The organism is Arthrobacter sp. FW306-2-2C-D06B (assembly GCF_021789175.1).
Taxonomy (GTDB): domain Bacteria; phylum Actinomycetota; class Actinomycetes; order Actinomycetales; family Micrococcaceae; genus Arthrobacter.
In genome coordinates, this window is the sequence record NZ_CP084560.1 from 4,279,936 (window position 1) to 4,335,620 (window position 55,685).

Consider the following 55,685-nt stretch of genomic DNA (forward strand, 5'->3'; position numbering starts at 1 on the left):
GCGGCTTCGACGCATTCGAGCGCGGCTTCCGCCGAGTTCGTCCCGACGCCGATCGCCTTCACCATGCCATCCGCACGCAGCTTCTCCAGGGCAGGCAAGGCTTCGCTGATCCCCTTGGCGAGGTCATGGACATCCGGATCATGCAGGTAGGCGATGTCCACGTGGTCCAAGCCGAGCCGTTCGAGTGATTCTTCGATGCTCCGGCGGATGCCTGACTCGGAAAAATCCCACCGGCGTTTGCTCGTGGCCGGGACGTCAAAGCCTTCGTCGTCTTTCGCGTTGGCTCCCGCCGCATTCGATACCAGCAGCCGGCCCACCTTCGTGGACACCGTAAACTCACCCCGGGGCTTCTCCCTCAGCACCTCGCCAAGCCGTCGCTCGGACAGTCCCAAGCCGTAGTGCGGGGCGGTGTCGAAGTAGCGGACTCCGGCGTCCCAGGCCGCGTTGACAGTGGAGGCTGCTTGGGCGTCCGACATGGCACGGTACAGGTTGCCGATGCCGGCGGCGCCGAAGCCGAGCTTGCCCAACCGGCCATCCCATCGGGCGCCGCTCATGCCAGCTCCCATACCAACGGGATGCCTGAATCGTTGCCCGAATAGTCGTCCTGAACGTCCAGAAGCTCCGCCATGCGGGCTTGCCACGGGACATTGGCCGGATGGTCCGAAAGAGCCCTGCGCATGGCTTGATAGTCTTCCACGTCAACGAGGTGGAAGAGCTCCTGGCCGCTGCGCCAGATCCGCCAATTTCCCACCCCGGCCTCTTTCAAGGCGGCGACGAGCTCGGCGGGGATTCCCGCATGGGCATCCACATAGTCCTGCTCGGCACCCGGCTTGAGTCGGGTGTGCAGGGCAATCGTTTCGGGCACGCTACACCCCGGGCTTCAGGAAGAGTTCGACGACGGGCACCGCCACGTCCGGTCGCTGGACGGGCAGCTTCAGTGTCAGGGTACCTGCTGGCTGTCCTCCAGGGGTGGTGTTGATTGCTTCGCGGTCCGGTGCGATCTCGAGCATAGCGACTTCGGAGGCGTCGTTGAGCAGGTGGGCGTATTCCACCTTGCCGGCGAGATCGGGGAGGTGAACGTATTCGAAAGGCCACGCAAAAAGGTGCACGTAAAGGTGGTCGCCGCGGCGCGTGTACCGGGCGTCGGCGGGCGGAGTCCATGCCGCCGGTCCGGCGCCGTAAATGGCCCGGGAGTGCAGCTTCATCCAGTCGCCGATACCGCGGAGGGACTCCACGGCCCTCGGATCGAAATTCCCGCGGCCTGTGGGACCGACGTTGAGGAGCAGGTTTCCATCTTTGGACACTCCGTCGACCAGCATCCGTACCAGCAAGTCCACGGACTTGTAGTCCAGGTTGTCCCGGTCATAGCCCCAGCTGCCGTTAAGCGTCTGGCACGCTTCCCAAGGCACCTCCACGCCGTCCACCATCATGGGACCGGCAGGCTGGTACTGCTCGGGTGTGGCGAAGTCGCCGGGAATGTCCAGGCGGTCGTTGACGATGATGCCCGGCTGAAGTTCCCGGACCATCTTCAAGAGTTCCACGGAACCCCACGCCTCGCGGCCCTTGCCGCCCCAGATGTCCTTGTGGTCCTCGCTGGTGTAGGAGAAGTCGAAGAAGAGGTAGTCGATCTGGCCATAGTTGCTGAGCAGCTCGCGCACCTGGCCATGGAGGTATTCGCGGTACCGGGCCATGTCACGGCCCTCGTTGAGCTTTTCAGCCTCGGGGTTGTCCCGTTCGGGGTGGAACCCGTCGATGGTGAAATCCGGGTGGTGCCAGTCAATGAGTGAATGGTAGAAACCTACCTTCAAGCCGAATTCCCGCAGTGCCTCGACGTACGGGGCCACGAGGTCCTGGCCGGACGGAGTCTTGGTGGATTTGTAGTCAGTGAGTGCGGAATCCCAGAGGCAGAAGCCCTCGTGGTGCTTGGTGGTCAGCACCACGTATTTCATGCCGGCGTCTTTCGCAGCGCGGGCCCATTCCCGCGGATCGTAGAGATCCGGGTTGAAGTGCTGGAAATACTTCTCATATTCCTCGGCAGGAATGCGTTCGCGGTTCATGACCCACTCGTGCCGGGCCGGCAGGGCATACAGGCCCCAGTGGACGAACATGCCGAACCGGGACTCCGTGAACCAAGGTGCTTGGGCGATCATTGGTTGATACTCCTTCAAAGTTGTTGCGGGTGTTGGGTTGCTGAGGGTTGTTTTCTCGGTGGGTTTAGCGTCCGCCAAAGCCGCTCGTGACGATGCCTTTGACCAGGTGTTTCTGCAGGAGGATCAGCAGCAGGAGAGTAGGAGCCATTGAAATCACCGAGGCGGCCATGACCAGGTGCCACTGATTGCCCTGCTGGCCGAAGAACATCTGCAACCCCAGTGGAATGGTGCCGAGGTTGTTGACGTCGTTGATCACCACCAGCGGCCAGAGGAACGAGTTCCAGTAGCTGATGAAACTGAAGACCGCCAGCACGGCCATGGTCGGTCGGGCCAGTGGGAGCATGACCAAGAGGAAGGTCCTGAGGGTTCCCGCGCCGTCCACCCTGGCCGCGTCGTCGAGTTCCTGGGGTACGCCAAGGAAGAACTGCCGGAGCAGGAATGCGCCGAATGCCGTAAATGCCCAGGGCACAATGAGCGCTTGGAAAGTGTTCACCCAACCCACCTTCTGCATCATGACGAACATCGGGACGATCAGGACCTCTTGGGGAATCATCAGGGTTGCCAGGAACACCATGAATACGAGGTTCCGGCCCCGCCAGCGCTGCCGGGAGAAGGCATAACCGGAGAACGCCGAAACCACCAAGGTGAGCGCCGTTCCCGCCGCCGAGACCAAAAGGCCGTTGCCCATGAATCGCAGGAACGGCATGTAGTTCAGGGCCTCCTGGTAGTTCTGCCATCGGAATTCCGAGCCGAACAGCTTCGGCGGAACGCTGAAGATTTCAGCAGGGGGTTTGAACGAGGTGGCGAACATGTAGATCAGCGGGGACAAGAAGAGCAGCGCGATCAGGCAAAGGATCATGTAGCCAATGGCGGGCCGGATCCTTGCGGACCATCGTCTTCCGGGCGCTCCGGAGCCACGGGGACGGGCGGCGAGGGGGCGTATCCGGCTGGTTGTCTCAAGCATCGTAGTGGACCCACTTCTTTTGTCCGAGGAACTGGACTGCCGTCACGCCCAGGATGATGACGAACAGGATCCAAGCGGCCGCCGATGCCAGTCCGAGCTGGTGGAACTGAAAGCCCTGGTTGTAGATGTACAGGACGATCGTCGAGGTGGACGAGCCGGGCCCTCCCTTGGTCAGGATGAACGGCTGGGCGAAGACTTGGAAGGAAGTAATGAGCGTCATCATCGTCCCAAAGAAGATCGACGGCGAAATGAGCTTGAGCTTGATCCGCCAGAAGATGGTCCAGGCGTTGGCGCCGTCGATTGCCGCCGCCTCGGTGAGGTTCTCAGGGACTGCGTCCAAGGCAGCCGAGAAAACCAGCATGTTGTAGCCGAACCCCTGCCACACACTCATGACGACAATGGCCATCATTGCCCAGTGTTCGTCTCCGAGGAAGTTTGGCGCTGAAATTCCCGTGGCGCTTTGCAGGGTGCCGTCGATGAATCCACCGGGTTGGTACAGCATCCTCCAGACGACGACGTTGGCCACCACAGGGGTGATCGAAGGAATGAAGAAGATGACCCGGAAAATGTGGCGCCCCTTGATACGCGGAGTCAACCACGCGGCAAGGCCCAGGGACACAACCAGGTTCAGGGGCACATAGAGGACCACAAACAGGACGGTGTTCGCGACAACCTGCCCGAAGATGGGATCGCTGAACAACCGCTCGTAATTACCCAAGCCAAGGAAACTCGGTGTTCCCAGGAGCGGCCAGCGGAAGAGGCTGATGACGAGGGAAACAACAATCGGCAACAGAGTGAAGATGGCGAGGCCAAGCCCATGTGGCAGGGCAAACGCCGGTCCCCACATCGTCCGCCGGCCGAGCTGGGCATCCGGCTCGGCCTTCGCCTTCCTTTTCGCCCGCCCACGGGAGATGGTTGCCTCGACTTCAGCGAGCGGCGCCTTGGTTGGCTTGAGTAGTGTCATTTCCCATTCCTTTGCGAAGAGTGCATGCCTGCCCGGCCGTTGCACAGGAACTGCCGGGCAGGCGCCACACTGATCATCGGGGCAGCTGCGCCGCAATGTCTTTCATGACATCCGCTGCGCTCTGCTGTCCGTTGATGGATTTGACGAGGTACTGGTTGAAAAGCTGGCCCAGTTGGTCGCTGTTGGTGTTGCTTGGCATCGGGACTGCCGTGGCCTCGGCGCTCTTGAGGGTCTCCGCGACTCCCGGAATGCCCGCGTTGTCGATCCACTTTGTCTGCTGGGCGGTGCGTGCGGCCAGTGCGCGCCCTGCTGCCGCCAGATTCCCCAGGACCTTGTCGCCGGTCATTTCCTTGAGGGCGGCAAAGGCCTTGTCCGGAGTAGCGCATTGCTTGGAGATGCCCCAGCCCGAGCCGGCACTGAAGGTTTTCCCGCCGCCCGGGCCGGCGGGAAGGGTGGTGACGCCTACTTTGAACTTGGCTTTGCCCTTGACGTCCAGCAGGGACCACGGGCCGTCAATATTCATGGCGGTGTTGCCGGCCAGGAATTCATTGGAGCTGAACGCCGGGTCGCCACCAGGAAGCTGCGGGGAGACCTTCTCCTTGTTTGTCAGGTCCGAGACCCACTGGAGTCCCTTGGCGAAGGTCGGGTCGCTTGCGTCCATGGTGCCGTCTTCCTTGAGGACACGTCCGCCGTTGTAGGCGAGGACTTGCGATTCAACGAAGAGATCGGCCGTGTTGGGTGCGATGGCGTGCTTTCCGTTGGCCGACAGCTTCTTCGCGGCGGCCACGAACTCATCGGCTGTCCAGCCTGCTTTCGGGACGGGCACGCCTGCGGCATCGAACATGTCCTTGTTGTAGAACATCATCACCGGGCCCACGTCATACGGCAGGGCGTAGAGATTGTTGTCGGCGCTGAGCCCCTTGATCATGGAGGCATCGAAGGCGCTCAAATCCACGTTGTTCTTCTTGACGAGGTCATCGAGCGGGAGCATGCCGTCCTTGAGCTGCGCTGTCCGCAGGCTCTGGACCGCCACCAGGCACGGGGCCGTATTCGAGCTGAGCTGGGTGCTCATCTTGGTGAAGTAGTCCTGGAAAGTAGAACCCTGCAGCGTGATCTTCACATCGCCCAGGGTGTTGCTGACGTCATCGGCAACCTTTTCCCAGTTCTTCTGGTCTTCCGTGCCGCCGACCCACATGGCCCAGGTCATGGCGGTCTTGCCGTCTGCGGTACTGCCGGACGAGCTGCCCCCGCAGCCTGTAAGTCCAATAAGGCCAAGTGCCAAGGCACCTGCCACCAACGCTTCTTTGCGCATATCTTTCACCGCGTGCTTTCAGTAGGTAACTGTGCTTTCGAGGAATTTCGATGAGGTTACTGCTGGGGAGTCGAAGGATTGGATCCGTCGGCCCATTCAGGGCCGTCGGGAAAGCTGTAGTCGGCCAGCGTGCCGCCGACCATTTCGCTGCCGCCTCCGGGTGCGGACGGAGGCCAGTAGCAGCCGTCATGGACATCCACCGGAGTGACGAAGTGCTCGTGCAGGTGGTCGACGAACTCAATCATCCGACCACTCTTGTCGCCGGAAACTGCCACGAAATCGAACATCGACAAGTGCTGGACGGCTTCGCAGAGACCGACTCCGCCTGCATGCGGGCAGACGCGGACGCCGAACTTCGCGGCAAGAAGGAGGATCGCGATGTTCTCGTTCACTCCCGCAACCCTCGCCGCATCCAACTGCAGGACCTGCAGGGATCCGGCCTGCAGCATCTGCTTGAACATCACCCGGTTGTGGACATGCTCACCCGTAGCCACGGGGATCGGCGCCACGCCCCGGGCAATCTCCGCATGGCCCAGGACGTCATCGGGACTCGTGGGTTCCTCGATCCAAGCAATGTCATAGGGAGCCAAGTGTGCCATCCAGTCGATGGCTTCCTGAACGTCCCAGCGCTGGTTCGCGTCCACCGCGATCTTGATATCCGGCCCCACGGCGTCGCGTGCCGTGCGGACGCGCCTGATGTCGTCTTCCAGCGAGGCCCCCACCTTGAGCTTGATCTGCCCGAAACCTTCGGCAACGGCTTCCTTGGCCAGACGCACAAGTTTGTCGTCGCTGTAACCCAACCAACCCGGCGTCGTGGTGTATGCGGGGTATCCCTCCGCGAGAAGCGCTGCCCTGCGGGCGGCGCGCCCCGGTTCCGCCGCACGTAATATTCCCAGCGCGTCGTCCGGTGTGAGGGCATCGCTGAGGTACCTGAAGTCCACGAGCGCCACGATCTCCTCGGGGCTCATTCCGGACAGCAGTTCCCAGAGCGGGAGCCCGGCCCGCTTGGCCTTGAGGTCCCAAAGGGCGTTGACGACGGCGCCGATCGCCATGTGCATCACGCCCTTTTCGGGACCGAGCCAACGGAGTTGGGAATCGTGGGCAAGAAGCTTCCAGGTGCCGCCCATGTCGCTGAGCAATTCCTCGACGTTGCGGCCCAGGATGTGGTGGCGGAGGGCTTCGATCGCCACGGCCTCCACCTCGTTGCCGCGACCGATGGTGAAGACGAAACCGTGGCCCTCGTGGCCGTCACCGGCGTCAGTGCGGATCACCAGATATGCCGCCGAATAGTCCGGGTCCGGATTCATGGCATCGGATCCGTCCAGCTCTTGGGAGGTGGGAAAGCGGATATCGAAGGTGTCCACCGCGGTGATAACGCTCATTGTGCTCCTTGCTTGGCAGCAGGTCGTTTGCTGGGATGAGCGTAAACATCCGATGTCTGCATTGTCAATGGGTCACATTTCCGTATTATGGAGAGCAACAGCAGACTAGAGCTCGGATGTTAGAGCCAGAGCACGGAGGAATACATGAACATGAAATTCGCCCGGCTGGGCACTGCCGGAAATGAAAAGCCGGCGGTCATCGCCCAAGACGCCAACGGCACCGAAAAATACTTCAGCCTTGACCCGCTGACGAAGGACATCAACGGAGAGTTCCTCGCCACGGACGGCATCGCACGCACCCGGGAAGCCCTTGATGCCGGCGATCTTCCCGAGATTTCGGCCGAAGGCCTCCGGATCGGATCGCCCGTCGCCCGCCCGGGAAACGTCGTCTGCATCGGCCTCAACTACACCGCCCACGCGGCCGAATCCGGCGCCACGCCACCGGAATCACCCGTAGTGTTCCTGAAGCCGAGCAACACGGTCAGTGGCCCTTTCGACGCCGCGCCCATCCCGCCGTCGTCGGAAAAGTACGACTGGGAGGTGGAACTCGGAATCGTCATCGGCCGCGAAGCGTCATACCTTTCCAGCACGGACGAGGCTGCGGACTGCATCGCGGGCTACGTCGTCGCCAACGACCTCTCCGAACGGGATTACCAACTGCCCGGAGCCGCGGGCCAGTGGACCAAAGGCAAATCTCTTCCGCAGTCCACTCCCCTCGGCCCGTGGCTGGTTCCCGCGGATGAGCTCGACGCCGGCCAGCTCGCCTTGCGCACGTGGGTCAACGGCGAGATCCGCCAATCGTCGGACACATCGGACATGATCTTCGACGCGCTGACCGTGGTCCACCACCTCAGCCAGTTCATGGTCCTGGAGCCCGGCGACGTCATTCTCACGGGGACTCCGGAAGGCGTGGCGCTCTCCGGCCGCTTCCCGTATATCCAACCCGGCGACGTGGTGGAGCTTGAAGTAGAAGGGCTCGGACGCCAGCGGCAAGAGTTCTACCGCGCCCGCTCCGGTTCGCTTGCTGTGGCGGGCACTGAAAAGGCAACCCGGTGAACACCGAGTTCGAGGGGCTCGTAGCGCTGGTCACCGGCGGGGCGTCGGGCATCGGTGCGGCCATCGCGGATCGACTCGCCGACGGCGGCGCGCAGGTCGCCGTACTCGACCTCAACCCCTCCCGGACCCCGCATTTCGGCGTCGAATGCAACGTGGCCGACGGCGCCTCGGTGCGCGCCGCCGTCGACGCCGTCGTCGGGAAGTTCGGCCGGCTCGACGTGGTGGTCAACAACGCGGGGATCGGCGCCCAAGGGGACGTGTCGGCGAACGACGACGACGAATGGCACCGCGTGCTCGACATCAATGTGGTTGGCATCGCCCGCGTCAGCCGTGCTGCCCTGCCGTACTTGCGCGAATCGCCCGCGGCCGCAATCGTCAACACGTGCTCCATCGCCGCGACGGCAGGGCTGCCGCAGCGGGCCTTGTATTCGGCGTCGAAGGGCGCTGTCTTGTCCCTGACGCTCGCCATGGCAGCCGACCATGTCCGCGAAGGGATCCGCGTCAACTGCGTCAACCCGGGCACGGTGGACACGCCGTGGGTGGGCAGGCTGCTCGAATCCTCCGCCGATCCTGCCGCCGAGCGCGCCGCGCTCAACGCCCGCCAGCCGCACGGTCGCCTGGTGGAGGCAGCAGAGGTCGCCGGCGCCGTCGCCTACCTCGCGAGCCCGCTGTCCGGCTCGACGTCGGGCACGTCCCTGGCGATCGACGGCGGCATGCAGGGGCTGCGGCTGCGCCCGGTGGGGTAGGCGCGTAACGCAACGCCCGCGCAACCCCTCGCCGCCACCTGTTCGCCTATGCTCAACACCAGGCAATCGATGGCGATCCACCAAGGAGCAGGGCATGAGCAATTGGCGCATCAGGGACTTCCACTCGTCGGACATGGACGGCATCCTGCACCTGTGGGAGTCGCTCAAAGCGGACAACGTGGACCCGGTCTATGCACTCTCCGAGGTCCTGGCGTCGTGCGAGAAGGACCACGCCGTGGTGGCGGTGCAGGGCGAGCAGGTGGTGGGTGCCGCCGTCGGACGTGCGGCCCATGACCAGGGCTGGATCGTCTTCCTGGCCACGCTGCCCGAGTTCCGCGGCCGCGGGATCGGCACCTCGCTGCTGGCCGCCGTCGAGAACCGGATGACCCCGCACGGGCTCAACAAGCTCTCGGCGCTCATGCCGGAGTCCGAAACCCGTGTTGAAGCGTTCCTGGGCCGCGGCTTCCTGCTCAAACAGAACCTGCACTACTTCGAACGGACCATCCCGGTCCAGCGCCAGGAACTCGAGCCGTTGAGCCAGCTCGGCGGCCGCATCCTGGCCCGGGACCTGTGGGAAAACGTCGCGGGCATGCGCCGCGAAAAAGAGCTGCTGGAACGCCGGCTGGTCCTTCCCCTGGCCGAGGCCGACCTCGCCGATCAATTCGGCGTGGTGCCGCCGCGCGCCGTCGTGCTCTTCGGCCCGCCCGGGACCGGCAAGACGACCTTTGCGAAGGCGATCGCGTCCCGGCTCGAGTGGCCGTTCGTGGAGGTGTTCCCCTCGCGGCTGGCCTCCGATCCGAAGGGCCTTGCCGGCGCGCTCCGCGAGACGTTCCTGGAAATCGCCGAACTGGAGCACGCGGTCGTGTTCATCGACGAAGTGGAGGAGATCGCGTCCCAGCGCTCCGGCGAGCCGCCGTCGCCGCTGCAGGGCGTCACCAACGAGCTCCTCAAGATCATCCCGGCCTTCCGCGAACAGCCAGGCCGCCTCCTGGTGTGTGCCACCAACTTCATCCGCGCCCTGGACACCGCCTTCCTGCGCCACGGCCGCTTCGACTACGTCATCCCCATCGGCCTGCCCGACGTCCACGCCCGCGAAGCGATGTGGCAGCGCTTCATCCCGGCCAGCGTGGTGGACTCCGTGGATGTGGCGTTGCTGGTGTCCAGAACAGAGGGCTTCTCCCCCGCCGACATCGAGTACGCGGCACGCAGCGCCTCCCAGCGCGCGCTGGAGAAAGCAGTGTACGACGGCGGCGCCTCCGACGGGGGCCCCGCACCGGCGTCGAACGCCCGCAAGGGACCAGTCACCCAGGACTACCTCGACGCCATCGCCGACACCCGCACCACCGTCAGCGACGAAGTCCACCAAGGCTTCCTCGAGGACATCGACTCTCTCGCCCGGGTTTAGAGCAACGCGGGGTCACTTACGGCCCATGTTCGGGCCCGGGATGGGCGCTAAGTGACCCCGCGTTGGAGAAGGGGGAACCGTGAACCTGTTTCTGACAATCCTGAGCGGCGTCGCTTGGACGACGGTCTACATTTGCGCGATCCGGATCGGGTTTCGCGACAAGACATATGCCATCCCTGCAGCGGCGCTTGGGCTGAACTTCGCGTGGGAGGTCATCTACTCGGTGCATTCGCTCAGCACGAGGCTGTCCGTTCAGGGCGTCATCAACATTGCCTGGGCGTTGGCCGACGTCGCAATTGTGTACACGTTCTTCGCGTTCGGCAGGCGGGAGCTTCCCGGGTTTGTCACCCGGCCGCTGTTCATCGGATGGGCGATCCTGCTGGGCCTGGCGTCGTTCGCCGTGCAGTGGCTGTTCATCGCCGAGTTCGATTGGGGTCCCGCGTCCCGGTACGCGGCTTTCCTGCAGAATCTCCTCATGTCCGGCCTGTTTATTGCGATGTTCGCGGCCCGGCGCAGCCTGAGGGGCCAATCCCTGGTGATTGCTGTGGCGAAGTGGATCGGGACCCTCGCGCCCACCATCACCTTTGGGGTCCTCGAGAGTTCGCTGTTCATTCTGGGCATTGGTGTCCTGTGCAGCATCTTCGACCTGACGTACATCGGGCTGCTGTTGTGGGCCAAGAGGAACCCGGGCGCCCTCTCCCCAGATCGGGACTCCGGGGGCCTCCCGGCGGTACCCTGAACCATGTCCATGAATCCATTGCGCCATGCACTGTCGCGCATGGGCGGGCGCGATCCCCAGGAGCTGAATCGCACCGCCACGCCCCTGGAACTCTTCTTTGACCTGACTTTTGTGATCGCCTTCGGGGTGGCCGGCAGCCAGTTCGCGCATGAGCTGGCCGAGGCCCGTTTCGGATCCGGGTTGATCGGCTTCACTTTCGCGATGTTCGCCGTCATGTGGGCCTGGATCAATTTCTCGTGGTTTGCCAGCGCCTACGACACTGACGACTGGGTCTTCCGGGTTGTCACCATGGTGCAGATGGTGGGTGTGCTCATCCTAGCCATGGGCATTGAACCGATGTTCCAATCGCTCGACGAGGGCCAACGCGTGGACAACTCCACCATGGTGCTGGGTTACATCATCATGCGGTTGGCGTTGGTGTTCCAGTGGCTGCGCGCCGCGAAGCAGGATCCGGAGCGCCGCAGCGCTTGCCTCACCTACGCGAAGTTCCTGGTGGTGGCGCAGGTTGGCTGGGTGGTGGTGCTGATTGTCCACGCCGATATCCTGACGAATTTCCTCATGGCTGCCCCGCTCTTCCTGCTGGAAATGGCAACCCCGACCATCGCCGAGCGCAAAGCCAAGACTCCTTGGCACGCGCACCACATCGCGGAACGGTACGGACTCCTGGCGATCATCGCCCTCGGCGAGTGCCTGATCGGAGCCATCGAGTCCCTTCGGGCGATCGTGGCCCTTCACGGCTGGTCCGTTGATGCCGCCCTCGTGGGTCTCGGCGGGACCGGGCTGGCCTTTGGAATGTGGTGGATCTACTTCATCCTCCCGGCCGGCCACGCCCTGCATCACCAACGGCACCGGGCATTCGCCTTCGGATACGGTCACATGTTCATCTTCGCGTCGATCGCCGCTACTGGCGGCGGACTACATGTCGCCGCACTCTTCATTGATCATGCTGCCCACATCAGCGCCATGGTTGTAGTAGCCACCATCGCCGTCCCGGTGGCCCTGTTCAAGGTGGCCCTGAGCTCGTTGTATGGCTACCTCCTGGGCTTCGACCGCGCTCTCCTCGGAGTCACGGCTCTCGTGGTCGTGTTGCTCTTCGGCAGCGTGGGCCTGGCCGCCCTGGACGTCTCTGTTCCTGTCTGCATGATGGTGATTGTGGCGGTGTTGGCTATCTCGATCGTGATCGACGAACGCCGCGGGGCCGTGAGCAGGGAGGCAGCGCTGGAAAGGCTGAAGGCACGTCCGGCCACCTAGGAAGACCGGCACGAACGTACCGATTCCCGCAAAAAGGCTCTTGATTCGCCCCTCAAGGAGGCGGAAAATTGTGAAACCGGCACGAACGTACCGGACACACGAAACGCGCATGCCCACAAAAGGCTCGGAAGGATGGACATGTCCCCCCAGGAATTCACCGAGTCCCTCGGCGCCAAGGTCCGTGCCCGCCGCGGCTCCCTGAGCCTGAGCCAGCGCGACCTCGCAGACCTCGCAGGAGTCTCGGAACGGTTCGTCCGCTTCGTGGAGCAGGGGAAGACCACCGTCCAATTGGAACCACTCCTGGCGGTCCTCGGCACACTGGGCCTTGAGCTCTTGGTGCAAGCCGCGGGCAACCAATCCAGCCAGCCATGACATTCCACCGCATCGCCGACGTCTACAAGCAGGGCGTCCTGGCGGCGCGCATCGAACGGCATGAAGGCGGCACCAAGTTCAGCTACTTGCCGCGGTACCTCGAATCGGGCGCCCCGGCCGTCGCCACCACGCTCCCGCTGACCCGCGAAGCAGTGTTCACCCCGAGCGGCGCAGTTCCGCCCTACTTCACGGGCCTCCTCCCGGAAGGCCGCCGCCTGAATTCACTGCGCCGGGCGGTCAAAGCCAGCGCCGACGACGAGCTCGCGCTCCTCATGGGCGCGGGCGGGGACGCCGTGGGCGATGTCCAGACGGTTCCCCACGGTGAGCCGCCCACGGAAGGAGGCTCCGCCGTCGTGCTCGACTCGAAGCTGCCGCTCGACTTCGACGCGCTGCTCGGCAACTCAGGCCTCATCGATCCTGTGGCCCTGGCGGGTGTGCAGGACAAGTTGTCGGCCGGGATGATTTCGCTCCCGGTCGCGCAAGCGGGCAAGCGCTTCATCCTCAAACTCAACGCCCCCGAGTTCCCGTTCGTCGTGGAAAACGAATTCCTCATGTTCCGCTATGCGCGCAAGCTCCGGATCCCAGTGAGTAGCGTTCAGTTGGTGCACGACGTCGGCGGGCGGGCCGGGCTGCTCGTCGGGCGTTTCGATCGGCTCACCGGAGCCGACGGCACCCCCGTGCGCCTCGCCGTCGAGGACGGAGCCCAAGTCCTGGGACTCTACCCTGGGGACAAGTACAGCGTGCCGTTCGGCGAGGTATGCGAGGCTTTGGCGGCGCACTGTTCCGCGCCCCTCCCGGCCTTGCGGAACCTCGCCATCCAGCTGGCTTTCGCCTGGCTCAGCGGCAACGGCGACCTCCACGCCAAGAACGTGTCAATGGTTCAGTCACAGGCAGGGGCTCAGTCGCCGCAGGGCGAGTACACCATCGCTCCGGTCTACGACATCCCCTCCACGGTGGTCTATGGGGACAAGACGCTCGCGCTGGGCATCGGCGGCAAGAAGAGCGGAGTCTCCCGAAAGCACTTCCTTGCCTGGGCCGGCAAGCTCGGGCTCACGGAGCGCGCAGCGGAAGGAGTTTTGAGACTCGCGCTCAAGGCCTCAGGCCCGCTCATCGCAGAGCTCGACGCCGGCGCCTCACCTTTCGGGCCGCTGCAGACGAGGGACTGGGTCAAGGAGCTCAAGCATCGGCGAAGGTTGATGGGCGGGTAGGTTTCTCCCTGCACCGGCCACCAAAACGGAACCAGACTATCGCTTCTCGACTACCCGTTAACAGGAACCCCATCCTGACATAAAGTGAGGTCACCACACGATATCTGCGCAGGCCGCAGACCAGCGGAACGCGGAATCAGCATTTCCATTCGTACACAAAAGGGAGACCCTCATGTTGCTTTGGATAGCCATCATCATCGCTGTTCTCTGGCTTCTCGGCTTTATCGGCAATATCGGCGGCGGGTTCATTCACCTGCTTTTGGTCATTGCCGTGATCGTCCTGATCTTCCACTTCCTCCGTGGAAGATCCCGCGCGTAAGTACGAACGTCCGGTCCTAGGTTCGCGCGCACGGCGACGCTAGGCTCGCTCTCAGAGGCGAGATGGGCTCGCCGCGAGCCAAGGGATCGAACGTATGGCACAGCAGGCCGGACACCAATCGACATCCACCGCGGGCACCCTTCCGCATTCACGCTCTTATCTGAGACCTACGCGGTTGCTCTCTCAAAGCGAGCGGGAAAAGCTCCATCCATCGGTCCTGGCGGAGGCTGAGCGCCGGGCAGCAAGCATTCAGCTTCGAGTCGCGGATGCAATCACGGCCTTCGCCGGATCGATGAACTTCGTCTACCTGCATATATTGCTTTTTGCCGTGTGGATGCTCGTGTTCGAGCAGAGTCCGTGGCCGACATTGACGCTGATCGTCTCGCTCGAAGCGATCTTCCTCTCGACCTTCGTCATGATCGGACAGAACCGTCAGGCAGCTTTCCAGCAGGTGAAGGCGGACCACGACTACAACGCCCAGGAGCATCTGCTCGAGGAGAACACCGACCTCACGCGCGCGATTCACGAGCTCACCGCCCAGATCCATCACCGGGTCCTCGCGGAAGTCACTGCATCTGCAACCCGGGAGGCGGCGGCTGCTTCCAGCCCGGGGCAGGGCGACCCGACGAAACCGTAGACAGTCGAAACCTGCTGCGTTGAAGTATTAGTCCGCCAGCCGGTCCATCTCGGACAGCAGATCCGGGTTGATGCGCTGCAGGACCAGGTGGATTTCGCCACGTGGCACAGCCTTGTAAAGCACTTCCCGGGCGTCGGCGTAGCGCCTGGTGGGTGCCTTGTCCGGCCATTTCTCGGCGAGCGCCCGCACACGCTCCGGCACGGAGTTGTGGGCGTTGCATGCGATCTTGACGAGGGTGGCGTCATGGTCCTGTGCGATGTGCAGCGTGACGGCTTCATCGTTGTCCGAGTCATCCTGGAATCGGCGCGTTACTCGCTCGATGATGCCCACGGCACGCTCGGAAACACCCATGTCGAGCAACCCCTGCTTGGTAATAGGTGTGTCCTTGGCGATGTCGTGCAGGTAGCCCGCGATCCGAATGTCGTCGTCGAAATCGGCGAGCGCATCTCCTACCGCCAGCACGTGCTCGCGGTACGGCCGCTTCAGCTTGTCCTTCTGGCGGTTGTGCGCCACTTCGGCGAGGACCATGGCTGTTTCAACGGTGAATCTCGGTTCGGTCATGGCTTCATCCTACTGAGCCAGTTCGGTGACTGCCTTCCGCACGGCGGCGCTCAGTTCGAGGTTGCGGCATCCCGCTCCACCCGGCTCGGCCTGTTGGGGCACGTACCCGAAGGCGAGTTCATAGACAGGGTCAGCGAACCCCAAGGATGCGCTGGCGCCGTCGTGCCCGAACGCACGGTAGCTGCCGTATGGCGAGCGGGCGTGCGACTTCATGAACACGGTCCCAAAGCAGCTGGTCTCGCCGAACACGCGGTCGATGCCGAAGACTTGCTCGGCCGAGACAGCCTGGATGGTCTCTTCGCTCAGGAGGGGCGCGACGGCGGGACGGTCGCCGCCGGGGGCAAGTCCGGTGAGGGCCGCAGCGTAGACGCGGGCCATGCCCTCGGCGCTGGCGACTCCGGCGGCTGAACTCAGGCCGGCTGCGCGGACCTCGCGGAGGTTGGGCAGGTCAAGGATGTCTGCCACGGCCGAGTTTGCCGAAAGGCCGAAATGGCTGGCCGGATCGATCCACGGCTGGGAAGGGTCCTCGGTCCAACGCAAGGTGGCATAGCGTGACTCCTCGGACTCAGGCAGTCCCAGGAAGAAGTGGGCGCCCGTGACCGAGCGGATACGTTGTTCGTAGATTTCCTGGAGGGTGGACCCGGTGATCCTGCGGCAAAGCTCCTCCATGAAGACGCCGATGGTCAGGGCGTGGTAGCCGAAGGCCGCCCCGGGCTTCCAGAGCGGCCGCATCTGGGCGAGTTTGGCGGCGGCCAGCTCGGAGTTGTTGTATTCCGCGAGGGTGAGTCCGCCTTCGACCCCCAGAAGACCGGCTTGGTGGGAAAGCAGCTGGGCCACGGTAACCGTGGCCTTTCCCTCCGCCCCGAATTCCGGCCAGTACTTGACCACTTCGGCGTCAAGGTCCAGGAAGCCGTCCTGGACCAGCAGTGCGATGACAAGCCCGGATACTCCCTTGGAGCAGGAGAAAACACCGGTCACGGAATCCGGGCGTCGGTGCGGCCCACCGCTGATGTCCAATACCTTGACCCCGCGGTGGTAGGCCGCGAGCTGGGCTGAATATTCCGGATCCTCGCTCAGGAATCGGCCAAAGAGCTCGGCGACTGATTCGAATCCAGGGGCAATCGTCTGTGCATCCACCCGGACAGCTTAACCCCAGCCGGGGGTGTCCATGGTCACCACGATCTTGCCCTTGGCGCGTCCCTGCTCCAGCGCGGCGAAAGCGTCGCCGATCTTTTCGAGCGGATAGCTGCTGTCCACCACGGGTTGAAGTTTCCCCTCGGAAACCAGGCGGGACAGGAATTTCAAGTCCTCGCCGCTGGGGTGCATAAAAAGGTAGCGGTACCGGACGTTCGCTTCACGGGCGCGGCTCCGGATTCCGAGGCTGATTGCCCAGAACAGCGCGGTCATCCAGGCCGGTGCCGCGAGGTCCTTCAAGGCAGTCTGCGGTTCGGGCATTCCGGCGATGCTGACCACTTTCGAGCCCGGCTTGAGAATCTTGAACGTCTGGTCCAGCGTCTCGCCGCCCACGAGGTCCAGCGCGGCGTCGAAGCCACTGAGCACTTCGGCCAGGTTTTCCTTCGTGTAGTCCACGACGGCGTCCGCCCCGAGCCGTCGCACCAATTCTTCTCCACGGGGTGACGCAGTGGTGGTCACCTCGGCGCCAAAATATTTCGCCAGCTGGATGGCGAGGGTTCCCACTCCGCCCGCGCCTCCGGAGATGAACAGCTTGGTCCCGGGCTTGACCTCAAGTTCGTCGCGCAATGCCTGCAACGCAGTAAGGCCCGCCAAGGGGAGGCTCGCGGCCTCGGTGTAACTAAGCGATCTTGGCATGAGCGCCACGAGATCCTCGTGGACTGCCGCGTGCTCGGCAAAAGCGCCCAGCAGGGTCTTGTCCACGCGGGCAAACACCCTGTCTCCGGTGGCGAAGCGGCTGACGTCCGGCCCTACGGCTTCGACGATCCCGGCCAGTTCGCTTCCGGCCACCAAGGGCAGCCTTGGCCTGGTGATCACCCGGACCGCACCTTCGCGCTGCTTGTAGTCGACGGGATTGAGCCCCGCGGCAAAAACCCTGACCAGGACCTCGCCCGGACCGGCAACCGGCCTGGGGACATCCTGCAGCTCCATTGCGTCGGCGCCGCCGTAACGGGTCAGCACATAGGCGAGCACTTAAGCCCCTTTCCGGAGTGTTGATTGCTGAATGCCATTCCATATCCATGGCCCGCGCGGTAATCGGTCCGGATCAAATCTATCCAAGGCCTCGCCAAGCGGCCCTCCCGGCAAGCCGAGCGATTCCAGGATCACGTCCCGCACCTCCCCTGCAGAGAGCCCGACGGCGGCGAGGTCGCCGAGCGTCACTGCACCGTCGCGCTTGGCCAGGCGGGCGCCGTCGCGATTCAGTACCAAGGGGACATGGGCGTATTCCGGAACGGGTAAACCCAACAAGGAAGCCAAATAGGCCTGGCGGGGTGAGGAAGACAGGAGGTCGTCTCCGCGGACCACCTGGTCCACGCCCTGTTCCGCGTCATCCACCACCACGGCCAAATTGTAGGCCGTGACGCCGTCGTTCCGTCGGAGAACAAAGTCATCCACAACGCCCGTGTATGAGCCGTGAAGCCGGTCCTCCACAGTCCATTCATGCGTTTCGGAGCGGAGCCGGATGGCAGCCGGGCGGGAGGCCCGCCGGATCTCGAGCTCCGCCGTCGAAAGGGTCCTGCACGTGCCCGGGTAGGCGCCTTGAGGCGCGTGCGGGGCGGACGGCGCGTCCTGGATCTCGCGTCGCGTGCAGAAGCACTCATACGTCAGTCCGGCGTCGGTGAGCCGCTCGATCGCAGCGTTGTACAGCCCGGAACGGCTCGTCTGGCGAACGACGGCGCCGTCCCAGGTCACGCCGACGGCTTCCAGGTCGCGGAGCTGGACTTCCTCGGCGCCGGCCCGAGCCCGGTCGAGGTCCTCGACCCGCAGCAGGAAGTCGCGGCCCGTGGAACGCGCGAAGAGCCACGCGAGCATGGCCGTGCGCAAATTGCCCACGTGGAGCTCGCCGGAGGGGCTCGGAGCGAAGCGGCCAGTGGAAGTCATGGCACAAGACTATGCGGCGCCGGGCATGCCTGCTGGATTCCGGCGCGGGTGCGGGAGACCGGGGGAATTGCGTACTTTAGTTTCCAAAGAGAGGACCCACGCACAACCAGGGCAGCACAAGAGCCCCTCAGCTACCGCATCGCGTTCGGTGGCTCAGGGGCTCTTGTAGTGGGTGCCAGCGCTGGGCCAGCGGGGTGCGGAAAGACGATGCGTGAACAAGAGTCAATCAGCGGCTGCGTCTTTGCGGGACGGTGTTTCGGGTGGCCGGGTGGTGTACCGGGGATTCCGTAGCCTGCGGGGTCCGGCGGTAGCCGTTCCCTTTGTTGCCACTATTTCAACAGGAACACTACAGCTGGCGCAACGGACTCAATCGCCACTGGTCAATCTGACTAATTCCACAGCAGAAGACGAACAGTGGATGGTCACTTTGCCGGGGTTGGCTCCGCGGCGGCCCAAGCGGCCATCGCACCGCGGAGCGCAGCACAAAGCTTGGTGGACACTTGGTCCTTGTCCAGGCCGACGGTGTTGAGCAGATCGAAAATTTCCCGAGGGTCAAAGAGGATGTTCCACAGGAACATGGCTTCGTCCCCGAGGGGCGGAAGCCCGAGTTCCTCGCAGGCCTCGCGGAGTGGCCGCTCCAAAGCCTCGGCCTGGATGGTCAGGTAGTAAGCGCCGGAGCGGAGGCGGGCCAGGTACCCCTCGCCCGAGCGGGTGTGGACCATGGAACCGCCATGCTTGATGACGAGACCCACCCAATGCCGGCTGACGCTCTCCAGCAGCTCCACCCCGGACGTGGTCTGGGCGACGCTGAAATCGCGCAGCTTCTCGCCAACACCAAAGCGGAACGCGGCCAGGACGTCCTCCACCGAGGCGAAATGCCGGTACGCCGTTGCGGGAGAGATCTCGGCTTCACGGGCGATGTCCGTCATGCTCACCGGGCCCTTGGCCTTGGCGAAGAGCTTCCCGGCGGCCCGCACCAGCTGGCGGCGATTGCGTTGGGTGTCGCTGCGCATGGGCGCCCCCTTCCGTGTCAGATTCCAGCGTAGCGCCTGAGCGGCAGGCGCTACGCTGGCCACGTCCGCGGCACTCACCGGAGCTCGGCCAGACCGGCCGCCAAGCGCTCCACACCGGCGGTAATGGCCTCGGAGCTGGCGGCGTAGGACAAGCGCAAATGGAACTCGCCGTTCCGGCCGAACTCGCTGCCGGGACGGACGGCCACGCCGTGGTTGCGAAGGTGGGCCACCATCGCGGCCGCCGGCAGCTCGGCGTCGTACTTGGGGAAAAGGTAGAACGCACCCTCCGGCGAGCTGACCGTAAGGCCCGGAATCTGCCGGAGACCGTTGGCCATGAGCTCCCTGCGCAACGCATAGGAGGCGTGCATGCGTTCGATGTCCGGTCCGCAGGTTTTGAGGGCGGTCAACGCCGCGTATTGCACTGCCTGGTTCATGGAGCCGTTGAAGGTGTTGTGGATCCGGGCGGCGGACGCGATGACGTCGGACGGGCCCCAGAGGTAGCCCACCCGCCAGCCGGTCATGGCATAGCTCTTGGAGAAGGTCTGGCAATAGATGGTCCGGCCGGCCAGGGCTTCGATTTCAAGTGCCGAGGTGAAGGGTTCGGGCGTGTAGACGAGGTCGCTGTAGGCCTCGTCGGAAAGGATCAGGGTGTCGGTTCCGGTCAGCATGTCGGCGAGGGCTTCGAGTTCGCGGCGGGAGTGCACGATGCCGGTGGGGTTGGATGGGTTGCAGAAGACGAACATCCTGGCACCTTCAAGTGCGGTGGCCAAGGCTTCGAGATCCCAGTGAAGGTCATCGGCCAGCGGCACCGGCACGGTGATGCCCCCGGCCATGCTCACGAGGTCCGCATACAGGGAATAGGTGGGGTCCGGGATGACCACTTTGTCGCCCGGGTTGACGATGCCAAGGATCGCCGCGGACAGGCCGGCGGTGCCGCCCTGCGTGATGAGCACGTCGCCGGCGCTGGCCACTCCGCCGAGGAGCTGGCCGATACGGGCGGCCAGCTCCTCGCGAAGCACCAGCTCGCCGAGCAACGGCGAGTAGTGGGTGAAGCCGTCCTCGAGGGCGCGGGCGGCTGCTGCTCGAACCTGGGCCGGGGTGTCGAAGTCCGGTTCGCCCATGGCCAAGGAGACAAGGTCCCCCTTGGATTGGGGCTGCTGCACCCGCAGCGATGTGCGCTGGATGCGCTGCACCGCCTCTGAAGGCTGGAAATCGGCGACGGCGGTGGCTGGCTCAAGTGTCATGAGGGTCCTGATCTGGGTGGTTGCTGAGGGTGTTTTGGCGGCGGGCGACTTGGTGGTTGCCCGGGAGGACGGCGCGTAGAGTCTGCGGGGCTTCATCGCTACGGCGCCTCGTCTGCACGTGATTGCCCGGCAGGTGATTGTTCTGCGGGAGCTCCGGCCCAGCGGCTGATCTCGATGTCGCGCGAGGTATCCCGTTGGATCGTGGGGGCGATGACCAATTCCTGGACGACGGTGCGCTGCGGAAGCGTGGCCACGAGGTGGATGGCGCGGGCGACGTCTTCGGGCTGCACCATGGCATCGCGTTCCTCTGCGCGGGGCGGGCGGGCGCGGTTGTCCAGGATAGGCGTCGCCGTTTCACCGGGCAGGATGGTCACCGCGCGCAGTCCGTCGTTGCGGAAGGTGTTGTGGAGGTACGTCATGAAGTTCCGGACCGCGGCCTTGGCCGCACCGTACGCAGCGCCGCCGAGCAAATTCGGGTTCACTGCGGCGAGCGAGGAGACCGTAATGATCGTTCCGGTCTTGCGGGCCAGCATGTCCGGAAGGACAGCCTGGCTGAGCAGATAGACGGCGTTGAGGTTGACGTCCAGGACGTCATTCCATTCCTGCTGGCTGATCCAGCGGACGTTGAGGACCTTGCTGGAGCTGCCTGCATTGTTGACAAGGATGTCCACCTGGCCGAGATTCCCGTGGACCCAGTCCAGCAGCGCGTCTACATCGTCTTTGGAGGTGATGTCCGCGGCCCGGGCAACGGCGCGGCCGCCGTCGGCAACGATTTCCGCGGCGAGTTCCTGCAGCACGTCTTCACGACGCCCCACCAGCACCACCACGGCACCCTCGGCGGCCAGCAGAACCGCCGTCGAGCGTCCCATGCCGGTACCGGCACCGGTGATGATCGCGAGCTTGCCGTCCAGAAGTCCCATGGTTTTCAGTTCCTTGCGTTCTTTGTGTGAGTCATTTGAGATGCCAATCACATATGAGAAGAGTTTCTCATTTTAGAAGTTGGCGGTCAAGTATTTTCTTCGGGTTGGTGGGTCACGCCGCGGCGGGACTCGGCGAGGAGACCGCCGCAAAGCTTGCGGAGACGGGGAGCCCGACGGCGGCGAACAAGGCGTGCACGCGCTCTTCCAGATGCGCCAGTCCGCGTTGCTGTTCCCGGTATTGCTCCACGGCTTGGTCGTTCCTGACCCAGCGGAACGTCATCTTCCGGCCGGGGCTGGCCTGCCCCAGCATGGAGAGGGAAGCTTTGGCTGCGACCGCGACGATCGGGTAGCCGGCGGTCAGGGTCCTTGAGCGCCCCAGGATGATGAGCTCATCGCCATGCGGGATTTCGAAGGCGCCGATCGGGACTCCATGGGACATGATTTCCCCGAGTCCTTCCGGATGCACCACGGGCCCGTCCAATCGCAGGCCCACGTGGTTGGATTTGGCACCGACGGTGTAATGGCTGGAGCTGAGCAGTTTCCGGATGCCTGGCGTCCGGTCCGTTTCAGGGCCATCGACGACGTCGATGGCCCACACCTCCGGGCTGAAGTCCGGCACGGGAACCGGCAGCCGGAACAGGGGCTGGGTCAGGAACGGGTGCGTGAATCCGCGGTACCGGCTGTGGAGGGTGAGCGTCTGCCCGGGAGCAAGTTGTTGAGGGAAACCCATCCGGGATTCCGGCGCTGCGCTGCCCATGAAACGGGCGGTTTCCAGTTCGCCGCTGAAAGCCAAGTAGTTCCGCATGCCGCCGCTGGCCTTGGAAAGCACAACCCGCGCTCCGGCAGGAAGACAAAGGGGCTCCCACATGGCAACAGGATCCCCGTTGACCGTGACTTCCGCAGGGACTCCGGTCACGGCGCACATCACCTCGTGCGTGGCCGTGAATGTGAACCGTCCGCCCATGATCTCCAGGCACGTGGCCTTGCGGCTATTGCCAACGAGGATGTTTGCCACGGCCGCAGAGTGCTGGTCCGCCGCGCCTCCGCAAGGGACTCCCATGAACTCGGAATTCTCGCGGCCCAGGTCCTGGAACGTGGACAGCCAGCCTGCTTCACATACTTTGATGCCGATCGCGCGCTCAGGGAAGGTCATCGTGGCCCCCTTCCTGTTCCGTGCCAGCGCCGTCCGAGGCGGCCCGCAGGAACTGGCGCTCAAGCCGCGACCATTCGCTCTCCGGCACCACTTCGAAACGGACCAGATCCCCTGGTTTGTAGGAGGTGGCCGGATCTTCGCGGATGTCGCAGATGGTGAGCGGAGTCCGGCCGATCACTTTCCAGCCACTCGGCCCGGGGAACGGTTGGATGATGGCGTTGGTGCCGGCAACCATCACAGAGCCGGGTTCCACGTTGGTCCGTGGCTCGACGCAGCGGCTGACCTGTCCCGGGAATTGCACGCCGCCCATCATGGGGGCCATGGCCGCGGCCAACAGGTTGATGGTCAGCACCGAGGACTGGAACTGCTGCAGCACGGCCTCAGTGCTTAGGCCCAGCTCCTCGGCAACACCCGGAAGGTCCGGGGAGAATTCCTCGCTGACCACCATCGGGATGACAAAAAGTGATTGCGAGGAGCTGGGCGCTCCCGGTTCCAGGCCGTTGCCGGCCACCGCCAAGCGGATGGTCTGGGCCAGTTGTTCGTGGGTCACGGCCAGGCAATCGAACTCGACCAGCAAAGACTCAACGCCGGCCACGATGTCCAACACCCCGTACGGCCGCACCTCCAGCAGCACGTCGCGGAGCCTGCTGCCCGCCGCCCGACGGAAGTCGGCGTCGTCGTGCTTGATCCGGAGCATGAGGGCTGAATCGCCGAATGGCTCGGCTGCCAATTCGGGCGGGTGGTGCAGCCGCTCCGCGGATGCTGTGTGCGTGGTCATGAGTCCTGCTCGGTGGTACGGGTGATGGATCCAGTGTGCTGCTCAGCCTCAAACCGTGGCGAGCCGGGCCTTTTCGGCGAGGACATCCTGGAGTCCTGTGGCTTTGATCCCCGCCTTGTCCAGGGCCGCGCGGAGGGCCGTACCGTTCTGCAGGACCTGCGGGTGGTCGCCATGGAGGAGCACGACGTCGGCATCGTGGCCGAGCGGGACCACCTTGCCGGTGACGGCGCGGACGGTCCCCTCGGTGACCACCTGGACCACGCGGCGACCGATCTCCTCCGGGTCGTGCAGGAGTGCGCCTTCGCTGTTGCGGGAGACGGGCATGCCGTCTTCGCCGTAGCCGCGGTCCGCGAGGAACACGTAGCCCACCTGGAGACCGCGTTTGCGGGATTCATCGGCCAGGAGACCGTTCTGGCAGATCACAATGTAGGAAGGGTCGTAGGCCTTGATGGCGTCCGTGATGGCGCGGGCGTGCTTCGCGTCGGTCTGGGCGATGCTGCCCATGCGGCCATGCGGTGCCACGTGGCTGATCTTGCCGCCGTGGATGCGCGCGAACGCGTCCAGGGCGCCGATCTGGTAGAGGACGTCGGTGCGGATTTCTTCTTCGCTGGCTTCGATGAGGCGGCGGCCAAAGCCAACCAGGTCCGGATATCCGGGGTGGGCACCGAGTTCGATGCCGCGTTCCACGCAGGCCTTGACGGTGGCATCCATGACCCTCGGATCGCCGGCATGGAAACCGCAGGCGATGTTGGAGGCAGTGACGAGGCCCAGGAGGGCGTCGTCGTCGCCGATCGTGTAGTTGCCGTAGCTTTCGCCGAGGTCTGCGACGACGGCGACTGAATTGATGCTCAAGGTGGCTCCCGCTTCTGTTCCTGGTGAGGAGGTTCTGTTTCTGTTTTGTTGCTAAGGGTTCGACGGCGGCGGCTGCCGTTTCGGTGGCTGGCTGCCGCCGCCGTCGGGGTTCTGGTGGTCCGCTACTAGTGCGTCTGCAGGGGCTGGCCCTTGGTTTCCTTCAGGAAGTAGACCGAGACAAGCGTGATGATGGCCGTGCCGATCGAGGCGTAGGCGGGAACCATGCTGTTGCCGGTGGCCTTGATGAGTTCGGTCATGACCAGCGGTGCGCTGCCGCCGAAGATGATGGTGCTGATGCTGAAGCCAATGCTGTACGCGCTGTAGCGGACGGTGGTGGGGAACATTTCAGTCAGCACGGTGTGGACGACGGCGGCGTGGCCGGAGAACGCGATGGCCATCACGACCGTGGCAACACAGGCCAGCGGCATGTTGCCGGTGGTGATCATGGCAAACATCGGGTACGAAACCACGGCCATGAGCACGGCGGAAAGGGCCAACACGGGCTTGCGGCCGATACGGTCGGACAAGCGGGCCATGAGCGGGATCGCGATGATGATGGCCACCAGGCTGACGGCGGTCACGAGGAGTGCCTGGAGCATGGTGAAGTTGTTGCCCGCACCCAGCTGGGTCTTCAGGTATGTGGGCATGTAGGCGAACAGGAGGTAGTAGCCGGGGCCGTTCAGTGCGGGGAGGAAGATGGTCAGCGCGATGGCCTTGAGGTGTCGCTTGGACGTGAAGACGGTGCGCAGGGGGTTGCGTTCCACCTCGTTGCGCTCACGGAGTGCCGCGAAGTGCGGGGTGTCTTCCATCTTGGAGCGGATGTAAAAGCCGACGTAGCCCAAGGGCAGGGCGAAGAGGAACGGGATGCGCCACGCCCAGGATTGCATGGTCGAGTCGCCGAGGGTGGTGATGAGGCCGGCGGAGAGGGCGCTACCGAAAAGCAGGGCGCAGAAGGAACCGACCGCGATGAAGCTCATGGAGTAGTTGCGGTGCTTGTTGTGGGCGTATTCGCCCACGAAGGCCATGGCGCCTGCCACTTCGCCGCCGGCGGAGAAGCCCTGAAGGATGCGGAACAGTATCAGCAAGGCCGGAGCGGCCCAGAAGATGACTGAGTACGACGGGATGAGGCCGATGCACGCTGTCGCCCCGGAGATGAGGAGCAGGAGGACGGCGAGCAGGTTCTTGCGGCCCAGGCGGTCACCCAGGAAACCACAGATGACGCTGCCGAAGGGGCGGGCAAGGAAGCTCACCAGGAAGCCGACGTTGGTCAGAAGTAGGGAGCCGACGTCCTTGGAACCCATGATGTTCATGGCCAGGTACGTGGTCAGCAGGCCGTAGATGCCGTAGTCGTACCATTCCACGAAGGAACCCATGGTGCCGGCAAAGGTTGCCTTGCGCACCATCCTGCCGTCAGCGGTTACGACTTTGATTTGAGCGGTGTTCAGTTCCACTGAGTCCGTCGATTGCTTTGTCATGGTGGGTGCTTTCAGTCTATGAGGGGGCTGGGGTGGGAGAAAGCGGTGTTCAGCTGTATTCGCGGGTTATTTCCGCGGTCATCTCGGCCTCGTGCGCGGCCACGGCGATGACTCGTTCCAGGATTTCGGCGGCACGGGCCTGGGGGATGATGACCACTCCGTCGTCATCGGCGGCGACGATGTCGCCAGCCGAGCAGACGATGCCGCCGATTGCTACGGGTTCGCCGATGACTCCCGGGCCGTTCTTGAACGGACCGGCAGGGGTGACTCCGCGGGCAAAGACCGGGAACTTGATTTCGGTGATGGTGGCGCGGTCGCGGATGTAACCGTCAATGACGGCTCCCGTGGCGCCCGCGGCTTCGAAGCGCTGGGACAGCTGCTCACCCACCAAGGCACGGTGTTCGTGGCCGAAGCCGTTGATCACCACCACGTCACCGGGCTGGATGTAGTTCAGCGCTTCGATGACTGCGGCGTTGTCTCCCGCGGCACCGAGGACGGGGAGGGCCGAGCCGACGCAGCGGGCGCCTTCCCAGACCGGGCTGATTCCGCCGTCGACGATTCCGAGCCGCTCCATGGCGTCACCGATGTTTGCCACGGGGAACGCTTCGAAAGCGCGGACCAGTTCGCGGGGCGGCCTGGTCCATGATGCGGTGCGGACGGTCAGTTCGAGTGTTGTTGCCATTTTCTTCGCCTTTGGTTTCTTCCCAGGAGCCGGCGCTTTGGGCGTCGATCGTCTTGAGACGTCAATCACATATGAGAAGAGTTTCGCGTTTTAAATTCATGCCGTCAAGGGTTTCCCGTTACGGGCATGTAAATGATTCGCAACCATGGCTCGCACGCGTCTTGGTTCTGACGGCGGACCCCTCGGCAGGGATTGTGCGGGAGAATAGCTACGACTGGACATTCTGACCAGTCAGGCCTTCGGCGACTAGGCAGAAAGCGGTAGCGATGCAGGAATTGGATTCAACAGACAAGCGCATCCTTGCCGCGCTCGACGACGACCCCCGGGTGCCGATCATGGTCCTCGCCCAGCGCTTGGGCTTGGCGCGAGGCACCGTCCAGTCGCGCCTTGAGCGCATGTCGGCGTCGGGCGCCTTGCGTCCGAACAGCAGCCGCGTGTTGCCTTCTGCGCTGGGCCGCGGCGTTGCGGCGGCGGTGAGTGCGGAGCTGGATCAGAGCCGCCTGAACGAGGCGATCGCTGCCCTGCGTAACATCCCCGAGGTGCTTGAATGCCATGCGCCAGCCGGGGACACCGACCTCATCATCCGCGTGGTCGCCACAAGCCCCGACGATCTATACCGGGTGTCCGAAGAGATCAGGCTGTGCCCCGGAATCGTGCGCACGTCCACCAGCATGTTCCTGCGCGAGGTGATTCCGTACCGCACGACGGGGTTACTGAGGGGCTGAGGTCATATTTGGAAGTAGTGGTTTCTTCGGGGTGTCCGGTGCGGGTCGGTGTGGGGTGGCGGGATGAACCAGGGGACGCCTGCGCGGACCTGGATGTGCCAGTCTTCCTTGTGGATCAGGTGGTGGTGATGACTGCACAGCAGCGTCCCGTTCGCGGCGCTCGTGGGTCCGCCGCGGGACCAGTACTCGACGTGGTGGGCCTCGCACCACGGGGCCGGCATGGTGCAGCCGGGGAACGCGCAGCCCTTGTCCCGCGCCGTGATGGCCTTGCGGATATGCGGCGGGAAGATCCTGGAGGCGCGCCCGATGTCCAGGACCTGGCCCTCGGTGCCCAGGACCACGGGGATGATATCCGCGTCGCAGGCGAGCTTCCGCAACGTCGCCGCCGGCACGGGACCCGTGAACGTGAAGGACCCGGTGCCGCTGCCCTGCCGGGGCCGGTTGAACAGGGCAGGCTGCCCGGGCTGCGGGTCCTGGCTGTCTTGGGGGAAGAGGTCGCGGTGGTCGATGGTGGCCAGGATCTGCGGTCGGTGGCCGCCCGTGGCGGGCAGGGACCCGGTGGCCAGGGCGAGCCGGCAGGCGCCGACCAGACCGTCCAGGAGCTTCTGCGCCCTCGAACGCCGGTCCAGCGGCCCGGCATTCTCCGGCGCCTCGCCGGACGAATCAGCAGACAGATCGGCGGACGAATCGCCGGACGAATCGGCGGACGAATCGCCGAAGAAACCGCCGGAGGGTTCCACGCAGGCAGGAACCGCGCCCCGGAGTACGCCGCCTTGGCGGGTGCGGGGGTTGGCGGCGGTGTTCATGACCGTGAGCAGGTGTTCGTATTGTTCGGCGGTGGCGAAGATCTCCACGTGCGCCAGGCCGTGCTTGGGGCGGCGCAGGAACGCCCCTTGGTGGTGGCGGAGGGATTCTTCGGACGGTTCCGGGCCGTCCTGGTCGATCGCCTCGACCCAGCGCCGGGCCACCCTGGCCAGGAAGTCCTGGTCGTTTTCCGCCGCGGTGCGGGCCAGGGTGTGTTCCATTTCCGCGGCTTTCTCCGGGGCGCACAGCGGGCGCACCTTCGCCACGGCCATGGTGATGATCCCGGCCGCACCGGATCCGATCACCCCGGAGGCCAGCGCCGCGGCCGTTTCCCCGTGCCGGGCGGGGACGGTTTGCCCGGTGAGTCCCCGGCGCGGCAGCAGCTCCCGGGCCAGGGCGAGCCGGCGCCTGGCCTCGGCGGCGCTGATGCGCAGCAACGACCGCAGATGCTCGGCCGTGGACCTGAACTCCGCACCCCGGGCGCTTCCCGTTCCCACCGAGCCGGAGCCCGTGTCCGCGCCTGTGTCCGCGTCGGCGGCCCAGCCGGTGGTCCAGCCTGTTGTCCAGCCGGGCCGGGTGGCGGGTTCATCGTTCCGGGCCTGGTCCAGCCCGGCCGCGGCGAGCAGTTGGAGATAATCCAGGGTGCGAGAGAGTTCCTCCACCCCGGACGCGAACGCGACAGCCTCCTCGAGACCCAGGACTCCGACGTCGTCGGCCGCCTTTTCGGCCAGCGACCTCACTGCCACCACGGCCCTGTCCAGGGCGCCCTGCCGGCCGCCCGGATCCAGCAACGCCAGCCCGCCCGGAACCGGGCCCGGAACCCCGGCAAGATGCGGAACACGGGTAAGGCGGGACACCCCTGAAAGCCCGCGGGACGCAAGGCCCTGCCGGGTGTCGAAGTATCCGATGGCTTCCATGGAAACACTCTGCCAGGAGGCTCCGACATTTAACCGAACTCAGACCGGCGGCCCCGCGTTCGACTTCAGGTTCTTCATCACCAATGTCGAGTTGAGGCGTTCGACGGCGGGAAGTGCCGAGAGCTGGTCGTCGTAGAAGCGTTGGTAGGCCGGAAGATCGGCGGCGATCACGCGGAGGAGGTAATCCGGCGACCCGAAGAGCCGTTGGGCCTCGACGATGTTCGGAATGGCCGCGACCCGGTCTTCGAACTCCGACATCGTGGCGCGGTCGGCCTGACGTAGGGTCACAAAGACTATCGCCTCGAATCCCAAGCCAATCGCCCCCGGATCGATGTCTGCCCTGTACCCCCGAATCACGCCCGAAGCCTCGAGATCCCGCAGCCTTCGATGGCACGGAGCCACCGTCAATCCCACCTTGGCGGCGAGCGCGGTGGCAGTCATTCGACCATCCTCTTTGAGGTGGCGCAAAATAGTTCTGTCTATTCCATCAATCACGCAAATATCTTACCGAAATTCCGGCAAGCCTGGCTAAAGATGGGAACACTTATGGGCCGATTTTCCATAAAGTTCATGGTGTAACCACCAGCCAGGAGCCACCATGAATCCGCACCTTTTCCTCGCCTTCGTCATTGTCGCCGTCACCTTGGCGTGCACCCCGGGCGTCGATTGGGCGTATTCGATTGCCGCAGGCCTGCGGCAGCGCAGCTTCCTCCCCGCCGTGGCCGGCCTGTGTAGCGGCTACGTCCTGCATACGGCTCTTCTGGTGGCCGGACTCGCGGCCCTCCTGACGGGAGTTCCGGGGCTTCTTGGCTGGCTGACGATCGCGGGCGCAGCCTATTTGCTCTGGCTCGGCGTGAGCACCGTGCGCTCGTGGCGCGGCGCAAGCTTCAGTGCGGATGACGCCGTCGGGCAGTCCCGAAACCAGTTGCGCACCTTCCTGCAAGGCATGGGCACAAGCGGCATCAACCCCAAAGGACTGCTGTTCTTCCTCGCGCTGGTGCCGCAATTCGTGAGCCCCGAGGCGTCCTTGCCAGTGGCGGTGCAGTCAGGCGTGCTGGGCCTCACGTTCGTGTTGTTGGCGGGAGCCATTTACACAGCAGTAGCGCTGACTTCACGAAAGCTGCTTCAGTCCCGGCCTTCTGCCGCACGTATGGTCACCCTCAGCAGCGGCATCATCATGATGGGGCTCGGGGCTGTTCTGTTGGGCGAACAGCTGCTTCCCATGCTCCGGTGACCCCCGTCAGCTAAGGGCGCTCTGGTCTTCTGCAGCAGGGCGGCCTATCGTCGGCTTCATGTCCACTGACTTTTCATCGCTCATAGAGTCCTTCAAGCAGCTCGGAGTCTCAAGGGCTTACGGCGCTCCCTTGCAGATCGGCGGAGAGGAGCTGATCCCGGTAGCCCTGGTGTCATTTGGATTCGGAGGAGGCAGCGATGGAGGCAATGCCGCCGGCGGTGGTGGAGGCGGTCTCGTGCTCCCTGTCGGGGTCTATGGCCGCAACGCGAGCGGACGCGTGACCTTCCAGCCGAACACCGTTGTTGTCCTGGCGATGCTACTCCCGCTTGTCGGCGCCGTGGGGGTCTCCATTCGCGGAGTCCTCCGCGCGCTCCGGGCCTAACCGCCCGGCTCCCGGCTCCCGCCGCCGTCGTCGGCTTGCCGGCTCAGTCGTCCGGTTCGCCGAAGTCCTTGTTCCACATCCGGCGTACCTCGACGTCCTTACGAATCCCGTCGACAGCGTCCAGCTCGCTCTCCTCCGGCTTGCCGCGCAGAACCCGCCTAGGGACGAGAGGCCGCGGGTTGGGCCTCCGCCTGACTTCAAGCTTCGACAAGGCCCTGTCCGTGAGCGCGTCATTACGCAAGGCGAGGCTGGTCTTCTTCCTCCGGAGTACCTCCGCGAGAGCGGCCTGTGCCGCCTCCCGCTCCCCCAGCGCCCTGAGCGACTGCGCGCGAATCAGCAGAAGCGCCGCCGAGAGGTCGTCCGTGTTGCGCAGGCCTTCAGTCCAAGCGACGACGTCGGTGTGCCGCTCGAGCGCCGCGGCCGCGGTGCAGCGGGCCAAGGCGGAGGGCAACGACGGCGGCAAGCTGGCCAGGATGTCCAGGGCCTCCTCCGTCTGGCCCGTCTCCCGGAAGCAATGCGAGAGGGCAAGGTACACGGACTCTTCGCTGAACAGGACGGGAACGTCAATCCGCTCCGCTACCTCGACCCGCGTAACCACCCTTCGGAGGTAGCTTGAGGAGAACTGGCTGGCGGCGTCATCGATGCGTATGGACAAGCCCCTCTGCAGCAATTCGGACGCGCGGAGATATCCGCCGTGTTTGTACACAAGCAGCCCGGCGATCACATAGCACAGGCCCGCCCAGCCGGGGTAGGTGCGCGCCAGGGTGATGAGCCGGTCTGGTTCCGTGCTGGTAAATACGGCCTCGTACACCGATTTGGCGGTCTTGCCGGACAGGCGTTTAAGCCTGGGAGCATCCCCGGCGACGTCGATCCGGCCAGCCGTTTTTCCTGTCAGGACGCCCCAAATCGCACTGCTCAAGCCCTCAGCCAGTCCACCTACCGATGTGCGGACATGTCCGTTCCGGAACGGCGTGATTTCCCTGGTGTCCGCAAAAATCGCGCGGCGGACTCCGGAAGCCGATGGCTCACTCACAGTTGCCGTGCCGTCGCAGGATAAAGCGTCTCAGAATTGGGCATCACAGAACCATGCTAGCTGCGCTTGTCCCGGCCTCTCCCCTCTATTTCCGGGGTTTTCGGGAGTAAGATATCTTCGTCGGCAGGGTTCCGACTCCTTGCCGCGATACGGCCCTCCATTTGGAGGGCCGATGGAAATCGTGATCGGGAGGAGCTATGACCACTGCTTCACACCCCGCGCAGCACCACGCGATGGGGCTGACGCTCCACAACACAGCACTGGGTTTGGGCTGGGTTTTCCTGGCTGTTGGCGTCTTGGGATTTATCCCGGGCATCACCAGCAATTACGGCGCCATGACCTTCGCAGGACATGACTCGGGCGCCATGCTTCTTGGAATCTTCCAAGTATCCGTCCTGCACAATATTGTCCATTTGCTGTTCGGCGCAGCAGGCCTGTACTTCGCAAGGACTGGAAGGATGGCGCGCGGTTACCTCATCGGTGGCGGCGCAATCTACCTCGTGCTGTGGATCTACGGCCTGATCACCGCGTCGAACATGAGCGCTGATTTCGTGCCCATGAACGCCGCGGACGACTGGCTGCACCTGGTTCTCGGTGTCGTCATGGTTGCCCTTGGCATTTGGCTTGGACGCGACTTAAGGGAGGAGTCGAAGGGCCGCGCCATGTAGCGCCCCCTGACTCTGCAGCACTCTGCAGTTGCACGACGGCGACCGCCCCTTTTCCGGGCGGCCGCCGCCTTTGAATCCGGGCGCCTACCCGAGAAGCCGATGTTCGTAGGCAAAGGCCACCAGCTGAAGCCTCGTGCGGAGCCCCAGCTTGCTGAGCACACTGCGCAGATGGGATTTCACTGTCGCCTCGGAGACAAACAGGCTCTGCGCCATCTCGGCGTTCCCCAAGCCTTTGGCCGCCAGCAGGAACACATCCCGCTCGCGCGGAGACAGCTCGTCCATCACGGTAAGGTCCGGCCCGGCGACCGGTACCGTCCTGGCCGCGTGCTGGAAGAGCTCGTGAACCGAACCGGGTGCGATCACCGAGTATCCCGAATACACGGTTCGGATGGCGGCCAGCAGGAATTCCGGCTCGGCGCTCTTGAGCAGGTATCCGCTGGCTCCCGCCTGCACGGCGTCAACCACGGCTTGGTCCCTGTTGAAGGTGGTCAGGGCGATGATCTTTGGCTTGTCCGCTCCCGCCGCATCGGCTTCCTCCGTGATGCGCCGTGTGGCCTCGACTCCATCCAGGACGGGCATCCGAAGATCCATCAGCATGACGTCCGGCCGCTGCTTTGCCGCGAGCGCCACGGCTTGTTCGCCGTCGTCGGCCTCCCAGGCCACGTCCATGTCCGCTTGGCTCTGCACCAGCATGCGGATGCCGGAGCGGAACAGTGGTTGGTCGTCCACCAAGGCAACCGTGATGGGTGTTTCAGCCACGTCCGACGCTTTCCCGCTCAGGGCCCGACGACGGCGATGCACCTTCGAGGGGCAGCGCCGGCTCCCGTTCCAGCCCCTCGGCGGACGAAACATCCTCGTCCGCTCCATTTTCCGGAAGGAGCGCCGCCGGGCGTGAGCCATAAGGAATGAAAACCGTCACGCGGAACTGCTCGCCGTCGGGCCCCGAGCTGAGCCAGCCGCCGGCGAGGTGCGCACGCTCGCGCATTCCGGGGATCCCGCGCCCCACACGCCCGGCGGCATCGCCGTCGTCCGTCCCCCCAATCGAAACGGACGCCGGCAATTCCGACGCAACGTGCATGGTCAACCCGGGGCCGCTCCAGTCGAAGTGAAGTCGCACGGCCGTGCCGCGTCCACCGTGCTTGAGCGCGTTCGTGAGGCACTCCTGCACAATCCGGAATACTGCGAGTTGCTGGCCAGCGCCAAGCTCGACCGGGGTGCCGGTTTCGCTCTGCTGGACCTTGAGGCTCCCCTGACGCATCCGCTCGACAAGTGGCCCGACGTCGGTGAGCCGGGGCTGTGGGGCCACCAGACCGTCGTCGCGGACTCCCTCAATCACACGCTGGGCGTCCACCAATGCGTGGCGGGCCGATACCGCGATGTTCTCCAAGGCGTCGAGCACCGCTTTGGGTTGGTCTTGGCTCAGATAGCGTGTGCCGTCCGCTTGAGCGGCGATCACGGCGAGTGAGTGCGCCAGGACGTCGTGAAGGTCACGGGCGATCCGGGTGCGCTCCTGCTCCACCACGAGCTCCACCTCGGTCTCCTTGAGGCTGGTTTGGGCGAGGACCCGGGCTTTGAAGAGACTTCCGCGTTCTTCGTAGAGGCGCAGGGCGACGCCCGCTGCGGCGCAACCGGCTGCGATGAGGAAAAGGAACGAGAAGACCTGCGCGCCGTAGTTCGCCAAGGCTGGCCTGTCGCCCATAAATAACGGCCTGAACCATCCGACACCACTTCCGTACCGCCAAGACAGCATGATGAACGTCATCACACCCGCGAAAACCACATTGCTCCCAGCGACAACAAATAGCAGACGACCCCTCGCGGTCCATATCGAGAACCCCAAGGCAATGAAGGAGCCCAAATAGATGGTCCAATCATCGGAATAAGGTTCCGGGATGAAGTACGCCAACTGTCCAATTAGCAAGACGGCCGTGAATCCCAGAGAGAGCGCGGGTCGCCATGCCGAGACAGCAATGGCGAAAGTGGTCAAGATCAGTATCGAAAATCTTGACAGAATAAGCTTCCACAATTCAGCCCAATGGGGAAGCCATGGCGCCATAAATCCCAGTTCCGCCACACACCACAGGGCGAAAAAGATGACGGCCGCCGCGGGGGCGCCCCAATGCCGTGCAACTTTCAGTGTCTGTTCCATGTCAGCCACCCTATCCACGGGCAAGGACACGGCGACGCCGATTCTGCCCCCCAGCGCCCGATCTCCACCCGGGAGCCAGCAGATTCATCTTTGGAGCCAACGTGAGACGTGAGCGAGCGTTTGCCCAAATGGCCCCAAAAGTGAGCGAGCGTTTGCCCAAATGGCCCCAAAAGTGAGCGAGCGTTTGCCGAACCCAACGCCCGCTCACATATCCGGCCCAAATCCCGAACGCCCGCTCACATATCCCGCCCAAATCCCGAACGCCCGCTCACATAACCGGCCCGCGGAACAAAAGAACGACGGCGACGCTCCGCAGCAGAGCGGTGGGCGTCGCCGTCGTCGGCTATTCGGGTTGGGTGCGCGGCCCTATTCGGCCGCAGCGGCAACCGCCGCCGTGACCGCAGGCGCAACGCGCGGATCCAACGGGCTGGGCACGATGTAATCGGCGGAGAGTTCATCCTCGGCCAACGCGGCGATGGCGCGGGCCGCAGCGATCTTCATGGCCGGAGTGATGCGGCGTGCACCGGCGTCCAAGGCTCCGCGGAAAATTCCGGGGAAGGCCAGGACGTTGTTGATTTGGTTCGGGAAGTCGCTGCGGCCAGTGGCCACGACGGCTGCATATTTGACGGCGACCTCGGGCAGGACTTCAGGGTCCGGGTTGGACAGGGCGAACACGATCGAATCCTGGTTCATAAGCTTCAAGTGTTCCTCGGCCAGTTTGGACGAGGAAACGCCGATGAACACGTCGGCGCCTTGCAGTGCCTCCGCGGGTCCGCCGGAAAGGGCGCGGGGGTTGGTGCGCTGGGCGAAGCGGGCTTTGACGCTGCCCGAATCGGCCACCAGGTCGGCGCGCTCGGCGTTGATGATCCCCTTGGAATCCAGAAGGACGACGTCCTTGACGCCCGCGGTCAGCAGGATCTCGGAGACAGCGATGCCGGCGGCACCCGCACCGGAGACCACAACTTTCAGTCCTTCAAGTTCACGGCCGGTCACCTTGGCGGCGTTCGTCAACGCTGCGAGAACCACGACGGCGGTGCCGTGCTGGTCATCGTGCATGACGGGGCAGTCGAGCGCTTCGATGAGACGCTCTTCGAGTTCGAAGCAGCGGGGCGCCGAGATGTCTTCGAGGTTCACGGCACCGAAGCTCGGACGCAGACGGACGAGGGTCTCGATAATTTCGTCCACGTTGGTGGTGTTGAGGACCAAGGGGATGGAGTCGAGATCGCCGAAGGCCTTGAAGAGCGCGGACTTTCCTTCCATGACCGGGAGGGAGGCGCTGGGCCCGATGTTACCCAGGCCGAGGACCGCGGTCCCATCGCTGACGACCACGACAAGACGCTCGGCCCACGTGTGGGTGCGTGCAAGATCAGGGTTGGCGTGGATCGCGCGGCTCACCTCGGCGACGCCGGGGGTGTAGGCGATGGAAAGGTCCCGCTTGTTCAAAAGCGGCACGGTGCTCGAAACGGAGAGCTTGCCGCCTTCGTGGGCGGTGAAGATTTCCTCTTCGCTCAGCGCCAGGGCAGTCAGATTCTGTTCAGGGGTGATGGTCTCGACGGACACGTCGTTGTCTCCTCAGGCTAGCCGTGAACCCACGGCACAATTCGGGCAGGTGTAGAGGCTTCGGTGCCGGACCAAGGGTGGTTGGTCCGTGCGGTGAAACTCCTGCGGATATGGGCTGCTAGCCGCTTGGGTCCTGTCTTCGTAGACAGGGGCCTGATAGGAAGACTAGAGACATCCAGTCATAAACTCATACTTTTGGTCGTAGTGGTCTAGACCAATTACGTAGATTCCTGGAAAAGCTACGCGTCCGCAATCAACTTGCAGGCGTTCTTGAGGTCCTTCTCTGCGTCGAAAAGTGAGATCCGGCGGCAATTGACCGACTGGACCAGACCACTGATGACGTGGAGCAGAATCCTGGCCCTCCCGGCGTCGCCGATCGCAGCCGCGACCATCTCGGCGGAGAGCGCTTCGATATCGCGCAAGAGTACGGGGATGTCACCATCGCGGGTATCCCATGTGCGGGACAGACAGTGTTCGACGGCGGGCTGCATGACCCGCATATGGAATATCTCCATCCCGAGACCGGTGAGTTCTTGCTGGCTACACCTCGAAGACGCCGGTTTTGAGTCGTTGAGCTCCCGCAGTTGCTGCCGGTAGACCGCAAGCATGAGATGAACCGTGGAAGGAAAGTAGCGGTAGAGCGTCCCCAGCGGTACGTGGGCCCTGGTAGATACGTCCGAAAGGCTCACGGTATCGAACTGGCGCTGGGCGAATCCCGCGGCAGTTTTCAGTATCCGGGCGTAGCGCAATAGCTGTCTCGGCGTGGTGGGAGCAGCCGCCATTTGGGGCAACCCCGCGGCCAGATCCAGCGAATACGGTTCCAAGGAGTTCGGTTCGGACATTTCCGGCGTTCTGTTGGTTTGGGCTTCGTTCGGGGAGATTGCGCGGCCCCCCATAGACCGAGCGCGTCCTGACAATGATACGGCAGCAAGTTGTCAGTTCCCTGAGAACGGATTCGCAGGGCTACGCAACACCCTTGATCTTCACGACGAAAACGGCGCCCAACAAACCGATGACAGCTGCCGCCACATACAGCGAGACGTAGCCACCCCAGAACACAACGAAGAAGGAGGCAATCGCCGGCGCGATCACTTGCGGCAATGAGTTGGCGACGTTGATGACCCCGAGGTCCCGGCCGCGGTCCAAGGCTGCAGGCAGCACCTGGGTAATGAGCGCGAAGTCGACCGCGAGATACGCGCCAAAGCCGATACCGAGCACCGCCGCGCCGGCAATGGCCCCCGTCCATGTGGGTTCGAACGCAAGGATCAGGGCAGCTATCGAAATGACGACGGACGAGACAATGACCAGCGGTTTGCGTTTGCCCATGCGGTCGCTGATGGCGCCGCCCACCACACTGGTGATGATCACCATGACGGCATACAGGCCCGTCAGGATGAGGACCCCGAACTCGGGCTTGATCCCCTGCGCTTCCTCCAGGTGCACGGCATCCTTGAGGAAGAACAGCAAGTACAAGGTGACCATGTGGTTGCCGACATTGACCAGGAACCTCGTCAGCCAGGCCCACGCGAAGTCCGGATACTTAACGGGCGAGATCCAAAAGCCCTTGACGAATGTCCAGAGTTTGAACGGTGGCCTGGCCTCCCGAACGAGAGGCACGTCGTCATTTTTGAATAGATAGAGCACGACGCCTGCCAGCAGCGCAACAGCGCACACGATGTAGCCGAGGGAAAAGTTCCCGGAAACCACGGACGCGATCACCGCGCCCGCGAGAATGCCCACGGTCTGGCCCATGGCCGCAAGTCCGCCAACCGCGCCGCGCTGCGGCACTGGTACTCGATCCGGAATGGCCGCGGTGATGGCCGCATAGGCTCCGTTACAGCCGGCCTGGACAAGGCACCACAGAATAGTCATGACCGCCACATTGGGAGCTCCCGCCAGGGCCACCAAGGCTGCGGCGCCCAGGATGGCGCCGAAAAGCACCCACGGTACCCGCCGTCCGAGGCGGGACGTGGTGCGGTCGCTGAACGCACCAAACAAGGGATTCGCGACCATCGATACCCCAGCGCCGCAAGCCGTAACCAGCGCAAGGATGGCTTCCTTCTGGCCTTCGTCAAAATGGATGGCCTGCTGGCCGAGCAACACCTGGATAGGGCCGAAGAATGCAGCGTTGATGCCCACATTGACGAGCACCACTCCGGTGACCCACAGCGAGCGGACGCGCTCCACGGGCTCGGCGAGCGCCGTCGTCGGGCCTTGTGTTGGCGCAGGATCTAGAGCAGGATCCGTCGCCGGTCTTTCAGGCAATGAACCGGGCAGATCGGACAGGCTCATGACGGGGCTCCCCTAGCGTCTGGACGTGTGGATTCAGCCTAGCGCCAAGGCAAGTCCGCACGCGTTAGGGTAACTCCAACGGACCGAGGAGGATCAACGATGAACAGCCCAGCGAACCCCATCAACACCGCAGATCTCTACGACGAGCGTGCCGAGGATCTTGAGTCGATATCACTGCAGTTCCAGGACCTCGGCGGCGTCTCGCACTTCAGCGGCCCCGTTCGCACCATCAAGTGCTTTGAGGACAATGCCTTGGTGAAGACGATTCTGGCCACCCCCGGCGACGGCGCCGTGCTGGTGGTGGACGGCTACGGCTCGCTGCGCACAGCCCTCATGGGGGACATGATCGCCGAGAGCGCCGTCGCGAACGGCTGGGCTGGCGTCGTGATCAATGGAGCCATTCGCGATCGCGTGGCGATCGCGAAGCTGCCTTTGGGCGTCAAAGCCCTTGGGAGCAATCCCAAGAAGAGCTCCAAAGTGGGCCGTGGCGAAGTGGACATCCCTTTGGTGCTTGACGGTGTGCATATCGAACCCGGCAACCTGATCTACTGCGATCCTGACGGGATTCTCGTAGAGCGGTGACATATTTCTCTCCAATCGGGTAAGACAGGGAATACGGGAGCGATTAGGATAGTTACTGAAAGCAACTATCCTGCTTAGTCCCCTTTTCATCCACCTTTGGAGAAGCAATGTCCAACGCCACGCCTGTGCGGGCCGCCGGAGAGGTCTTGACACACCGTCAGACGCTCACCGTCATGGTGGGCCTCATGCTCGGCATGTTCCTGTCCTCCCTGGACCAGACCATCGTGTCCACGTCCATTTACACCATCGCCAACGACCTGGACGGCCTGTCCCTGCAGGCGTGGGCCACTACGGCCTACCTCATCACATCCACGGTGACCACCCCGCTGTACGGCAAGCTCAGCGACATCTTCGGCCGCCGCCCGCTGTACCTGGCCGCGATCCTGATCTTCCTCGCGGGCTCCCTGTACGCCGGTTCCGTGCATTCCATGACCGAGCTCGCCATCGCCCGCGGCATCCAGGGTATGGGCGCCGGCGGTCTGCTGGCCCTCGCATTGACGATCATCGGCGACATCGTTGCCTTGAAGGATCGTGCCAAGTACCAGGGTTACTTCATGTCCGTCTTCGGCGTTTCCTCCGTCCTCGGTCCCGTGGTCGGCGGTGCTTTCGCAGGCTCGGCCAACATCCTTGGCTTCGACGGCTGGCGCTGGGTCTTCTTCATCAACCTGCCCATAGGCCTGGCCGCACTGGCCGTGGTGTTCTTCTACCTGCACCTGCCCGCGAAGCACGTCAAGCAGAAGATCGACTACTGGGGTGCTGGAGCCATCACGCTGGCAATCGTCCCGCTGCTGCTCGTGGCCGAACAAGGACGCAGCTGGGGCTGGACCTCCGGAAACTCGTGGATCTGCTACGGGCTTGGCGTCATCGGCATCATCGCGTTCCTGCTGGTTGAGCGGCGTGCCGGCGACTACGCGCTGATCCCCCTGCGGCTCTTCAGGAACATCACCTTCGGTTTGTCTTCCCTGCTGAACTTCATCATCGGTATCGGCATGTTCGGGGCCATCGCGATGCTCCCGATGTACCTGCAGCTGGTCAAGGGCCTCACCCCTACCGAGGCGGGCCTCATGATGATCACCTTCACGGTGGGCATCCTCTTCGGTTCCATTACAGCGGGACGGACCATCTCGGCGTCGGGCGTCTTCCGGATCTTCCCGATCCTCGGTACGGGCATCCTGACCGCCGCCGCAATCGTCATGGGCCTGTCCCTCGGCGTCGACACCGGCCTCTGGGTTCCCGGCCTGATCGCCGTATTCTTCGGCATGGGCCTGGGCTTCTGCATGCAGCCCCTCACTTTGGCCATGCAGGTCTCCGTGCCGCCGAAGGACATGGGCGTGGGCACGTCCACCGCGGCATTCTTCCGTTCCATGGGCGGCGCCGTGGGAACCGCTGTGTTCATCTCGATGCTCTTCAGCCTGGCCGCCGACAAGATCGCCTCGGGCATGAAGGACGCCATGGGCAGCACGGACTACCTCAAGGTGCTCAAGGATCCCGCGGTTGCAGCGGATCCCGCCAACGCCAAGCTGTACGACTTCTTCAAGAACGGCGCCACGAACGATTCGCTGAACGACACCAGCTGGCTGCACCACGCCAACCCGGCGCTCACGCGGCCCATCCTCGAAGGCTTCGCACAGTCGATCGACACCGTGATGCTGACCGCCGCGGCGCTCACCGGCCTCGCGTTCCTCATCACGTTCGCTTTGCCGAACAAGAAACTCACGGATCCGAAGGCGGCAGCGAAGGAATCCGTTTCCGCGCACTAGGCTCTCTTTGACCGCGTCACGGCAGGCAGTCTTTTGGACTGCCTGCCGTTGTCGTTTCCAGCGTTCGCGCGGTGGGGTGCCCGACGGCGGCGCAAAAGTTTGCGTGGCGTGACACGTCCGGTGTGGCCGGCCCGGTTGACTGGAAGTCACGCTGGCAGCGTGCAACACTGTGTAGCGCGAGTGCACCGGCGTCCCCGTCGGACTCAGCTGCCGATGACGACCGCGCCGCACAATCCACTAATTTTTCTCAAGGGAGAGCCATGCCCAATTCCAGCTCCGACAGCCGTTCCGGCGTCCCACGCAAGGTAATTGGCCTGGCCGTTGCCGGAGCTGTGGGCGGTTTCCTCTTCGGCTTCGATTCCTCCGTGGTAAACGGCGCCGTGGATGCGATGAAGGACGAATTCATGCTGAGCGCAGCCGTCACGGGCTTCGCTGTGGCGGTCGCGCTGCTCGGCTGTGCCGCAGGGGCGTATCTTGCGGGCAAGGTGGCGGACCGCTACGGCCGTATCCCGGCCATGAAGCTTGGTGCCGCCCTCTTCCTGGTCAGCTCCATCGGGACTGGCTTGGCCTTCAGCATCTGGGACCTGGTTTTCTGGCGCCTGGTGGGCGGCCTGGGAATCGGCCTCGCGTCGGTGATCGCGCCGGCCTACATCTCGGAAATCTCACCGCGCCAGGTCCGCGGCCGGCTCGCGTCGCTGCAGCAGTTGGCGATCACCACCGGTATTTTCGCGGCCCTCCTGTCCGACGCCGTCCTGGCGACTTCGGCGGGAAGCGCGCACCACGCCTTGTGGCTCGGAATTGAGGCCTGGCGCTGGATGTTCATTGCCTGCGCGGTGCCTGCCGCGATCTATGGCCTGATCGCCTTCCGGCTGCCTGAGTCCCCGCACTTCCTGGTCCTCAACGGCAAGGAAGACACCGCACGAAAGATCTTCGACACCCTGATGCCCGGCGACGATACGGAACGCCACATCCGCGAAATCCGTGACTCCATCAAGCAGGACGAGCTCTCCACCAAGAAGGGCTCGCTACGTGGCAAGGCCTTTGGCCTGCAGCCCGTGGTGTGGATCGGCATCATCTTGTCGGTGCTGCAGCAATTCGTCGGCATCAACGTGATCTTCTACTACTCCACCACACTGTGGAAAGCAGTCGGCTTCCACGAGCAAGACTCCCTGGCCATCTCCGTGGCAACGTCCGTCACCAACATCCTGGTCACCCTTGTGGCCATCGCCCTCGTGGACCGCATCGGCCGCCGGCCCATCCTGCTGACGGGCTCGATCGGCATGGCCGTGTCCTTGGGTGCCATGGCGCTGGCCTTTTCTTCCGCCAGCGGGACGGGATCTTCGGTGTCCTTAGCCGGCGCCTGGGGCCCGGTGGCCCTGGTAGCCGCAAACGTGTTCGTGGTGAGCTTCGGCGCTTCGTGGGGACCGTTGGTGTGGGTTCTCCTGGGCGAGATCTTCCCCTCACGCATCCGTGCCCGTGCACTCGGCCTGGCCGCCGCGGCCCAGTGGATCGCCAACTTCGCCATCACCTTGAGCTTCCCTATCATGGCGGCCGGTTCGCTGCCGCTGACTTATGGCATGTACGCGCTGTTCGCCGCGGCGTCGTTCTTCTTTGTCATGTTCAAGGTGCCGGAAACCAACGGCATGTCCCTTGAGCAGGCCGACACCTTGTTCGTCCCGAAAGGCTCCAGGCCCGCAGAGCTCGCGATCACCGAACCGAAGTAGCCTCACCTCCCCCGCTGCACCCAAGTAGCTCGCAGTTGTTGTCGTTTTGACGGCTCATAACGACAACAACTGCGAGCTACTTGGGAGATTTTGCTGCTTACACGAGGTGCGGTTCGTGCGACTTCAGGTAGCGGCGTCCGCCGACAGCCACGAGGATTGCGAACGCAAGCGCAAGGGCCGCGGCGAAGAACGGGATCTGCGGGCCGAAGTGCTCACCCAACTGCGCCGCGACAAACGGAGCCAGCGCCCCGCCCATCCACCGCACGAAGTTGTAACCGGCCGAAGCCACAGGACGCGGCGAATCGGAAACCTCCATGGCCAGTTCCGTGTAGAGCGTGTTGTTGATGCCCAGCAGGGCGCCCGCCACAATGACAAGCACGACGACGGCGGTCACCGAGTGCCCCGCGGCCAGTCCCAGCCCGACGAGGTCCAGCAAAAGGGCCCCGAGGGTGCCGACCAGGACGTTGGTGGTACCGAAGCGACGCTGCAGCACGGGTGCCACGAAGACCGAGAACACGGCCACGGCCACGCCCCAACCAAAGAACACGGAGCCGATACCGTAGGCGTCCATCCCGAGAATGAAGGGCGTGAAGGCCAGGATAGTGAAGAAGCCGTAGTTGTAGAACAGGGCGCTGGCCGCGGTAGTGCGAAGGCCTTTGTGGCCCAGGGCAAGGAGCGGGTCACGCAAACGGGCCTTCGTGGCCGGCCTCGCGGTCTTGGGCAGCAGGGCCAGCAAGGCGATGAAGGAAATGGCCATGAGGACCGCGGTGCCGAAGAACGGTGCGCGCCATTGCCAGCCGCCGAGAAGCGCGCCGAGCAATGGGCCGAGGGAAATGCCGAGGCCAAGGGCGGCTTCGTACAGGATGATCGCAGTCCCGGTTCCGCCGCTCGCGACGCCGACAATCACGGCAAGCGCGGTGGCCACGAAGAGGGCGTTGCCAAGTCCCCAACCAGCGCGGAATCCGACCAGCTCACCCACGCTTCCCGACAGGCCTGACAACGAGGCGAAGACGACAATCAGGGCCAGGCCGGTCATCAGCGTCTTTTTGCCGCCGATCCGGGAAGAAACGAACCCGGTCACGAGCATCGCGACGGCGGTCACCAGGAAGTAACTCGTGAAGAGCAACGACACTTGGCTGGGGCTGGCCTGGAGGTTCTTGGCGATGGCCGGCAGGATCGGGTCCACCAGGCCGATGCCCATGAAGGCGAAGACGGCGGCAATCGCCGTGGCCCACACGGCTTTGGGCTGCTTGAGGAACGAGGCCTTTTCGGCCTCGAGTGTTTCTTCCGCTGGCTGCAGTTGCTCTGCGAGCTGGCCTTTCATGGACTGCTCTCCTAGTTTTTGGGTCGTTCAGTTGTTGGTTTTGTTCAGTTCTGGACTGAATGGTTGATCTTGTCGAACACCGGAAGGGCGGCTTGGACCGCGTCGCGTTCCGCCTGGCTCAGCGTTCCGAGGATCCCGGCGATGAATTCGTTGCGGCGCCGGTCGGCATTCTCGACGGCGGCACGTCCCGCCGCGGTTGCGGCGACACGGACGGCACGGGAGTCGTCCGGGTCTGCTTCGCGTTTGACCAGGCCTGCGCGCTCAAGCTTGATGATCTGCTCCGTGGCGCTTGGGACTTTGACCCCAAGGTTCCGGGCGATCCCCCCGACGCGGGCACCGCCGTCGAGCGCCATCTTGAGGACGCCAAGCTGGGCCGAGCTGAGTTGCTCCTCGGAATCGAGGCGGCGCATCACGTAGACGCTCTGCCGCAAGGCTTCCCGGAATGATTGGGCGAGGGCGAGGAGCGCGTCGTCAGCTTGATCGGTGTTCATATTTAGGTATCCTAACAGTTAGGCTACCTAAATATCAAGAGGTGCGTGGTCTTCAGTCCGCTGGCAGCCCCTGGTTACAGCACCAGCTTCATCCCCTCGTGACTGGCGACGAAACCCAGCCGCTCATAGAAGCGATGGGCGTCCTTGCGGGACTTGTCACTCGTGAGCTGGACCAGGGTACAGCCCCGGTTCCGCGCCTCTTCGATCGCCCATTGCATCATGGCCGCACCGACGCCATGGTCCCGCAACTCCGCGGCAACGCGCACGGCCTCGATCTGGCAGCGCAACGAGCCTTTCCGGGCCAGCCCCGGGATGAAACTCAGCTGGAATGTCGCGACGCAGGCGCCGTTCAGGTGGCCTACCACCAACAACTGGGCCGGATCCTCGTTGATCTGCTGAAACGCCTGCAGATAAGGGCCGACGTCCTCGGCGTTTTCACGGGAACCGCCCAACTGATCCGCCGCGAGCAATCTCAGGATGGCGGGCAGGTCCTCCCAGTGGGCGCGGCGGAGGGTGAAGACTCCTTCGTCCAGAACCATGCTCAACAGCGGCTTCACGCCTGGATTTGTGTGACTCATAGCACCAGCCTGACACAAGCTGGGGGCTTCGTTTTACGAGCGTTCATGAATTCTGGGTGAAACGATCAATCACAAATTCTGGGATGGTTCGAGTTAGTTTGGACTAGCAGATTTGTTAGCCACGTCACCATGCGGCGAATCACCCGAAGGATGCAGATATGTCTCACCAGACAACAACAGGGCAACGCACTGCCTCCAGCAAAGACAGCGAGCCGCATCTGGCGCGCTCACTGAGCAACCGCCACATCCAGTTGCTTGCGATCGGCGGCGCCATCGGCACAGGCCTCTTCATGGGCTCCGGAAAGACCATCTCCGTCGCCGGGCCGTCCGTGATCTTCGTGTACATGATCATCGGCTTCATGCTGTTCTTCGTCATGCGCGCCATGGGCCAGCTCCTGCTCTCCAACCTGAACTACAAGTCCTTCAGCGACTTCGCCGGCGACCTCCTTGGTCCCTGGGCAGGCTTCTTCACGGGCTGGACCTACTGGTTCTGCTGGGTGGTAACAGGGGTGGCCGATGTCATCGCCATCGCGGGCTACGCCAATGAGCTCTGGCCGGGTGTGCCGCTCTGGATTCCGGGCCTCGCGACCATCGCCATCCTGCTGTTGCTCAACCTCCCCACGGTGAAGGCCTTCGGCGAGACTGAGTTCTGGTTCGCCCTCATCAAGATCGTTGCCATCGCCGCTTTGATCATCGTGGGCATCGTCATGATCTCCACCGGCTTCAAGTCCGACGCCGGAGCCGCTAGCTTGACCAATCTCTGGAGCCACGGCGGCTTCTTCCCCAAGGAATTCATGGGCTTCGTCGCCGGCTTCCAGATCGCGGTCTTCGCGTTCGTGGGCATCGAACTCGTGGGCACAGCCGCGGCCGAGACCAAAAACCCGGAGCACAACCTGCCCCGCGCCATCAACGCCATTCCCGTCCGCGTGATGCTGTTCTACGTCGGCGCGCTCATCATCCTGATGTCCGTCATTCCCTGGACCGAGTTCAAGGCCGGCCACAGCCCGTTCATCGCCATGTTCTCCCTCGCCGGACTGGGCATCGCGGCAACCGTGGTGAACCTCGTGGTCCTGACCTCCGCCATGTCCTCGGCCAACTCGGGCATCTACTCGACGTCGCGCATGGTGTTCGGCCTGGCGAACGACGGCGATGCCCCCAAGGTGTTCGGCCGCCTTTCCAGCCGTAAAGTCCCGCAGAACGCCCTGTTCCTGTCCTGCGTGCTTCTCCTCGGCGGCGTCGCACTGCTCTACGCCGGCAAGGACATCGGCGCAGCCTTCGACATGGTCACCACCGTGTCCGCCGTCTGCTTCATGTTCGTTTGGTCGATCATCCTGGCCAGCTACCTTGTCTTCCGGAAGCGCCGGCCCCGGCTGCACGAGGCATCGACCTTCAAGATGCCCGGAGGGATCGTCATGGTGTGGGTGGTCTTCGCCTTCTTCGGCTTCCTGGTCTGGGCCCTGACTACGCAGCCGGACACGCTCACGGCCCTGCTCGTAACGCCCATCTGGTTCGCGGTCCTCGCCGCGGCGTACGCCCTGGTCCGGAAGTCGCCGCTGCACCAGGCCCGCGTAGCCGAGTGGAAAGCCATGGCCGAAACCGAAACCACCGCCGTCGAAACCGCCGCCCGCTAGGACGCCCGCTCACATACAGCGGCCATTCTTCCGACGCGCGCTCACATATGAGCCTTTTCGACGTAACGCGCGCTCACATATGGCGGCACAACCCGAAACCCTCCTTCACGTCGTCATGTGAAGGAGGGTTTCGGGTTTCCCACCGAGGTTCATGACCGGTTGCCCTCAGGGACGCTATCCGGCGCGGCCTTCTTGCTGCTGGCCTCACGGAAGAGTAGCTGCATCAGGCTCGGCTTCTGCGAAAAGGTTGCAACCGCTACGTTTTTGCGCACAAAGTCGTCCGAAGTGAGTTGCCTCAGCATGCAGTCCGCAAGGTCCGCCCGCGACGTGAAAGTGCCGTTTATGTAATCAACGGCCATCTTGTATTCGGTGACGGACTCGGTCTCGAAAAGACCGGAGGGCCGCATGATTGTCCAGTCCAGGCCGCTCGCTACGACGGCGGATTCCATCCGCCGCATGTCCTCATACAGTGTCTTACCCAGCAGCTTGGTAATGAGGGGCTGCAGCACTTTCTCGAAAAGAAACCCGCCATGCGGGCCGGCCGAGATGTCAGTGGCGCTGGAGCTCACGCAGACCAGCCGACGGACGCCGTGGTTGCCCATTGCCCGGATGATATTCCCCGTGCCGACGGAATAGACCGTGATCGGCTGGCGGCTGTATGGAACACCGAGGGTTGAGAGAACGGCATCCTTTCCTTCGACGACGGCACTCACGTCCTCGAAGTTATACACATCGGCGCCTACGACGCTTAGGCCGGGGGCCGAAAGCGGGAATTCGTGTGGCCGGCGCGTGACGGCTGTGACGATGTGTCCGGCGTCGAGCGCTTGTGCGGTGAGAATCCTTCCGGTGGGGCCGTTTGCCCCGAATACTGCGATCTTCATGTGATGCGGCCTCCGGTAGTCTTATCCTAGGAAAACCATACAATACAGAAACGATATCATATGAATTTCATATCAAATCAAGAGGCCGCGAATCCTCGCCTTCGGCGGCGTGCTGTTGCTGCGCTCAAAGCCGAGCTTCGCAGCGTACGCGTGCAACTGTCCGTGCTCAATCACCAGGTCGGCACCCAAGCCGAGCTGAAGGATGTTGACCTTGATTGTCTTGACCTGATCTCAAGCCGGGGACCGCTCAGCCCGAGCATGTTGGCCAAACTCGCCGGCCTGCACCCAGCCACCATGACCGGAATTCTCGACCGACTCGAACGCGGAGGCTGGATTGTCCGGGACCGGGATCCGTCCGACCGGCGCGCCGTGGTCATCCGGGTTCTGCCCGACAGAAACGCCGAGATGTTCCGCCTTTACTCGGGAATGAACAGCCTCATGGACACGATCTGTGCGGACTACGACGACGCTGAAATCGCCGTCATTACCGACTTCCTGCGGCGCGTCCAGGCGGCCGGACGGACGGCGTCGGAAGAACTCGGCAACTAGTTGACGCTCGCTTACTTTTCGAGCCCAAAACGCTCACCCTCCTTCACATCAAGTGAAGGAGGGTGAGCGAGCGTCCGGGAAAAGGCCCTCAGATGTGAGCGGGCGTCCGGGAAAAACCCGACATAGGTGAGCGGGCGTTTAGGCCTCGGCCTTCCGTTCTTCGATCAGCTTCAGCACCTGCGGGAACAACGGGTGCGACGGCGGCAGGTCAGTTATGCGCTCGACCGCCTCGGCGGCGTCCATCTCGGAGAGCATCCGTGCGAGTTCCACGGCTTCGTCGTCTGCCCCGTCGTCGAAACGCAGGGCAGCGGACATCGCGTCGAGCAAGGCAACGGGAGTGACGCCGCGCTCGGCGAGCTCCGCGGCCGGGCCGATGAACCGTTCGTGCCGGCCCAGCTTGCGGAGCGGCGCACGGCCCACCCGGTTCACGGTGTCCGGGAGGTACGGGTTGGTGAAGCGGGACAGGATCTTCTGCACGTACGCTTCCTGCTCGGCTTCGACGAAACCGTGTTTGGCCACGAGAAGGTGCTTGGTCTCCTCCAACACTGCCCGCACCCGGGCGGCCACAGAGGCGTCGGCCATGGCGTCGGAGATCTTCTCCAGGCCGGCGCCATAGCCGAAGTATGCTGCCGAGGCGTGTCCGGTGTTGACCGTGAACAACTTCCGTTCGATATACGGGCCGAGCTCCTCCACGAAGGTCGCGCCGGGGATCACCGGCGCCTCCCCCGCGAACGGCGTGCGGTCGATGACCCACTCGTAAAAGGTCTCCACAGTGACGTCGAGGCCTTGGCCCGGCGCCTGGTTGGGGACAATCCTGTCGACCGCCGTGTTCGCAAACACCGCAGCGGAGGAAAGGTCACCGGCGGCACCGTCCCACGCGGCTTCCACTTCGGATCGCAGGAGGTCCGTGGCGTTGATCGCGTTCTCACAGGCCATGACCTGGAGCGGAGCCAACGACGGCGAGCGGCCGGCGATGCCTCGAGCGATCACGGGGGCCACGAACTTGAGTATGTGCGGCCCCACCGCCGTGGTGACGAGGTCCGCCGTCGCGATCTCCGCGACGACGGCAGCCTCTTCGGTGCCCGAATTCAGGGCGCGGAACCCGGACACGGTCTTGACCGCCGCGTTTTCGCCGACCTCGTGGACCTCGTAGGAGGGGGTGGAGGCGAGCTGGCTGATCAAGGCATCCGCGACATCGGCGAAGACCACTTCATATCCGGCCTCGTGCAGCAGCAAGCCGACGAATCCCCGCCCGATGTTCCCTGCCCCGAAATGGACTGCCTTCACTATGCGTTGACCTTCCCGAACAGATCCAGCACTTCCTGAACCGACGTGGCCTGCTCAAGTTGGGCCACTTGCGCCTTGTCCGTGAAGATCTTGGCGATGGAGGACAGGATGTGGAGGTGCTCGTTGTTGATGCCGGCGACGCCGACGACGAACTTGACCTGCTTGCCACCCCAGTCGATGCCCTCGGGGTAGCGGACGATCGACACACCGGAGTGCAGGATGTGGTTCTTGGCAGCGTTCGTGCCGTGCGGGATGGCAAGGAAGCTGCCCATGTAGGTGGACACGGATTCCTCGCGCTCATGCATGGCGTGAATGTAGCCCATGTCCACTGAACCCCGGTCCAGCAGGAGCTTGCCCGCTTCGTCGATGGCCGAGTCACGGTCCGTCGCGGAACCATTGAGGATCACGCTTTCGGGGAGCAGGACATCCTTGCCCCCGACGGCGGCGGGCTGGGCAGCGTGGGCACCGGCGGCCGGTTCGGCAACCGCCGTCGAGCCCTCAGCGCCGGGAGCCGCGTTGCTGCTCTTAACCAGTTCCACAATCTCCTCGTACCGGGGACTGTTCATGAAGTTGTCCACGGAGACGTGCACGGCGCTGGAGGTGACCGGCCGGGCGCGTTCTGTCAGGTCCTGGTGCGTGACCACGACGTCGTAGGTGTCGCTGAGGTTGGCAATGGCTGAATTCGTGACCTTGACGTCCGGGAAGCCGGCCGCCTTGATCTTGTTGCGCAATACCGAGGCACCCATGGCGCTGGAACCCATGCCGGCGTCACACGCGAACACGATGTTCTGGATGGGACGGGTCAGGACGGCGGTACCGCCGCCGGCGCCCAGGAGTGCGGAGGAAACGGAACTCTTCTTGCCCTTGAGCTCTTCCATCCTGGACGTCGCCTGGCCCAGCGCGTCCACATCGGTGGTCTTGCTGGTCCGCAGGATCACGGAGGCGATCAGGAAGGACACAGTGGCCGCGAGGAGTACAGACAGGGCCACACCGAAATAGCTGTCCTTCGCTGTTGCGGCAAAGACAGCGATGATGCTGCCCGGGGCTGCCGGCGAACGCAAGCCCGCGCCGGTGACCACCAAGGTGAAGATGCCGGTCATGCCGCCTGCGATCGTGGCGAGGATGAGGATCGGCTTCATGAGAATGTACGGGAAGTAGATCTCGTGGATGCCGCCGACAAACTGGATGAGCGCGGCGCCGGGAGCGGATGCCCGTGCCAGGCCCTTGCCGAAGATCATGTACGCAAGCAGGACGCCTACGCCTGGGCCCGGGTTGGCTTCCAGCAGGAACAGGATGGACTTGCCGTTTTGCAGCGCTTGTTCAGTACCCAGCGGCGTGAGGATGCCGTGGTTGACAGCGTTGTTGAGGAACAGGACCTTGGCGGGTTCGATGAAGATGCTGGTCAGCGGCAGAAGTCCGTTGTGGACCAGGAATTCGACGACGGCGCTCGCGCCGTCACTGAAGGCCTTCACCACCGGGCCGATCACCAGCATGCCGAAGATGGCCAGGGCGGCACCGACGATGCCTGCGGAGAAGTTGTCGATCAGCATCTCGAAGCCCGGCTTGACCCGGCCTTCCCATACCTTGTCAAGCTTCTTCATGATCCAGGCCGTGAGCGGACCCATGAGCATGGCACCGATGAACATCGGAATATCCGTACCCACAATCACACCCATGGTGGCCACAGCTCCCACCACGCCGCCGCGGATGCCATGGACCGCCCGGCCGCCGGTGTAGCCAATCAGGAGCGGCAACAGGTACGTGATCATGGGGCCCACGAGTTTGGCCAGGTCCGCATTGGGCAAGAACCCGGCCGGGATGAACAGGGCGGTGATGATGCCCCATGCAATGAAGGCCCCGATATTGGGCATGATCATGCCCGAAAGGAACGTTCCGAACTTTTGGACACCAACGCGCACGCTGGTGCGCTGTTTCGCAACTGACGCTGTTGCCATTGTGTGAATTCCTAACGTGAGTCCCGCATCAGTGCGGGATCAGTCGATATCTATCGAAGGAGGACAGCTCTAGGAGCTGCTGGAGATCCGGTGAAGCCATTCAAGGAAAAGCTTCAATTCCGAACTGGATAGCTGGTCTGAATGTGAGGCTTGGAGTGCCGCATTCAGCGCGATTGCCGCAACAACAACGGACGACTTGCCGGAGTCGTCTGCTGCGGCGCCACGGGCTGTTTCCGTGGACACGGCGAAAATCATGGAATCCCGGGTCATGGTGGAGAGCTCGAGGTTCCGGTCTTCCAAAGGCTCTGCGATGAGCATGAGCGTGACGCCAACGTTGGCCGCCAGGATGCTCCTCGCTGCCTCGCGCGGGGGTACGTTGATCTGCCCGGCAATGGCCGCCTTGCTCAGCATTTCCTCCAGAAGCGACTCGGCATCAGCTACGATGGCCGGCCTGCTTTCCGGACGGATGTTGCCGAACATCACCAGGTAAAGGTGCGGTTGGGTAAGTCCGAACCGGACGTGGTTGTCCCACATCCGCCGGACGTCCTCCAGGGGTTCCCCAGAGGGTGCGAAGTCCCGCTCTCCCGCCACGTACTCCTCGAAGCCGGCTGAAACGACAGCGTCGAACAGCCCCTCCTTGTCGCCGAAGTGGTGGTAAAGCGTGGGCGCCGTGACGCCGGCGAGTTTGGTGATTTGGCGCGTAGAGACCGGCGACCCGTCCGAATTCGCCAGCAACTCGGCAGCTGCACGGAGCAGCCGAGTTTTGGGCGGAAGCTGGTCATCGAAACTCATAGCCGCTACCCTAGCACCTATAGCAACGCTATATGAAGTGAGTCACAGGAGATTTTTTCGGACCCCGAGGCGCCGCAGCCGGTGGGTCCGATCCGAGAGCAGGAACAGAGGATTTCAGTGCAGAATTTCCAAGGAGTAGGCGTCAGCCCGGGCCGCGTCATTGGCACTATCCGTCAGATGCCCAAACCAGTCAGCGAACCGCCGTCGGGCGAGCAGCTCGCCGCATCGACCACTGCGGAAGACGCCGTCGCTGGCCTGAAAGCGGCGGCCCAGTCGGTCCACGACGAACTCAAAGCACGCGCGGACAAAGCCAGCGGAGACGGTAAGGCAGTGCTGGAAGCCACCGCGCTCATGGCCAAGGACACCATGCTCCTGAAGTCGGCCACCAAGCTCATCAACAACAACGGCAGCTCGGCCGAACGCGCCATCTGGGAAGCCGGCGCCTCCGTGTCCGAAATGCTCCACAACCTGGGTGGGTACATGGCCGAGCGCGCCACCGACGTCCTGGACGTCCGCGCGCGGATCGTCGCCGAACTTCGCGGAGTCCCCGCCCCGGGGATCCCGGCGTCGGACACGCCGTTCATCCTGGTGGCCGAAGACCTCGCACCCGCCGACACCGCAACGCTGGATCCCGCGATCGTGACAGCACTGGTCACCTCGGGCGGCGGACCGCAGTCCCATACGGCGATCATCGCGCGCTCGCTCGGCCTGCCCGCCGTCGTCGCGGCCCGCGGAGTGGACGAAATTCCTGACGGCGCCGAAGTCTTTGTGGACGGCGCGGCCGGCTCACTCTCCCTCGAACCCACCGAAGAGCAGCGCGCGGCCGCCATCGCGTGGGTCGAGAATGCGGCCACTCTGGCGGTTTTCGACGGAAACGGCACGACGGCGGACGGCCACTTGGTGCCCCTCCTCGCCAACGTCGGCGGGGCCAAGGACGCTGCCGCTGCCGCAGCGCTGGGCGCCCAGGGCGTGGGCCTTTTCCGCACCGAATTCTGCTTCCTGGAACGCGACACCGAACCGACCGTGCTGGAACAGGCCGCCGCGTACAGGGGCGTGTTCGACGCGTTCCCGGGCAAGAAAGTGGTGCTCCGGACCCTCGACGCGGGCGCCGACAAGCCCCTTCCCTTCCTCACCGACGCCACCGAACCCAACCCGGCCCTGGGTGTGCGCGGCTACCGCACCGATTTCACCACGCCCGGTGTTTTGGACCGCCAGCTCGAGGCCATCGCCATCGCTGCCGACGAATCAGAAGCCGAGGTGTGGGTCATGGCACCCATGATCTCGACCGCGGCCGAGGCTGCCCACTTCGCGTCAATGTGCGATGCCGCGGGAATCAAGACGCCCGGCGTGATGGTGGAAGTTCCCTCGGCGGCATTGACCTCGGCGTCGGTCCTGCGCCACGTGGGCTTCGCGTCCCTCGGCACCAACGACCTCACGCAGTACGCCATGGCCGCCGACCGGCAACTCGGTCCCCTTGCCGAACTCAACACCCCGTGGCAACCCGCTGTCCTGCGCCTCGTGCAGCTGACCGTCGCGGGCTCAGCGGAAGAGGGCAACGGCAAACCCGTTGGCGTCTGCGGTGAGGCAGCCGCGGACCCGGCCCTCGCCGTCGTGCTCGTTGGCCTGGGCGTATCCACATTGTCCATGACCGCCCGCTCGCTGGCCGCCGTCGGAACCGTGCTCAAAACGGTGACGTTGGAACAGGCGCAAGAGCTGGCCCGGCTGGCGCTCAGCGCACCCGATGCGCTCGACGCAAAGGCCTGGGTCCGCGCGAAACTGCCGATCCTCGAGGAACTCGGGCTCTGAGCCCAGCCGTACTTGTCCTAGCTGAACACAAGGAGCAACCATGCCCGAACGCACCGCCACCATCGCCAGCCGCTCCGGATTGCACGCCCGCCCGGCTGCGATTTTTGCCGAAGCTGCCGGTGAATCCCCGATTGAAGTGACTATCGCAATGGCCGGTTCGCCTGCCGACGACGCGCTCGACGCCGCCAGTATCCTTTCGCTCATGACGCTCGGCGCCGCGAAAGGCGATGTCGTCGTGCTTCGCGCGGAAGGCGACGGCGCCGACGCTGCCCTCGATTCCCTGGTGACACTGCTGGAAACGGACCTCGACGCGGAGTAGGAGTCTCCCGCCCGACGCCCGCCCACAAACAACGGGCTCCAGCCCAACGCCCAACCGGAGGGTTCCGTCGATTGGGCTCATATCCGAGCGAGCGTTGGGGAATTTGGCGACATACGTGAGCGAGCGTTCGGGAATTTGGCCACATAGGTGAGCGGGCGTCCCGGGGCGCCCCTTAGGCGAAGGCGGAGATGCCCGTGATCGAACGTCCGATGATCAACGCTTGGACGGTCTCCGTGCCTTCATAGGTATGGATGCCCTCGATATCTGCGAAGTGCCGGGCCACGCGGTTGGCCAACAAGATCCCGTTGCCACCGAGCAGGTCACGGGCGTTCGAGGCGATGCCGCGGGCAGTGCGGGTGCAGGTGAATTTGGCGAGCGCCGCCTGCGCGGGAGTCAGCACCCCCTCTTCGTCCAGCCTGGTCATCTGCATGACCATGAGCTGCATGGTGGCGAGCTCGGACTGCATGCGGGCAAGACGCTCCTGCACAATCTGCGAGGCAGCCAGCGGGCGCCCGAACTGCCGGCGTTGGGCAGCGTACTGCACAGCGGTTTCGTAGCAGGCAGTGGCATGCCCGACGGCGGACCAGGCCACTCCCAGCCTGGTCGCCAAGAGCACCCGGGCCGTGTCTTTGAAAGTCCGGGCACCCGGGAGCACGTTTTCCGCCGGGACGAAGACATTTTCGAGGCGGATGTGTGCCTGCCAAATGGCCCGGAGTGAGAGCTTGCCTTCGATGGTCGTGGCGGAGTATCCGGCGGAATCCTGTGGGACAAGGTATCCGTGAACTTGCCCGTCGTCGCCACGGGCCCAGACAACCGTCAGCCCGCCGATCGAGCCGTTGCCGATCCATTTCTTTTCACCGTTGAGCGCATAACCGCCCTCGACGGAGGTCGCTGTCGTCTCGAGTCCCACAGAGTCGGAGCCGTGCGCTGGCTCGGTCAAGGCGAAGGCACCGTATTCCTCGGCCCGGGCAAGTGATGGAAGCCAACGGGCCTGCTGCTCGCGGGAACCGCATTCGGCCACGGACCGCAGCGCCAATCCGCCCTGGACCGCGACAACCGTGCCGATGGAGCCGTCCCCGCGGCTCAGTTCCATGGTGACCAGTCCGGCGGCGGTTTTGCTCATGGCCGGGAACCCGTCGATGTTGATTCCATCGCGCAGCAGATCAAGTTCACCCAAGCGCTTCACCAAGTGCAGCGGGTACTCCGCGCGCTCCCAGTACCCCGTGATGACCGGGAGCACTTCGTCCCGGACAAAGGTCCGCGCGCGGTCCCAGTACGCGCGGTCTTCGCGGCTGATGTCCTTGAAAACGGAGGCCGGATCCGGGTCCAGGGATTCGTTCAGAACGTACTCGGGCTCCATAGTCCCGGCCGGGAAGGCTGCGCCGTCCGGAAAAACGGCATCCAGTTCCTCGGAAGTGCTATCGGACGTCGTCGTCATGGGGAAATCCTCGCTCTGGGGTTGCGATCTACAACTCCCAGTTTGCGCTGACACTCAGTTTCATGTCAAGGAACTCAATGTCACTAAGGATTCTGCGGGACCAAGAGCTATGCCAAGGCGTTCCGGACCGCTTGAATGATCTCTTCCGTGCCCGCCGCCCGATCCAGGACGGCAACCACGACGGCGGGGCGGCTGCTTTCCGCGGACGGCCCACCGGCCACCTCGCTACCCGCCGGCCCGGCCAAAACACGGGCAAAGGTATCCGCCAACGCGCCCAATTCACGGCTAAGCTGGGCGGCCAACTCATGGGCTTCAGCTTCCTGCGCCTCGCGCCCGCCGTGTTCAACACCCTCGACGCGTTCGCCAGCAGCAACAGACCGCAGCCATCGGCGCAGGACGCTGTTGTGCACGGCGACTATCGATGCGGCGAAGGCCACGGCCGTAACCTCCGTGCCCTCACCCTCGGGCAGAGCAGAAAGGAGATGATTCCTAAATGCGCGCTGATAACGATGCGTCATGACCAGTTCACGATCGCGAAGGGCTGGC

56 protein-coding genes (2 of these 56 only partly in view) are annotated in these 55,685 nt (G+C 63.9%); 20 read left to right on the forward strand and 36 right to left on the reverse strand.

Annotation, left to right across the window (positions count from 1 at the left end):
- From LFT47_RS19945 to LFT47_RS19975, 7 genes are all read right to left on the reverse strand, one after another.
- Nucleotides 1-554 carry the 5' portion of an aldo/keto reductase gene (locus LFT47_RS19945; protein WP_236813457.1) on the reverse strand. It extends 400 nt beyond the left edge of the window, so only the first 554 of its 954 coding nucleotides appear in the window; its start codon is at nt 552-554; its stop codon lies beyond the left edge, outside the window.
- A complete protein-coding gene (locus LFT47_RS19950; RefSeq protein ID WP_236813459.1) occupies nt 551-865 on the reverse strand; it encodes an L-rhamnose mutarotase in 315 nt (104 codons plus the stop codon). The genes LFT47_RS19945 and LFT47_RS19950 overlap by 4 nt, the downstream gene beginning before the upstream one ends.
- A gap of 1 nt (nt 866) precedes the next feature.
- Nucleotides 867-2,150: an alpha-L-fucosidase gene (locus tag LFT47_RS19955; protein ID WP_236813461.1), complete on the reverse strand. Its 1,284-nt coding sequence runs from the start codon at nt 2,148-2,150 to the stop codon at nt 867-869.
- Between the two features lie 64 nt (nt 2,151-2,214).
- Complete coding sequence (locus LFT47_RS19960) at nt 2,215-3,114, reverse strand: carbohydrate ABC transporter permease (RefSeq protein ID WP_236813463.1); 900 nt, start codon at nt 3,112-3,114, stop codon at nt 2,215-2,217.
- Entirely contained in the window at nt 3,107-4,078 is a 972-nt protein-coding gene (locus tag LFT47_RS19965; protein WP_236813465.1) for a carbohydrate ABC transporter permease, read from the reverse strand. Before LFT47_RS19965 ends, LFT47_RS19960 begins: the two co-directional genes overlap by 8 nt.
- 73 nt (nt 4,079-4,151) lie before the next feature.
- Entirely contained in the window at nt 4,152-5,390 is a 1,239-nt protein-coding gene (locus tag LFT47_RS19970) for an ABC transporter substrate-binding protein (RefSeq protein WP_236813467.1), read from the reverse strand.
- 56 nt (nt 5,391-5,446) lie between these two features.
- Complete coding sequence (locus LFT47_RS19975; RefSeq protein ID WP_236813468.1) at nt 5,447-6,772, reverse strand: L-fuconate dehydratase; 1,326 nt, start codon at nt 6,770-6,772, stop codon at nt 5,447-5,449.
- 144 nt (nt 6,773-6,916) lie between these two features.
- Between LFT47_RS19975 and LFT47_RS19980 the strand changes: the two genes are divergently transcribed.
- From LFT47_RS19980 to LFT47_RS20020, 9 genes are all read left to right on the forward strand, one after another.
- A complete protein-coding gene (locus tag LFT47_RS19980; RefSeq protein WP_236813470.1) occupies nt 6,917-7,828 on the forward strand; it encodes a fumarylacetoacetate hydrolase family protein in 912 nt (303 codons plus the stop codon).
- Nucleotides 7,825-8,574, forward strand: a complete 750-nt coding sequence (locus LFT47_RS19985) for an SDR family NAD(P)-dependent oxidoreductase (protein ID WP_236813472.1) — start codon at nt 7,825-7,827, stop codon at nt 8,572-8,574. The genes LFT47_RS19980 and LFT47_RS19985 overlap by 4 nt, the downstream gene beginning before the upstream one ends.
- A gap of 94 nt (nt 8,575-8,668) precedes the next feature.
- Complete coding sequence (locus LFT47_RS19990) at nt 8,669-9,979, forward strand: ATP-binding protein (RefSeq protein ID WP_236813474.1); 1,311 nt, start codon at nt 8,669-8,671, stop codon at nt 9,977-9,979.
- 79 nt (nt 9,980-10,058) lie between these two features.
- Nucleotides 10,059-10,718 (forward strand): transmembrane-type terpene cyclase, encoded by a 660-nt coding sequence (locus tag LFT47_RS19995; RefSeq protein WP_236813476.1) that lies wholly within the window; start codon nt 10,059-10,061, stop codon nt 10,716-10,718.
- A gap of 3 nt (nt 10,719-10,721) precedes the next feature.
- Complete coding sequence (locus LFT47_RS20000) at nt 10,722-11,969, forward strand: low temperature requirement protein A (protein ID WP_236813478.1); 1,248 nt, start codon at nt 10,722-10,724, stop codon at nt 11,967-11,969.
- A 138-nt stretch (nt 11,970-12,107) separates the two neighbouring features.
- A complete protein-coding gene (locus LFT47_RS20005) occupies nt 12,108-12,341 on the forward strand; it encodes a helix-turn-helix transcriptional regulator (protein ID WP_236813480.1) in 234 nt (77 codons plus the stop codon).
- The gene (locus LFT47_RS20010; protein ID WP_236813482.1) at nt 12,338-13,549 is read left to right on the forward strand and encodes a type II toxin-antitoxin system HipA family toxin; all 1,212 of its coding nucleotides are present in this window, start codon (nt 12,338-12,340) and stop codon (nt 13,547-13,549) included. The genes LFT47_RS20005 and LFT47_RS20010 overlap by 4 nt, the downstream gene beginning before the upstream one ends.
- Before the next feature lie 172 nt (nt 13,550-13,721).
- Nucleotides 13,722-13,868: a lmo0937 family membrane protein gene (locus tag LFT47_RS20015; protein ID WP_113990647.1), complete on the forward strand. Its 147-nt coding sequence runs from the start codon at nt 13,722-13,724 to the stop codon at nt 13,866-13,868.
- A gap of 94 nt (nt 13,869-13,962) precedes the next feature.
- On the forward strand, nt 13,963-14,505 hold the full coding sequence (locus LFT47_RS20020; RefSeq protein ID WP_236813483.1) for a DUF1003 domain-containing protein: 543 nt from the start codon (nt 13,963-13,965) through the stop codon (nt 14,503-14,505).
- Between the two features lie 27 nt (nt 14,506-14,532).
- Here LFT47_RS20020 and LFT47_RS20025 read toward each other — a convergent pair whose 3' ends face one another.
- From LFT47_RS20025 to LFT47_RS20080, 12 genes are all read right to left on the reverse strand, one after another.
- Nucleotides 14,533-15,066: a phosphohydrolase gene (locus LFT47_RS20025; protein WP_236813484.1), complete on the reverse strand. Its 534-nt coding sequence runs from the start codon at nt 15,064-15,066 to the stop codon at nt 14,533-14,535.
- A 9-nt stretch (nt 15,067-15,075) separates the two neighbouring features.
- Complete coding sequence (locus tag LFT47_RS20030; protein WP_236813485.1) at nt 15,076-16,203, reverse strand: serine hydrolase domain-containing protein; 1,128 nt, start codon at nt 16,201-16,203, stop codon at nt 15,076-15,078.
- Between the two features lie 9 nt (nt 16,204-16,212).
- Nucleotides 16,213-17,232, reverse strand: a complete 1,020-nt coding sequence (locus LFT47_RS20035; RefSeq protein WP_236813486.1) for an NADP-dependent oxidoreductase — start codon at nt 17,230-17,232, stop codon at nt 16,213-16,215.
- Nucleotides 17,233-18,141, reverse strand: coding sequence for a tRNA glutamyl-Q(34) synthetase GluQRS (gene gluQRS, locus LFT47_RS20040; protein ID WP_236813487.1), 909 nt, complete (start codon nt 18,139-18,141; stop codon nt 17,233-17,235).
- 422 nt (nt 18,142-18,563) lie between these two features.
- Nucleotides 18,564-19,154, reverse strand: a complete 591-nt coding sequence (locus LFT47_RS20045; protein WP_236813488.1) for a TetR/AcrR family transcriptional regulator — start codon at nt 19,152-19,154, stop codon at nt 18,564-18,566.
- Nucleotides 19,155-19,228: 74 nt separating this feature from the next.
- Nucleotides 19,229-20,494 carry a pyridoxal phosphate-dependent aminotransferase gene (locus tag LFT47_RS20050; protein ID WP_236813489.1) on the reverse strand — a complete coding sequence of 422 codons (1,266 nt, stop codon included), beginning with the start codon at nt 20,492-20,494 and terminating at the stop codon, nt 19,229-19,231.
- Between the two features lie 2 nt (nt 20,495-20,496).
- The gene (locus LFT47_RS20055; protein ID WP_236813490.1) at nt 20,497-21,318 is read right to left on the reverse strand and encodes an SDR family oxidoreductase; all 822 of its coding nucleotides are present in this window, start codon (nt 21,316-21,318) and stop codon (nt 20,497-20,499) included.
- A gap of 112 nt (nt 21,319-21,430) precedes the next feature.
- Entirely contained in the window at nt 21,431-22,471 is a 1,041-nt protein-coding gene (locus tag LFT47_RS20060) for a biotin-dependent carboxyltransferase family protein (protein WP_236813491.1), read from the reverse strand.
- Entirely contained in the window at nt 22,458-23,249 is a 792-nt protein-coding gene (locus LFT47_RS20065) for a carboxyltransferase domain-containing protein (protein WP_236813492.1), read from the reverse strand. Before LFT47_RS20065 ends, LFT47_RS20060 begins: the two co-directional genes overlap by 14 nt.
- A 48-nt stretch (nt 23,250-23,297) precedes the next feature.
- Nucleotides 23,298-24,101 (reverse strand): LamB/YcsF family protein, encoded by an 804-nt coding sequence (locus LFT47_RS20070; protein ID WP_236813493.1) that lies wholly within the window; start codon nt 24,099-24,101, stop codon nt 23,298-23,300.
- A gap of 125 nt (nt 24,102-24,226) precedes the next feature.
- Nucleotides 24,227-25,576, reverse strand: coding sequence for an MFS transporter (locus LFT47_RS20075; RefSeq protein ID WP_236813494.1), 1,350 nt, complete (start codon nt 25,574-25,576; stop codon nt 24,227-24,229).
- Between the two features lie 49 nt (nt 25,577-25,625).
- Complete coding sequence (locus LFT47_RS20080; protein WP_184741514.1) at nt 25,626-26,258, reverse strand: RraA family protein; 633 nt, start codon at nt 26,256-26,258, stop codon at nt 25,626-25,628.
- 266 nt (nt 26,259-26,524) lie between these two features.
- On the opposite strand from LFT47_RS20080, the gene LFT47_RS20085 reads away from it, so the two are divergent.
- Nucleotides 26,525-26,983, forward strand: a complete 459-nt coding sequence (locus tag LFT47_RS20085; RefSeq protein ID WP_236813495.1) for an Lrp/AsnC family transcriptional regulator — start codon at nt 26,525-26,527, stop codon at nt 26,981-26,983.
- 2 nt (nt 26,984-26,985) lie between these two features.
- Here LFT47_RS20085 and LFT47_RS20090 read toward each other — a convergent pair whose 3' ends face one another.
- On the reverse strand, nt 26,986-28,704 hold the full coding sequence (locus LFT47_RS20090; protein ID WP_236813496.1) for an HNH endonuclease signature motif containing protein: 1,719 nt from the start codon (nt 28,702-28,704) through the stop codon (nt 26,986-26,988).
- A gap of 39 nt (nt 28,705-28,743) precedes the next feature.
- Nucleotides 28,744-29,199, reverse strand: a complete 456-nt coding sequence (locus LFT47_RS20095; protein ID WP_078107280.1) for an Lrp/AsnC family transcriptional regulator — start codon at nt 29,197-29,199, stop codon at nt 28,744-28,746.
- A 103-nt stretch (nt 29,200-29,302) separates the two neighbouring features.
- Between LFT47_RS20095 and LFT47_RS20100 the strand changes: the two genes are divergently transcribed.
- Together LFT47_RS20100 and LFT47_RS20105 are read left to right on the forward strand one after the other, a co-directional pair.
- On the forward strand, nt 29,303-29,938 hold the full coding sequence (locus LFT47_RS20100) for a LysE family translocator (protein WP_236813497.1): 636 nt from the start codon (nt 29,303-29,305) through the stop codon (nt 29,936-29,938).
- A gap of 58 nt (nt 29,939-29,996) precedes the next feature.
- A complete protein-coding gene (locus LFT47_RS20105) occupies nt 29,997-30,320 on the forward strand; it encodes a hypothetical protein (RefSeq protein WP_236813498.1) in 324 nt (107 codons plus the stop codon).
- A 43-nt stretch (nt 30,321-30,363) separates the two neighbouring features.
- Here the strand turns inward: LFT47_RS20105 and LFT47_RS20110 are convergent, their stop codons facing one another.
- Nucleotides 30,364-31,353 (reverse strand): hypothetical protein, encoded by a 990-nt coding sequence (locus LFT47_RS20110; RefSeq protein WP_236813499.1) that lies wholly within the window; start codon nt 31,351-31,353, stop codon nt 30,364-30,366.
- Between the two features lie 197 nt (nt 31,354-31,550).
- Here LFT47_RS20110 and LFT47_RS20115 point away from each other — a divergent pair, with 197 nt between their 5' ends.
- Nucleotides 31,551-32,021, forward strand: coding sequence for a DUF4383 domain-containing protein (locus LFT47_RS20115; RefSeq protein ID WP_236813500.1), 471 nt, complete (start codon nt 31,551-31,553; stop codon nt 32,019-32,021).
- An 84-nt stretch (nt 32,022-32,105) separates the two neighbouring features.
- On the opposite strand, the gene LFT47_RS20120 is transcribed toward LFT47_RS20115, so the two are convergent.
- From LFT47_RS20120 to LFT47_RS20140, 5 genes are all read right to left on the reverse strand, one after another.
- Nucleotides 32,106-32,780 (reverse strand): response regulator, encoded by a 675-nt coding sequence (locus LFT47_RS20120; RefSeq protein WP_236813502.1) that lies wholly within the window; start codon nt 32,778-32,780, stop codon nt 32,106-32,108.
- Entirely contained in the window at nt 32,773-33,720 is a 948-nt protein-coding gene (locus tag LFT47_RS20125; RefSeq protein WP_236813504.1) for a sensor histidine kinase, read from the reverse strand. The genes LFT47_RS20120 and LFT47_RS20125 overlap by 8 nt, the downstream gene beginning before the upstream one ends.
- Nucleotides 33,721-34,536: 816 nt before the next feature.
- Nucleotides 34,537-35,730, reverse strand: a complete 1,194-nt coding sequence (locus tag LFT47_RS20130) for an NAD(P)-dependent malic enzyme (RefSeq protein ID WP_236813506.1) — start codon at nt 35,728-35,730, stop codon at nt 34,537-34,539.
- A gap of 239 nt (nt 35,731-35,969) precedes the next feature.
- Entirely contained in the window at nt 35,970-36,572 is a 603-nt protein-coding gene (locus LFT47_RS20135) for a TetR/AcrR family transcriptional regulator (RefSeq protein WP_236813508.1), read from the reverse strand.
- Nucleotides 36,573-36,693: 121 nt separating this feature from the next.
- Complete coding sequence (locus LFT47_RS20140; RefSeq protein ID WP_236813511.1) at nt 36,694-38,022, reverse strand: MFS transporter; 1,329 nt, start codon at nt 38,020-38,022, stop codon at nt 36,694-36,696.
- Between the two features lie 99 nt (nt 38,023-38,121).
- Between LFT47_RS20140 and rraA the strand changes: the two genes are divergently transcribed.
- From rraA to LFT47_RS20155, 3 genes are all read left to right on the forward strand, one after another.
- Nucleotides 38,122-38,604, forward strand: a complete 483-nt coding sequence (rraA, locus tag LFT47_RS20145) for a ribonuclease E activity regulator RraA (RefSeq protein ID WP_236813513.1) — start codon at nt 38,122-38,124, stop codon at nt 38,602-38,604.
- Between the two features lie 107 nt (nt 38,605-38,711).
- Nucleotides 38,712-40,364, forward strand: coding sequence for an MDR family MFS transporter (locus LFT47_RS20150; RefSeq protein ID WP_236813515.1), 1,653 nt, complete (start codon nt 38,712-38,714; stop codon nt 40,362-40,364).
- 260 nt (nt 40,365-40,624) lie between these two features.
- Nucleotides 40,625-42,088: a sugar porter family MFS transporter gene (locus LFT47_RS20155; protein WP_236813516.1), complete on the forward strand. Its 1,464-nt coding sequence runs from the start codon at nt 40,625-40,627 to the stop codon at nt 42,086-42,088.
- A 97-nt stretch (nt 42,089-42,185) separates the two neighbouring features.
- Here LFT47_RS20155 and LFT47_RS20160 read toward each other — a convergent pair whose 3' ends face one another.
- The 3 genes from LFT47_RS20160 to LFT47_RS20170 all read right to left on the reverse strand — a co-directional run bounded on the left by LFT47_RS20160 (nt 42,186) and on the right by LFT47_RS20170 (nt 44,481).
- Nucleotides 42,186-43,412: an MFS transporter gene (locus LFT47_RS20160; protein ID WP_236813518.1), complete on the reverse strand. Its 1,227-nt coding sequence runs from the start codon at nt 43,410-43,412 to the stop codon at nt 42,186-42,188.
- A gap of 44 nt (nt 43,413-43,456) precedes the next feature.
- A complete protein-coding gene (locus LFT47_RS20165; protein ID WP_236813520.1) occupies nt 43,457-43,903 on the reverse strand; it encodes a MarR family winged helix-turn-helix transcriptional regulator in 447 nt (148 codons plus the stop codon).
- Nucleotides 43,904-43,977: 74 nt separating this feature from the next.
- Nucleotides 43,978-44,481 carry a GNAT family N-acetyltransferase gene (locus tag LFT47_RS20170; protein WP_236813522.1) on the reverse strand — a complete coding sequence of 168 codons (504 nt, stop codon included), beginning with the start codon at nt 44,479-44,481 and terminating at the stop codon, nt 43,978-43,980.
- Between the two features lie 158 nt (nt 44,482-44,639).
- Here LFT47_RS20170 and LFT47_RS20175 point away from each other — a divergent pair, with 158 nt between their 5' ends.
- The gene (locus LFT47_RS20175) at nt 44,640-46,112 is read left to right on the forward strand and encodes an amino acid permease (protein WP_236813525.1); all 1,473 of its coding nucleotides are present in this window, start codon (nt 44,640-44,642) and stop codon (nt 46,110-46,112) included.
- A 149-nt stretch (nt 46,113-46,261) separates the two neighbouring features.
- Here the strand turns inward: LFT47_RS20175 and LFT47_RS20180 are convergent, their stop codons facing one another.
- Entirely contained in the window at nt 46,262-46,993 is a 732-nt protein-coding gene (locus LFT47_RS20180) for an NAD(P)-dependent oxidoreductase (protein ID WP_236813527.1), read from the reverse strand.
- A gap of 60 nt (nt 46,994-47,053) precedes the next feature.
- Between LFT47_RS20180 and LFT47_RS20185 the strand changes: the two genes are divergently transcribed.
- Nucleotides 47,054-47,542 (forward strand): MarR family winged helix-turn-helix transcriptional regulator, encoded by a 489-nt coding sequence (locus LFT47_RS20185; protein WP_236813529.1) that lies wholly within the window; start codon nt 47,054-47,056, stop codon nt 47,540-47,542.
- A gap of 138 nt (nt 47,543-47,680) precedes the next feature.
- On the opposite strand, the gene LFT47_RS20190 is transcribed toward LFT47_RS20185, so the two are convergent.
- From LFT47_RS20190 to LFT47_RS20200, 3 genes are all read right to left on the reverse strand, one after another.
- Nucleotides 47,681-48,829: a mannitol-1-phosphate 5-dehydrogenase gene (locus LFT47_RS20190; RefSeq protein WP_236813531.1), complete on the reverse strand. Its 1,149-nt coding sequence runs from the start codon at nt 48,827-48,829 to the stop codon at nt 47,681-47,683.
- Complete coding sequence (locus LFT47_RS20195) at nt 48,829-50,784, reverse strand: PTS mannitol transporter subunit IICBA (RefSeq protein ID WP_236813533.1); 1,956 nt, start codon at nt 50,782-50,784, stop codon at nt 48,829-48,831. Before LFT47_RS20195 ends, LFT47_RS20190 begins: the two co-directional genes overlap by 1 nt.
- 69 nt (nt 50,785-50,853) lie before the next feature.
- A complete protein-coding gene (locus LFT47_RS20200; RefSeq protein WP_236813535.1) occupies nt 50,854-51,576 on the reverse strand; it encodes a TetR/AcrR family transcriptional regulator in 723 nt (240 codons plus the stop codon).
- A gap of 117 nt (nt 51,577-51,693) precedes the next feature.
- Here LFT47_RS20200 and ptsP point away from each other — a divergent pair, with 117 nt between their 5' ends.
- Nucleotides 51,694-53,382, forward strand: a complete 1,689-nt coding sequence (gene ptsP, locus LFT47_RS20205) for a phosphoenolpyruvate--protein phosphotransferase (protein WP_236813537.1) — start codon at nt 51,694-51,696, stop codon at nt 53,380-53,382.
- Nucleotides 53,383-53,422: 40 nt separating this feature from the next.
- Nucleotides 53,423-53,701, forward strand: coding sequence for an HPr family phosphocarrier protein (locus tag LFT47_RS20210; protein ID WP_236813538.1), 279 nt, complete (start codon nt 53,423-53,425; stop codon nt 53,699-53,701).
- 172 nt (nt 53,702-53,873) lie between these two features.
- Here LFT47_RS20210 and LFT47_RS20215 read toward each other — a convergent pair whose 3' ends face one another.
- On the reverse strand, nt 53,874-55,139 hold the full coding sequence (locus tag LFT47_RS20215) for an acyl-CoA dehydrogenase family protein (protein WP_236813540.1): 1,266 nt from the start codon (nt 55,137-55,139) through the stop codon (nt 53,874-53,876).
- 107 nt (nt 55,140-55,246) lie between these two features.
- Nucleotides 55,247-55,685 carry the 3' portion of a TetR/AcrR family transcriptional regulator gene (locus tag LFT47_RS20220; RefSeq protein WP_236813542.1) on the reverse strand. 329 nt of this gene lie beyond the right edge of the window, so 439 of the gene's 768 nt are visible here — the last part of the coding sequence; its start codon lies off the right edge, out of view — the gene reads right to left on this strand; its stop codon occupies nt 55,247-55,249.

Bases quoted from the DNA above. Each gene is read 5' to 3' on its own strand.
- LFT47_RS20065 (WP_236813492.1), bottom strand. From the start codon at position 23,249: ATGACCACGCACACAGCATCCGCGGAGCGGCTGCACCACCCGCCCGAA.
- LFT47_RS20045 (WP_236813488.1), bottom strand. From the start codon at position 19,154: ATGCGCAGCGACACCCAACGCAATCGCCGCCAGCTGGTGCGGGCCGCC.
- LFT47_RS20085 (WP_236813495.1), top strand. From the start codon at position 26,525: ATGCAGGAATTGGATTCAACAGACAAGCGCATCCTTGCCGCGCTCGAC.
- LFT47_RS20005 (WP_236813480.1), top strand. From the start codon at position 12,108: ATGTCCCCCCAGGAATTCACCGAGTCCCTCGGCGCCAAGGTCCGTGCC.
- LFT47_RS20215 (WP_236813540.1), bottom strand. From the start codon at position 55,139: ATGACGACGACGTCCGATAGCACTTCCGAGGAACTGGATGCCGTTTTT.
- LFT47_RS19980 (WP_236813470.1), top strand. From the start codon at position 6,917: ATGAACATGAAATTCGCCCGGCTGGGCACTGCCGGAAATGAAAAGCCG.
- LFT47_RS20155 (WP_236813516.1), top strand. From the start codon at position 40,625: ATGCCCAATTCCAGCTCCGACAGCCGTTCCGGCGTCCCACGCAAGGTA.
- LFT47_RS20165 (WP_236813520.1), bottom strand. From the start codon at position 43,903: ATGAACACCGATCAAGCTGACGACGCGCTCCTCGCCCTCGCCCAATCA.
- LFT47_RS20160 (WP_236813518.1), bottom strand. From the start codon at position 43,412: ATGAAAGGCCAGCTCGCAGAGCAACTGCAGCCAGCGGAAGAAACACTC.
- LFT47_RS20010 (WP_236813482.1), top strand. From the start codon at position 12,338: ATGACATTCCACCGCATCGCCGACGTCTACAAGCAGGGCGTCCTGGCG.
- LFT47_RS20060 (WP_236813491.1), bottom strand. From the start codon at position 22,471: ATGACCTTCCCTGAGCGCGCGATCGGCATCAAAGTATGTGAAGCAGGC.
- LFT47_RS19955 (WP_236813461.1), bottom strand. From the start codon at position 2,150: ATGATCGCCCAAGCACCTTGGTTCACGGAGTCCCGGTTCGGCATGTTC.
- LFT47_RS20025 (WP_236813484.1), bottom strand. From the start codon at position 15,066: ATGACCGAACCGAGATTCACCGTTGAAACAGCCATGGTCCTCGCCGAA.
- LFT47_RS20015 (WP_113990647.1), top strand. From the start codon at position 13,722: ATGTTGCTTTGGATAGCCATCATCATCGCTGTTCTCTGGCTTCTCGGC.
- LFT47_RS19960 (WP_236813463.1), bottom strand. From the start codon at position 3,114: ATGCTTGAGACAACCAGCCGGATACGCCCCCTCGCCGCCCGTCCCCGT.
- LFT47_RS20080 (WP_184741514.1), bottom strand. From the start codon at position 26,258: ATGGCAACAACACTCGAACTGACCGTCCGCACCGCATCATGGACCAGG.
- LFT47_RS20185 (WP_236813529.1), top strand. From the start codon at position 47,054: ATGAATTTCATATCAAATCAAGAGGCCGCGAATCCTCGCCTTCGGCGG.
- LFT47_RS20195 (WP_236813533.1), bottom strand. From the start codon at position 50,784: ATGGCAACAGCGTCAGTTGCGAAACAGCGCACCAGCGTGCGCGTTGGT.
- LFT47_RS20075 (WP_236813494.1), bottom strand. From the start codon at position 25,576: ATGACAAAGCAATCGACGGACTCAGTGGAACTGAACACCGCTCAAATC.
- LFT47_RS20020 (WP_236813483.1), top strand. From the start codon at position 13,963: ATGGCACAGCAGGCCGGACACCAATCGACATCCACCGCGGGCACCCTT.
- LFT47_RS20050 (WP_236813489.1), bottom strand. From the start codon at position 20,494: ATGAAGCCCCGCAGACTCTACGCGCCGTCCTCCCGGGCAACCACCAAG.
- LFT47_RS20175 (WP_236813525.1), top strand. From the start codon at position 44,640: ATGTCTCACCAGACAACAACAGGGCAACGCACTGCCTCCAGCAAAGAC.
- LFT47_RS20000 (WP_236813478.1), top strand. From the start codon at position 10,722: ATGTCCATGAATCCATTGCGCCATGCACTGTCGCGCATGGGCGGGCGC.
- LFT47_RS19970 (WP_236813467.1), bottom strand. From the start codon at position 5,390: ATGCGCAAAGAAGCGTTGGTGGCAGGTGCCTTGGCACTTGGCCTTATT.
- LFT47_RS20210 (WP_236813538.1), top strand. From the start codon at position 53,423: ATGCCCGAACGCACCGCCACCATCGCCAGCCGCTCCGGATTGCACGCC.
- LFT47_RS20115 (WP_236813500.1), top strand. From the start codon at position 31,551: ATGACCACTGCTTCACACCCCGCGCAGCACCACGCGATGGGGCTGACG.
- LFT47_RS20135 (WP_236813508.1), bottom strand. From the start codon at position 36,572: ATGTCCGAACCGAACTCCTTGGAACCGTATTCGCTGGATCTGGCCGCG.
- LFT47_RS20140 (WP_236813511.1), bottom strand. From the start codon at position 38,022: ATGAGCCTGTCCGATCTGCCCGGTTCATTGCCTGAAAGACCGGCGACG.
- gluQRS (WP_236813487.1), bottom strand. From the start codon at position 18,141: ATGACTTCCACTGGCCGCTTCGCTCCGAGCCCCTCCGGCGAGCTCCAC.
- LFT47_RS19975 (WP_236813468.1), bottom strand. From the start codon at position 6,772: ATGAGCGTTATCACCGCGGTGGACACCTTCGATATCCGCTTTCCCACC.
- LFT47_RS20150 (WP_236813515.1), top strand. From the start codon at position 38,712: ATGTCCAACGCCACGCCTGTGCGGGCCGCCGGAGAGGTCTTGACACAC.
- LFT47_RS20105 (WP_236813498.1), top strand. From the start codon at position 29,997: ATGTCCACTGACTTTTCATCGCTCATAGAGTCCTTCAAGCAGCTCGGA.
- LFT47_RS20200 (WP_236813535.1), bottom strand. From the start codon at position 51,576: ATGAGTTTCGATGACCAGCTTCCGCCCAAAACTCGGCTGCTCCGTGCA.
- LFT47_RS20125 (WP_236813504.1), bottom strand. From the start codon at position 33,720: ATGGGCGACAGGCCAGCCTTGGCGAACTACGGCGCGCAGGTCTTCTCG.
- LFT47_RS20180 (WP_236813527.1), bottom strand. From the start codon at position 46,993: ATGAAGATCGCAGTATTCGGGGCAAACGGCCCCACCGGAAGGATTCTC.
- LFT47_RS20055 (WP_236813490.1), bottom strand. From the start codon at position 21,318: ATGGGACTTCTGGACGGCAAGCTCGCGATCATCACCGGTGCCGGTACC.
- LFT47_RS20090 (WP_236813496.1), bottom strand. From the start codon at position 28,704: ATGGAAGCCATCGGATACTTCGACACCCGGCAGGGCCTTGCGTCCCGC.
- rraA (WP_236813513.1), top strand. From the start codon at position 38,122: ATGAACAGCCCAGCGAACCCCATCAACACCGCAGATCTCTACGACGAG.
- LFT47_RS20170 (WP_236813522.1), bottom strand. From the start codon at position 44,481: ATGAGTCACACAAATCCAGGCGTGAAGCCGCTGTTGAGCATGGTTCTG.
- LFT47_RS19965 (WP_236813465.1), bottom strand. From the start codon at position 4,078: ATGACACTACTCAAGCCAACCAAGGCGCCGCTCGCTGAAGTCGAGGCA.
- LFT47_RS20100 (WP_236813497.1), top strand. From the start codon at position 29,303: ATGAATCCGCACCTTTTCCTCGCCTTCGTCATTGTCGCCGTCACCTTG.
- LFT47_RS19990 (WP_236813474.1), top strand. From the start codon at position 8,669: ATGAGCAATTGGCGCATCAGGGACTTCCACTCGTCGGACATGGACGGC.